Below are 57,671 nucleotides of genomic sequence, written 5' to 3'. Positions count from 1 at the left end.
TCAAGCACCTGCTCCAAACCACGGCGTCCGATGAGATCTGTGCTTGTGTAGCCTTTTCCCTCTAATTTTTCCAGGTCATCAGCCAGTACTGGGCCGACGTAGCCTATTAAGTGGGACAATGCCTCTCCGTAAGGATATTCACGGGCACCAACCATCTGGCTCGTCACCCCATCGAGTGCGAATAATTTTTCATGAAGCCCTTTGTCCGTCTTTGAAACTTTTTTCAATGGTACGAACAGGTCAGGTTTTACCCAGCCGGCGTTCATCGCTTTGTTGATTTTCTCCTCGGTCATATCGAGCAGTTCCGCAAGTTTCGTGATTGTCTGCTCTTTTGGCTCACCCAATTTGCCAGGGACTACTCCGACCTGGACAGCCGTCCCGTTGATCGCAAGTCCGTTTCCAGCCCGGTCAAGGATGCTGCCGCGTTCTGCCTGGACATTTTTGAAGCTTATTTTATCTCCTGCTTCGAGCTCTGGGAAAATGTACGTCGTGTTCCAGTCAACATACCAATTTGCTTTATCTTCACGTTCTTCTTTTACAAGAGTAGCATTGTGGTCGAATTCTATCGGACCAGCAGCGCTGTTCATTTTAGCTGAAAAAGGAAGTTCTGCGTTCTCTTCATATTCCTTTTCTTCCTCAGGCTGTTTATAGCTGACCTTCAGCTGGTCGATCTCTAAATCTTTATAAACTTTATTATAGCGAGAGACGAAATCCTCTTTGGTGATCGACTCCTTCGCTTTCTCAGATAAAAATCCATACATCTCATCAAACTTCTGGTCGTTCCAAAGCTTTACGTACTGGGAAAATCGTTCTTCAGGGGTCGGTTCCTTGCTGCAGCCGGAAATGAGTGCAGCGATGAAGACCGACAAGAGTATTAATAGTACCCGTTTCATATGTATCCCTCCTCCTGTATGATTTTACCATAGAATTGGCAATTAGATAAGTTCGGAGTATTTCATATTAATCCAATAAAAAAACCCGCCTTTATAGCAAGGCGGATTCCAAAATTTTATTTTTTATTAAGAGTTGCTTGAAGTATCAGAGTCAGTTGAAGAGTCTTTGTCTTTATCTTCTCCTGCGTCCTTATCTTCGTCTTTTTTATCAGAGCCGCCTTCAGCAGGCTTGTCTTCCGCTGGAGTTGTGCCTTCAGCATCTTCCTCTGAGCTTCCTTCCACATCTTCCTCGGCAGCATCTTCAGACTTGCCTGCATCTGCATCAGAAGAAGCTTTCTCTTCTGTCACATTTGCGTCCTGCAATGCGCTTAGTGGCTTATTGAAGTACTCATGCGGATTGACTGGTACATTGTCCTTGCGGATTTCAAAGTGCACGTGGTTGCCAGCCTTTTCATTGATCAGGCTTGTTCCGGATTTCGCAATGACTTGTCCTTGCTCGACCTGGTCGCCAACCTTAACTTGATAGTCTTTCACTGACTGATATTGTGTTACAATACCTTTGTCGTGCTCGATTTCGATGACATTTCCAAGCACTGCATCTTCCATGACATTGGTGACAGTACCGCTTAGTGATGCGATTACATCAAATTCCTTGCCATCTTTTGAAGCAATGTCTAACCCAGTGTTCGGATGGTACGTATTATCATAGAACACTAGAGCTGCTTCTTGCTCAGCCGCGTCGCCGTCATTGTCATAGAATTGCATTTGGATGACAGCATCGTCTTCATTCACCACTGGCATTACAAAGTTCTCCATCGAGCGGTTAACTTCAACTGCTGGCTGATCATTCATCTTTTTGCCAGGCATGTCAGTCGCTTTGTACTCGGACTGATCCAGTTTATCGGTTCCGCTGTTTTGATACCAAAGGACACCAGTTAGAATGATTGCGGCACTAGCAATATAAACTGTTGGATACACCCACCGCTTCTTGAAAAAGCTGTTCTTGCTTTTGTCTTGAGAAGATCTTTTTTCTTCCTCTCTCATTTTCATCACCTCAGCAATCAGTTTGAACAGAAGCGAAAAAATATATACATAGAGTTGAAAAATTTTTTACTGCTTATTTTTCGACAAAGGTTAGGATTTTATGCAAAAAAGTTTTTTTGGGATGTTAGCCGGTTATTTTAGGCCTGCTATCCCGTTGAACTGGCTCCTACTATATTGCTGTCCCCTGTAAGGAATGAGTTACTACTATAAAGCGAGGTATTAAGATGAAAAAGTTATTAGTATGGTTTTTACGCCTTCTTCCGCTTTTCTATATGGCGGCGATCTGGATCATGTCCAGCAATCCTGCAGATGCATTGGTTGAGCTCCCAAATCAGGGTGTTGACCGTTTTATAAAAGAATCACTCCATCTCGTTGAATTCGGGATCCTGTATGTGCTGCTCGTTCTGGCTGCGTTGACGACCGAGCGTTTTACTCCCGTGTTGAGCTTTGCATTCATGGGCGTGGCCATCCTGTACGGACTGCTCGACGAGATTCACCAGAGTTTCGTCCCATACCGATCGGCAACCCTGATTGATTTTATAAAAGACGTAATTGGGGTTTTAGCGGCCTCCCACTTCATACACCATGCATACTTCAGCGGCAAGTTCCCGCGGCTCGGGAGGGTTTTGCGTGGGATCGAGGAGAGAGTTCGGGGATTATAGCTGGATTTATTTTTAAGATAGTTATTAGTTACGGTTTTTTAGGGGCTGGCCTTGATATTGAGGCTGGCTTTTTGAATTCTAGCAGTGACTTTGGGTACTCAATTCTTCAACCGTTAAAAAAAATGCTGCAACCGTTAAATTTTTTGTCTAAACCGTTAAATTATTGGCTGCAACCGTTAAATTATTGCTCCCAACCGTAGAATTAAATTGTAATTAGTTAATCGGACATAAAACTTTCATAATAAAACAGTTATATCGGTAGGTATTTTCAGTGAAAACAAAGAATTCATATAAAAACTAATAAGGAAGTGACCATTTTGATTGAAAAAGAAAGGATATACCCGATTCGGCTTCTCATGTATGAGGCATTAATGGAAAGAATCTTACCAAATCATCCTAAAATCTCATTAATTGAACAAGATTACAAATCTCGCCGCGCGGGGTTTAAAGGTGAGCTGCAAACTGATTACCGTTTAAGTTTTTTACCTGAAAAAGGCTTCCACATCTTCCGGGATTTACGCCTTCAAGATGAAAAATGGCATTTCCAAATCGATACCCTTATCCTAACTCTTCGATATATCCTTCTAATTGAAACAAAAGCCTATTCCGGAACCCTTTTCTTCGACAAACATTCCCAACAAATGATACAAACAAAGAATGACTTAGAGAAATCATATGATAATCCCATTAACCAGGTTCGTATGCAAGCCTGGCATTTGAAAAGATGGCTCCAAATCCATAAATTCAGCGTCCCGCCCATATACCATCTCGTGGCCATCAGCAATTCCTCTACTATTATCAAAGTAAGTGATCGTTCCTTAAACAACTTGATTGTCAAAGGCGATGTATTATTAAGCCGAGTTCTTCAAATCGATGAAGGCACGTCAAATCCAAGTTTTACTGATAAAGATGTAAAAAAGTTATCAAAAACGCTTCTAAAGAATCATTCCCCACACCGCCCTGACATTCTTAAACAATATTCCCTTACACCAGATGACCTTCAAAAAGGAGTCCAATGTCCCTCCTGTTCAGCATATGGCATGTATCGCGAAAAATGGATATGGCGCTGTCCCGTGTGCATGCATAAGTCCAAAACAGCTCATCACAAGACTATAAAAGATTTTTTCCTCCTTATTAGTCCAACAGTCAAGAATCAGATGTGTAGAGAATTTTGCAGCGGTATTTCATCAAAAACAGCCAGCGATCTTTTAATTTCATTGAATTTGCCCTTCACAGGCACCACTAATGGCCGCGTCTACCACATGCCTCCAGACATCGAAACGTTCTTCAATATCGCGAAAAAATAATAGTTACCTAAACCAATCCCAAACGCGCTAAAAAGCCAGGGTGCTCTTCACCCTGGCCTCGTCATTATTCCGTTACCGCCGTTGCGGGCACATTAGATTTATTTCTTCGCCGTAACCTTCGTCAGCATGCTATCAGCTTCACTGATCTCAACGCCTTTGTAGTAGTGCTTGACGATGTCCTGGTAGGTCTTGCCTTCGGTGGCCATGCCGTTGGCTCCGTATTGGCTCATACCGACTCCGTGGCCGAAGCCTTCGGTGGTGATGACGACGTTGCTGCCTTTTAGCTCCCAGGTGAAGTCGCTGGAGCGGAGTTTTAGCTTCTCACGTACTTCCTTCCCTGTAAGGACCTTGCCGCCGATATCGATTTTTGCTACGCGGTTGCCTGATGTTCTCGAGATGACTTTGCCAATCTCCGGAGAGTTCGGAAGTTTGACACCAAGCTTTGATTCCACCTCAGCAACCTTCATTACCGTTTGGTTGCGGAACTTCGGCGACTCGAGATCCCATGGACTTTCTACACTGCGCAAATACGGTAGGGAGTTTGACCAGTATTCCTCTGAGTTTTCGGTGAAACCGTTCGATGTCGAGAAGAAGGTCGCATCGATTGGGGTGCCATCATATGTGAGCACCTGGCCATCCGTTGCTTTGACCGCCTCAGCTATCTTCTTTATCTTCCATTTGTAATCAACGCCCCACTGCTTTTTCAATTCTTCTTTATTTTTAAATACCTGGTGGATTTCAGTATCATTCAACTGGGCGCCTTCAGGTACGCCTACTTTATTTGGGCTGAGCATTTGTTTTACATAATAAGTCCTTGCTGACAGCGCCTGTGCCTTCAATGCCTCAAGCTCGAACTCAGCGGGCATTTCGGCAGCAACAACGCCGATCAAGTATTCATCAAGCGGAAGCTTCTCTGTCTTGGACAACGCTGTCCGGTAAACGGCTACCTCAACAGCCGAGTCTGCTGTAGGGACCGCGGCAACATCCTTTGCCTCACTTTGCAGCTCTTCCCCCAGTTTTCCGCCTGCCTTTTCTTCCATAAAAGGGAGGACAAGCAAGGATGGGATCAGGAGAGTGACGGCGAATAGAATTGCAGCTAGTACGATGAATGGTTTGAATTTTAACATAGAAAAAGCCTCCATTATGAAATTAATCCGGTCGTAAACCGTCTCATTTCATTCATATGGAGGCGGACAAGCTTTTATGACAGAAATCGAAAATGCATATTGTTCTGTCGAAAGTCTCATAATAAGTCGGTCAAAACAAATTCACGAAATTGGACATGAATTTTTGGACTCCAACCAGCCCATTAAAATCAAAAAACCGCAGAACTATACGTTAAAGCACAATTCTCCGGTTCATTGAGTAGTAATATTTATGCGTTCATGTCTGAGACTAATTTATCCGTTACTGGCTGCTCTTCTACTTCGCTGACGCGTTCGATGTCTGCGCCAAGTGCTGCAAGCTTATGATGGAAGTTCACATAGCCGCGGTCCAGGTGGTAAAGCTCTGTTACGCGGGTCATTCCATCTGCTACAAGTCCAGTCAGGATCAGTGATGCTGCTGCACGCAGGTCAGTTGCTGCCACTTCTGCTCCCTGAAGGTTTGATGGTCCGTTCATGATGACAGAGCGGCCATCGATTTTGATGTTTGCGTTCATGCGGCGGAATTCCTCCACGTGCATGAAGCGGTTTTCGAAAACAGTTTCCGTGATCATGCTTGTGCCCTGAGCGCGCAACAGCAATGCCATCATCTGGGATTGCATATCTGTCGGGAAGCCAGGGTGCGGCATCGTCTTGATGTCGACTGCTTTCAATTTTTCAGGCCCAATGACACGTAAGCCTTCTTCTTCTTCAATGATGGTAACGCCCATTTCTTCCATCTTCGCAACTAATGAAGAAAGATGTTCCGGTACAGCGCCTTTTACAAGGACGTTTCCGCCAGTGATGGCAGACGCAACCATGAAGGTTCCTGCTTCGATTCGGTCAGGAATGATGTTGTGGTCAGCACCAAACAGTACTTCTACACCTTCAATCTTGATTGTGCCAGTGCCGGCGCCTTTTACCTTCGCTCCCATTTTGTTCAGGAAGTTTGCAAGGTCGACGATTTCTGGTTCTTTTGCAACGTTTTCGATGACTGTTGTTCCTTTTGCAAGGACTGCCGCCATCATAATGTTTTCCGTAGCACCTACGCTAGGGAAATCAAGGTATATTTTAGCTCCGTGCAAACCATTGACTGCTTCGGCTTCGATAAAACCGTTGCCTACCTTGACAGTCGCACCCATTGCTTCAAAGCCTTTAAGGTGCTGGTCGATAGGACGGGAACCGATTGCACAGCCACCTGGCAATGCTACGCGAGCACGGCCATTCCTGGCAAGCAGGGATCCCATTACTAATACAGAAGCACGCATTTTACGAACATACTCAAAAGGTGCTTCTATTTTTAACTCTCTGGATGCATCTACTGTAATTGTGTTATTTTCAAACTCCACTACGGCGTTTAAAGAACGTAATACTTCGTTGATGGTATATACATCGGAGAGAGTTGGCACATCACGAATTACGCTTTTTCCGTCACTTGCTAATAATGTTGCAGCGATAACAGGCAAGACGGCATTCTTAGCTCCTTCAACCTTTACAGAACCGCTTAGCCTTTGTCCACCGCGGACGATGATTTTTTCCAAGTGTATTCCCCTCCGCGTCCAATTTCTCTATATTAATATTCAATCGTTATGATGGGTGTGCCAACTACGAGGGTAGTCTTTGCGCCCAATCGATCAGTTTTCCGTAATCCAAGCTGCAGATTCATCTCATGGTCATTGCTTAAAGAGTTGTCGAACAAAGGCGAAACGGCAGATGTGGAAATAAATGAGTCTTCTTCCAATCCTTCGACTTCCTCGGCTTGAAAAGCCTCAAGCAATTTAGTTTTATAAACAGGTAAAGCCGATTTTATCTTATCATTGATTTCGCCTTCAATACAAGAGAAAGTTGTGGCATTTCCGCGAAAAATGTCAAATATTCTGCCTGGTAAATTTTTGTTTAAAAAGGTTTCTGTATTTTTATTCCAATGCTGACCTCTGACCTCATACATCACATACGTATGTATCGGCCCGTTTGTGTCGGTAGAAACAATTTTAATTTTTTCCTGAATCTCAGAAGAATTCGAAACAGCTGTTAGTTCTCCATTGCGGCGGTTCCATGTCCAATTCGGAAGCTGGACCTTCAATTCTTTTACCAAGTCTTCGACATTTTCTTCTTCCAATGTTTCCCTTGCATATATAGACCAACCAGTGATCAAAATATTTTCGTCCTGCAAAACTGAGGCCAGAGTTTTTATTTCATGATCAGCGTCAGCTACAGTCGTCTTATTCCCAGCTTGAAGCACAATAAAACCAATAATGCCAAAAATTGATAAAATAAATGGAATCTTCTTCATATGTCCCTCACTCTCCCCTTATTACCATTCTTACCAGGAGAGCGAATCGCATACTTGGGAATTCTCGTCACTTTTTGACATCATTCTATGTACCAACTTGGCCGGGTGTTCATTGTTTGTGAAAAAACAAACATGCCAGCGCAAAAAAACAAGCACAAAGACAATAATACTCAAGTTTTCACGTTTTGGAAACATGTATGAAGACCTAATTTTTTACCAATTTGTATAGACCTTACAGCAGATGAGCTAAAAGTCCAAAAACTTGCTGGTGCATAGAGTTTGCTTAAAGGCATATAAAAGTCTGATAGTGAGTAACTACCCATTTAGAGCCTTACTGAAAAATCATCGGAAGCTGCTGTGACCATTGGAGGTAATCAAGGAAGAAATTACTTACTGTGGATCCCAGTGCGATGGATGCAAGTATATATAAAACTCGGGCTTGGAGAACATGGTTTGCCCGGAGCAGCTTATCAAATTGAAGTGCTTGAAGAGCCCACCATGAAATGGCGATAAATACAAGATGTGTTAGAATGCTGGTCAGCGCGAAGCCGCCAAAACCTGTTATCATAAAAATCCCCCCTTATCATGTTTATTTTAACATAAACGTGATGATTACCTGTTATTTAGACGTATCAGAATTCGGAAAGTTTCATGTGACCGAAAGTCCTCTTTCCAATCGCTTCGGGCACATGTTCATCTCTCTTGTAACCGAAACTTTCTCCCCGCTCGCAATTACAGCATATATCCTTCTTTGTTTTCGCATAATTTCAAGCCCATAAAAAACTGGCCCGCTATCAAAGCAAGGCCAGTTGAATTTACCCCTTTGTTTCCATGACTAGATTTTCCCCAAAATCCATACATGTTTCGTGTTTTCCGGAGCTTGTTCTTCCTAGTTAGTGAAGTAACAAACTTATCTCATGAAGTCGACGAACTGATTGAAGTTCGTATACATAAAGTCGATTGCCAGGTTTGGCATGACTCCGAACAGGATCGTTCCGATTACTGTGATCAGGATGACGGCTGTTGTTCCTGCTGGCAGCTGGATTTTTTCGTCGCTTGCTGCTGGGCGGAAGAACATTTGTGTCATGACTCCGAAGTAGTAGAAATAGGATACGACTGTTGTTGCAATCATGATCGATACCAGTACGTAGTGTGCCTGGTCGACCATCAATGCTCCCATGAAGATGTTCAGCTTACCGATGAAGCCTGCTGTACCTGGGATCCCTGCGAGTGACAGGATGAAGATTCCCATTCCGACAGCCAATAGAGGCGAGCGGCGGTAGAGGCCGGCGAAGTGGCTGATATCTTCTGAGCCAGTTTTCATTGTGATCAGCTGAATGATGGCGAATGCGCCCAGATTCATTAATACGTAAGCAAGCATGTAGAACCAGATAGCATCGAAGGTCACGAATGACATGGCAGTCAGCGCGACAAGGATGTAACCGGCATGCGCGATACTTGAGTAGGCGAACATGCGCTTGATGTTGCGCTGTCTTAAGGCGACGACGTTACCAATGATCATTGTTGCTCCCGCCAGGAATGCGATGTAATCCTGAACCGCGAACAGCAGCGGTATTGGCTGCCCATCTTCCTGTGCGACAGGAATATATCCGAAAATGGATAACAGGATACGCAGGATGATGACGAATCCAGCTGTTTTCGAGACGACGCTCAAGAACGCTGTCACTGGAGTTGGTGCTCCTTCGTATACATCCGGTGCCCACATATGGAATGGTGCTGATGCCAGCTTGAATGACAGGCCGACAAAAATCATGAAGAATGCCAGTCCAAGAATGTAAATGTGCTGAGGGTCACTCAGACCTCCAAAGACTTGGGCGATTCCTTTTAAATTTGTTGTTCCGGCGATTCCGTACACATAGCTCATACCGAACAATGTAATCGCAGTGGAAATTCCGCCGTTCAGGACGTATTTCATAGCCGATTCATTTGATTTCAGGTTACGCTTGCGCATACCTGCAAGGACGTAAGACGGAATGGATAGCAATTCAAGGCCGACGAACAATGTGATCAAGTCGCCGCTTGAAGCCATGAACATCGTACCAAGCAAGGCAGTGAGGAACAGGTAGAAGAATTCTCCCTTATATTCCTCAAGTCCATCATTCGTCCTGTAGTCGATCGCCAATAGCATGACAAGCGCGGCTCCGAGAAGGAGGATCAGCTTGAAGGCAATAGCGAAAGAATCCAATCTGAATGTATCGTATAAAATCGATGTAGTTTCGGTGCCAATCAGCGACACCAGTGAAATCAGCGCCAGTACAACACCTACAAAACCGGCCCAGCCGAGGACTTTCCGGTCTACATGCTTAGGCATGAATAAATCAGCGACTGATAAAATTGCAATTACACCAAGGATGATGAATTCCGGAGTCATCGTCCCCCAATCAAATGATAGAAGTGTATCTAGATCCATCCTTCATCACCCCCCTATTCCCATCATGATAGTCTCTAATGTTGCCTGAAGCGGTTCACTTAGAACAGCTGGATATACACCGATCAGAACGATCAAGCCGATAAGCACCAACACTGGTGCCCATTCAAATGAGCGGATGTCTGTAACTCCGGCGAATTCTCGCTCTGCATTGCCATACGTGATGGCCAGGACTGCACGCAGCAGGTAAACGGCTGTCATGATGATGCCGATTGTACCGACCGCTGCAAGGACTGGCATTTCTTCGAATAGTCCAAGGAATGCCATGAATTCACTTACGAACCCTGACATGCCAGGCAATCCAAGCGATGCCATCGCGCCTGCCAGCAAGAAGCCTGATGCAAGCGGCATTCCTTTTGCCATCCCGCCCAGGTTGGCAAGCGTTGTCGTGTGCGTGCGTTCATATAACACACCGACAAGGAAGAACAATAATGCTGAAATCAAGCCGTGGGACACGACCTGGAAAATAGCGCCTTGAATTCCTGCTTCATTTAATGCTCCAAGTCCGATTAAAACGATCCCCATATGGGAAATAGAAGAGTAAGCAAGGACCATTTTGAAATCTGTCTGGATAAAAGCAAGGAACGCTCCGTAAAGCAGGTTAATTACACCCAATACTGCAAGCAGCACCGCTAATTCCGCGAATTGTTCAGGGAAAATCCCCATCCCGAAGCGGATCAAACCGAATGCACCGATCTTAAGCAGGATCCCTGAGTGGATCATGACGATGGATGGCGGCGCTTCAACGTGGACGCGCAGCATCCAGCTGTGAAGTGGGAAGATTGGCAGCTTGACACCGAATGCGACAAGCAATGCAATCAATAATCCCATTTTCAATGATTCAGAGACCGGCGCGAACATTTGCGCGTTTTCTGAGTTCATCATGACTGACAGCATTTCGATATTTGAAGTGCCTGTTCTTGCAAATAACACCATGATGACGATCAGCAAAATTGCTGAGCCAAGTCCGTTATAAATCAAGAAGCTGTAAGCAGCCTTTTCTTTTTCATAATAGCCCCATTTTCCAATCAGGAAGAACATTGGAATCAAGGTAATTTCGAAGAAAAGGAAGAAAAGGATCAAGTTTTGTGATGTGAATACTCCCAGCATCCCGATCTCGAGAAGCAAGAACAGCATGTAGTAGCCTTTCCATTCTTTTTTGATATGGAAAGACGCGATGGCAGCAAGCGTTGCGATCACTGCTGTGAGAACCACCATGATTAAACCGAATCCATCGATGCCAAGTTCATAGTTCACTGAGAACATGCCGGATTGCTCGGCACCCTGGCCGCCGAATTGGATCCAGCGGAATTTTTCCGAAAAATTAGCCAGGTCATTGCCGCCGCGATACGAAAAGTATGCGATCAGCGCAAGGATCAATGACGGCAGTGTTGCCAGTACGCCAAGCATTTTGATGCCTGATTCATTCACCTTTGGCATGAACGCCAAGAGCAGGATTCCTAGTAAAGGGGAGAATACCAGCAAGGTAAGAAAATAGTTGAAATCCATTATAAATACCCCCCTGTCAGCGCATAGATGACAATCAGGACTGCAAGGCCGACAAAGGCGATTGTGCCGTACGTCTGTACCTGGCCGTTCTGGATTTTCGCACCGGCTTTGCCAAGTCCCTGGACCGCTGCTGTTGTCAGCTTGACGAGTCCTTCAACAAGGAAGACCTCGATGAACCGCAGGAACAAGCTGATCGCTTTTGCTCCAAACACGATGCTCTGATTGTAAATTTCATCGATATAGTACTTGTTTTTCACGATGTTATAAGCAATTGGCGCTCTGCTGGACAGCCAGTCGCGTGAAATCGACTTCTTGCTGTACATCATCCAGGCAAGCAGGATGCCGAGCAAGGAGACAGCTGTCGCGACAAACATGATCCAGCCTGGGCCTTCGATATGGCCGTGGCCAAGCGCTTCGTTTCCTTCAACGAGCCAGTCGCCAAGGAATGTGCCGAACCAAGGTGTGTTTACATAACCAGCAACGACTGCCAGTACAGCAAGCACCAGCATTGGCAAAGTCATCACGGATGGCGATTCATGGACATTCTTCATTTCGCTGCGTGCTTCACCGGAGAAGACCATGAAGAAAAGGCGGAACATATAGAATGCTGTGAAGAATGCCGCGATCACTGCTAGCCAGAACAATGGGTAATTGCCATCTGCCCATGCAGCGATTAAAATTTCATCTTTACTGAAAAAGCCTGAGAACAATGGGACACCACTGATTGCCAGTGTTCCGATCAGGAACAAAGGTCCAGTGAACGAAAGCCTTTTCCAAAGCCCGCCCATTTTTTCAATATCCTGAGTATGTACAGCATGGATGACGCTGCCTGCTGCAAGGAATAACAATGCTTTAAAGAAAGCGTGAGTCATCAAGTGGAATACTCCGGCAACATAACCGGCAGAACCCAGTGCAAGCATCATATAGCCAAGCTGGCTGACGGTCGAGAATGCAAGAACACGCTTGATGTCAGTCTGGACAAGGCCAATTGTGGCCGCAAAAATCGCTGTGAAAGCACCGATGGTTGCAACAGTCAGCATAGCTGTTTCACTCGCATTGAACAACGGGAACAGCGATGCGACCAAGTAAACACCGGCCGCTACCATCGTTGCTGCGTGGATTAACGCAGAAACTGGCGTCGGGCCTTCCATCGCGTCTGGAAGCCATGTATGAAGCGGGAACTGACCTGATTTACCAACTGCGCCGATGAAGATCAGAATCGCAGTCAGGGTAATCATCGTTCCGGAAATCGCGCCTTCTTCTACCGCAGCGAAAATTTCATCATATTCGAAGCTGCCAGTTTGCCAGAATAAAAGAATCATCCCGATCAGCAGCCCAACATCCCCGATACGGGTCATGATGAAGGCTTTCTTTGCAGCCGCTTTGGCGCTTTCTTTGTAAAAATAGAATCCAATCAACAGGAATGAACCTACACCGACCAATTCCCAGAAAATATATGTCTGCAAAAGATTCGGCGAGATTACAAGACCAAGCATTGCAAAAGTAAATAGTCCTAGATAAGCATAGAAAACCGGGAAGCGCTCATCACCATGCATATACCCTTTTGAATAGGTGTGCACAAGGAAGCTGACAAGAGACACGATCACCAGCATTAATGCGTTTAATTGATTTACTTCAAAGCCCGCAGTTAGTTCCAGATTCCCTATTGTCAGCCAAACGGCTTCAGCTTTGAATGTAGACTCCGAAAAGCGCTCGATCAGCACAAGGATGGAGTATACGAGAGAGGCAAGCGTCGCAAGGATGCCAACGAATGCGCTCGCTTCTTTAAGCTTTTTACCGAACAGCAGAAGGAATAGAAAGGATACAAGCGGGAACAGCGGAATGAGCCAAGCATTCTCCATTAATATCACAATCCCCTTTTTTGAACGTGCGCTATCTATCATATATACGCCCGTCAGATTGAGGCCCGTCTTTCACGGGGCAGTCCAGCTACAAGAAATCTTCTGATTTCAGCGGCAAATGCCGCCTATGAAAAATCCATCAATCTAATTTTTCAACTGATTCATTTCATCAATATTGACCGTTCTGCGGTTGCGGTAAAGCGAAATCAGAATCGCCAGTCCTACCGCTACTTCAGCTGCTGCCACCGCAATGGAGAACAGCGCGAAAACCTGGCCAGTGATCGAAGGATTTACTCCGTATTTACTGAAGGTTACCAGATTGATATTGACCGCATTAAGCATCAATTCGATGGAAATCAACACAATAACTGTGTTCTTTTTTGTCAGGGCACCGTAAAGGCCGATGCAAAAAAGAATAAGTGCAAGAGCCAGATAGGCTGAAACCGGAACAGAACTCATTCCTGATCACCCTCCTTTTCGTCATCCTTACGCGCCAGTACGATTGCGCCGACAAGCGCAGCAAGCAGGATCACGGATGTCAGTTCAAACGGGATAATGTACTGCGAGAACAGCGATACCCCGATTTGTTCTGTATTGTTTTCATGCAGTGTATTAGGTACTGCTTGGAAATCCAAATCGTAAATTCCAAAATAAACAGCTGCACCAAAGCCTAGTACGCCGAGCAGCAGTGCAAGCTTGCGCAGCATACCTCCTTTAGGCTCCTCTTCGTCGCCATGGTGGCGGGTGAGCATGATTCCGAACAGCATCATGATTGTGATGGCGCCGGAATAGATCATTACTTGGATGACCGCCAGGAATTCAGCGGACAGCAACACATAAATACCTGCAATACTGACGAATGTAAAGACGAGCGCTACGACCATGTGGATCACCTTGGTGAGGTTTAATAAAAGCACGCCGCCGATTACCGCCACTAAAGCAAGTGACATAAACGCAAGAAATTCGCCTGTTAACGTCATGCTTTATTCACCTTCCGTATATTCTCATCATTTTCGTCAAGCCATTCCAGGTTCTTGAATAAATCATCCCGGCTATATTCAGCAAGCTCAAAGTTGTTCGTCATGATGATCGCTTCAGTCGGGCAAACTTCTGTGCACAGGTCACAGAGGATGCAAAGTTCGAAGTTGATATCATACGTATCAATGATTTTGCCTTTTTTCGTTGGATCAGGATGCTTTTTACCAGTCAAGTTAATGCAATCTGTCGGGCAAATATTGGCACACTGGTTGCAGACGATGCATTTTTCAGGATAAAACTTCTGGATCCCGCGGAATCGGTCAGGAAGCGGAATCGGTTCGTTTGGATAATCGTAAGTCAGCTTTTCGCGAGTCAATTGTTTAAGGGTATAAGCTAATCCTTTAGTCCATCCTAGCACGTAATTCACCCCTTTAATGCAGGAAGCAATGCTGCTTCCATTCCTATTTTAGAAAAAATTCTTTAATCAAAGCAGTAAGGAAGATGTTTGCCAGCGCTACCGGCAGAAGCACTTTCCATGCGAACTCCATCAATTGGTCGGCGCGGATACGCGGGAACGTAGCACGGAACCAAATAAGGATATAGACCACTACGCTGAACTTTAGCGCGAACCATACAGCTCCTGGAATGAAGCCGAGGAACGGCAGCGGCAGCCAGCCTCCAAGGAATAATACAGTGATCAACGCAGACATTGCGAACATATACACATATTCAGCAAGCATGAACATCGCCCAGCGGAAGCCAGAGTACTCTGTGTGGAAACCGGCAACAAGCTCGTTTTCCGCTTCAGCAAGGTCGAACGGAACCCTGTTCAATTCGGCAGTAGCAGCGATGAAGAACACGATGAACGCGATTGGCTGCCATAGGATGAACCAGCCATTGTCACCTTGTTCTGCAACAATCTCATTGAGATTCAGGCTGCCTGTCAGCAGGACGATTCCAAGAACGCTCATGACAAGCGGGATTTCGTAGGAAATCATCTGTGCCGCGGCACGCATACCGCCAAGCAATGAGTACTTGTTGTTGGATGCCCAGCCTGCCATCAGCATGCCAACGATTGTCAGCCCTGAAATGGCGATGTAATACAGAAATCCAACATTCAAGTCAGCAAATTGCAATTTGTCTGTCAATGGAATCGTCGCCATGACCATGAAGGACGGCGCGAACGCGATGACTGGTGCGATAATGAACAGCGGCTTATCCGCTGCTTTTGGAATTAAGTCTTCTTTTACAAGAAGCTTTACGACGTCGGCTACGGATTGCAAAAGCCCCCATTTACCGCCGACATGGGATGGACCATAACGGCCCTGCATGAAACCAAGAACTTTCCTCTCTGCCAGAATCGCCATGGTTACGAATCCAAGGATTACGAACAGCAGGACGACAGCCAGGACGAAGAAAATACTGAAATTCATGAGGCCAGCGCTTGATTCGAGTAGATCCTGAACCATTATCCGTCTACCTCCCCAAGAACGATATCAACCGCTCCTAAAATTGCAATCAGATTTGAGATACTTTCTCCTTCGAGCAGTTTAGGAAGGATTTGCAGATTGTAGAAGCTCGGTCTTCTGAACTTGAGACGGTACGGCTCTTTTTTTCCATCGCTGGATATGTAGCATCCGATCTCACCTCGAGAGCCTTCGATCCGGACAAACGCTTCCCCTTTTGGAGCCTTGATGATTTTTGGAACCTTGGCTATGATTTCTCCATCATTCGGGAATTGCTGCACAGCCTGTTCAATGATTTTCAGTGATTCTTCAATTTCACCCATTCTTACATGGTAACGGGCAAGCGCATCGCCTTCATCACGAGTGACAACGTCGAAGTCGAAGCGGTCATAGATTGAATACGGCTCATCCTTGCGCAAATCCCATTTCACGCCGGTAGAGCGCAGGTTTGGGCCGCTCAATGAGTAATTGATTGCGTCTTCCTTTGTATAAGTACCGATGTTCTTTGTACGGTTAAGGAAGATTTCGTTTCCTGATACTAATTGGTGGTAGCCTTTCAGCTGGCCTCTCAGGTAAGGGACAAACTCTGCCACCTTTTCGATCCAGCCTTCCGGAGCATCCCATTTAACGCCGCCTACACGCATGTAGTTGAACGTCAGACGAGCACCAGACAGTTCATTCAACAGGTTCAGGATCATCTCTCGGTCACGGAATGCGTAAAGCAATGGGCTCGTTGCACCGAAGTCGAGGATGAATGTTCCCCACCACAGCAAGTGGCTGGCAACCCTGTTCAATTCCATCGCCAAAATCCTTAGATACTCGGCGCGTTCAGGCACCTGTAAGCCCATCATCGTTTCGACTGCATGGACGATTACATAGTTATTCGTCATCGCCGAAACATAGTCCATCCGGTCTGTATACGGAATGATCTGTGTATATTGCAGGTCTTCGGCAAGCTTTTCAGTCCCGCGGTGCAAATAACCGATAACCGGCTTTGCTTCAACGATAATTTCACCGTCAATTTTCAGAACGAGGCGGAATACACCGTGTGTACTAGGGTGCTGCGGGCCCACGTTCAAGAGCATTTCTTCTGTGCGTATCACGGGCTACACCTCCACATCATACGGTTCATAGTCTTTTCTTAACGGGTGGCCTACCCAGTCTTCACCAAGCATGATGCGATGGAGGTTTGGATGGCCTTCGAATTTGATGCCAAGCAAGTCATACGTTTCACACTCTGGCCAATCAGCTCCTGCCCATAGAGGCTGGACGGACTGAGTAACAGGCTGATCGCGGTCAAGCTTGACCTTTAACGCAACTGACTGCCTGTTTTTGTATGAGTACAAGTGAACATACACTTCCATATGTGTCTGGAAATCAGTGCCGTGCAGCTCTGACAGGTAATCGAAGCCTAATAGTTCGTTGTACTTCAGGAATTCAGCCAGGCGATAATAAGATTCCTTCTTCGCGACAAGCGTTGGGACGTCTTTTGAAAGAGGATTAATATAGGAATCTTCCAAAATATTATCACCAAGGTTGTCTGTGATCACTTTTACATATTTATCTAAGTAAGGCTGGTTTGGAGATGGCTTTTTCTCTTCAACAGGTTCATCTGCTCCTGCTTTTGCGCCAGCTGCTGATTTCGCTTTCGCTGCAGCGGCTGCTTTTGCCTTCGCTGCGGCAATCGCTTTCGCTTTTTCATCGTCAGCGGATCCCCCGCCGGCTGCGGCTTTGGCTTTCGCTGCTGCCGCCGCCTTCGCTTTTGCTACGGCTGCGGCTTTCTTTTTCGCAAGATCAGCATCGTCGCCTGCTGAAGCTTCAGTTGCTGCTGGAGTTTCCACTTCAGCGCTTTCCTCCACCTGGCCAGTTGCTTTCATTTTTGCAAGAGCGGCTGCTTTCGCTTTTGCTGCTGCGGCTGCTTTTTTCTTGGCTAAATCAGCATCTTGACCTTCTACCGGAGCCGATACTTCTTCTTTGGCTTCAGGCGCTTCGTCTGCGGCCTGGCCAGTTGCTTTCATTTTCGCCAGTGCAGCTGCCTTTGCCTTCGCTGCTGCAGCGGCTTTCTTTTTAGCGAGCTCGGCATCGTCACCTGCTGGTGCTTCTGCCTTTGCCTCAGTTTCCTTCACTTCAGGTTCGGCGACTTTGTCGGCAACCTCTTTTGGGTCGTTTCCTTCCCCAGCTTGTTTAGCGGCCTGACGCTGCTTTGCAAGCTCTTTTGCTTTTTGGGCTGCTTCTCTCTTTATCTGCTCTAAATCCTTTTCCCCGCTCATCGGTTAGATCACCTTCTTCCCGGTTTTCGCCTCATAACGGATTTTCTCTTTCAATTTATTAATCCCGTAAATCAATGCTGCTGGATTCGGCGGGCAACCCGGTATGTAAACATCGACCGGCACAATCTGATCGACACCTTTTACAACTGAGTATGATTTTACATATGGACCGCCTGCTGTTGCGCATGAACCCATCGCGATTACCCACTTTGGTTCTGCCAGCTGATCGTACAGCCTGCGCACAGTCGGAGCCATTTTCTTCGTTACAGTACCTGAAACAATCATGACATCAGACTGACGAGGTGAGTTTCGGTAAAATGTCCCGAAACGGTCCAGGTCATAGTGAGCCGAGCTGGATGCCATCATTTCAATCGCGCAGCACGCAAGACCGAAAGTCATTGGCCACATTGAGTTGCTGCGGGCCCAGCCTTTAACCTGTTCAAGAGTTGTCACAAATACGTTCCTTTGGAGTTCTGCCACTTCTTCAGGTGAGAAATCATCCAACTTTAAATCCATTTTAGCACCTTCTTTTTCCATGCGTAGATGAGTCCGATGAGAAGCATTACGACGAAAATCAGCATCTCGATTAATGCGAAGATTCCCAGCTTCTCATAGGCGACAGCCCATGGATACAAAAACGCTGTTTCTACATCAAAAATAACGAACATAAGAGCAAAAACATAATAACGGACATTAAATTGGACCCGCGCATCGCTGAACGGTTCCATACCACTCTCGTAGGTGGTATATTTCCGCTCGTCCTGCTTGTATTTCGGCCTCAAAAGCTTAGCCGCAAACAAGGCTACGATTGGAAGCAATACCCCGAGACATAGGAACACAAAGACTATCAAATAGTTATTTTGATATAGATTCAACTGCTCCATGCCCATCCCTCCAATGTTGTGAAATTTTCATACTTTTTAATCTTGTAACCGATAACAATTATACCATTGTTGCAATAGTGTGTCGACAAGCCTTTGAACAATCTGGCAACCTTCTTCCAAGCCTTTTTCAATAGAAAAATAGTTTCTGATTGAAGATTGGATTTTCAGCCGGAAAGAGTCGTCCCCTTCCATACTTAGTTGTTCGGAAGGCAATTTATTCTCATTGTTTTCACCAGGCTTTTTATTGCCATTGCAGCGCTTCGATTTGGAGTGTGCAGCCTCCTTGTTTGGGTATCCACTGCTCCTAAAATAAGACAATCGCTTACATTTTATATTAAATACATTTTGGATTAAGTTGTCAGTGACGTTTGTCAACATTGTGGCAATCTGTTTTGGAAGAGTGATTTCGATTATTTTGGCGATCATTTTTGTGATTTTCGCATGAGAATGGCAACGAATGCTGAGTTATACTAATTTTGCTTGCAATATAGTGGGTTGGAAGGAGGCATCTCTTCTGATTTTGCTTAAATGTGTGGTTGAAGTAAGAGATTCTACTGAAAATTGGAGAGTGAATTGGCTGGTGTTTCGTTTTATTGGCGGTTTTCACAATTTTATTGGCGATAATTCCGATTTATTGGCGAAAAAAATTTTTTATTGGCGAAAATCAGATTTTATTGGCGATTTTCACTACTTTATTGGCGAAACGGAATCTGGCCCCAGATTTGTAAGTATGATGGTAGCAGGTTCACTTCTCTCCACAATAAAAAACACCCTCCGGCGTCCCGGAGGGTGTTAATTGTATCATTAAAATTAAATTCTGCGTTCTGCAACTGAAATACGGTTGATCGCACGTTGCAGGGCAAGTTCTGCACGCTTGAAGTCTATGTTCTCCTGCTTTCTTTCATGCAGGCGCTGCTCAGCGCGTTCTTTTGCTTTTAGTGCACGTTCAAGATCGATTTCAGATGATTGTTCTGCAGATTGAGCAAGGATGGTTACCTGCTCAGGACGGACCTCGAGGAAGCCGCCGCTGACTGCAATGAACTCGTTTTTGCTGCCATTTTTCAAACGGACAGCGCCAATTTGTAGCGGTGCAACCATAGGAATGTGGCCTGGCAAGATTCCAAGCTCGCCTGTGCTCGCTTTTGTGCTTACCATTTCAACATCTGATTCATACACCGGCCCATCGGGAGTAACAACACTGACTTTAATCGTCTTCATTTTTTACCCTCCTGGTCCGTTATTAGACCTCTACACCCATACGTTTTGCATTCTCGATAACTTCTTCGATTCGGCCAACTAGGCGGAATGCATCTTCTGGAAGGTGGTCATATTTGCCGTCAAGGATTTCAGCGAATCCTTTAACTGTTTCTTTAACTGGCACGTAAGAACCTTTTTGTCCTGTAAACTGTTCGGCTACGTGGAAGTTTTGTGACAGGTAGAACTGGATGCGGCGAGCGCGGTGTACAGTTAGCTTATCTTCGTCAGAAAGCTCATCCATACCAAGGATCGCGATGATATCCTGAAGTTCTCTGTAACGCTGTAATGTTTGCTGTACGCGACGAGCTACTGAATAGTGCTCTTCACCAACGATTTCAGGTGTCAAAGCACGTGAAGTCGAAGCAAGTGGATCCACCGCAGGGTAGATACCCATTTCAGAAAGCTTACGCTCAAGGTTCGTTGTTGCATCCAAGTGAGCGAAAGTTGTAGCCGGAGCCGGGTCAGTGTAGTCATCGGCTGGTACATAGATCGCCTGGATGGAAGTAACAGAACCTACGTTAGTAGATGTGATACGTTCCTGCAATTTACCCATTTCAGTTGCAAGAGTCGGCTGGTAACCTACCGCTGATGGCATACGGCCAAGTAGCGCGGAAACCTCAGAACCTGCTTGCGTGAAACGGAAGATGTTATCCATGAAGAAAAGAACGTCCTGTCCTTGCTCATCACGGAAATATTCAGCCATTGTCAAACCAGTCAGGGCAACACGCATACGTGCTCCTGGCGGTTCGTTCATTTGTCCGAATACCATCGCTGTTTGCTTGATAACGCCTGAATCAGTCATTTCGTGGTAAAGGTCATTACCTTCACGTGTACGCTCACCAACACCTGCGAATACGGAGATACCGCTGTGCTCTTGAGCGATGTTGTTGATCAATTCCTGGATTAGAACGGTTTTACCTACGCCGGCACCACCGAACAATCCGATCTTACCACCCTTGATATATGGAGCAAGAAGGTCAACTACCTTGATACCTGTTTCAAGGATTTCAACCTCAGTTGAAAGCTGTTCGAATGTTGGAGCTTCCCTGTGGATTGAATCGCGGCGTGCATCAGCAGCAACTGGAGCGTCAAGGTCGATTGACTCACCCAATACGTTGAATACACGTCCTAGTGTTACGTCCCCAACCGGAACGGAGATTGGAGCACCTGTATCTAATACTTCGACGCCACGCTTAAGGCCGTCTGTGGAAGACATCGCGATTGTACGAACTGTGTCATCGCCTAAGTGAAGGGCTACTTCAAGAGTTAGCTCGATGTTCACATCCGCATCGCTGGTTACAATTTTCAAAGCGTTATAGATCTCTGGAAGATTGCCGCTTTCAAACTTAACGTCAACAACCGGACCCATAACCTGGAGAACGCGTCCTTTGTTCATCTTGTTCCCTCCTATCGTACTAGTTGAAATATATACATCATGATGGGATGCAGCATCAAGCCACATCCCCATTTGTCATTGAAAAATCTATTCGAGCGCTGCAGCTCCACCGACGATTTCGGTGATTTCCTGGGTAATAGCAGCCTGACGCGCGCGGTTGTAGCTCAAGCTGAGGGAATTGATCAGCTCTTTCGCATTGTCCGTTGCGTTTCTCATGGCTGTCATACGAGCAGCGTGTTCACTTGCTTTGCTATCAAGCAGTGCTCCGTAAATCAAGCTTTCTGCGTATTGCGGCAAGAGAACTTCCAGGATCTCCTCAGCGTTTGGTTCGAATTCATAAGAAGTAAGCTTTGTTGAAGATCCGCCAATATCCGTTAATGGAAGCAGCTTCTTATCCGTTACTTCTTGTGCAATCGCGCTGACGTAATGACTGTAGTAAATATATAGTTCATCAAATGTACCGTCCGAGAACATGCCAACTGTGTTGCTGGCGATATCCTGGATTTCCGCGAAAGACGGCTGGTCAGCGATGCCTACGATATCAAGGACAACGTTCATGCCACGGCTCTGGAAAAAGTCACGGCCGACACGTCCAATCGCGATGATCGCAAACTCGTCATTTGATTTATGGCGCTGTTGGATTGTCTGATACAGCTGGCGCAGGACGTTACTGTTGTAAGCACCTGCAAGACCACGGTCAGATGTAATCACTAGATATCCCGTCTTCTTGACTGGACGGCTGTTCAGCATTGGGTGGTTGGAATCCTTGCTGCCCATTGCGATTGAGGCAGTCACTTCCTGGATTTTTTCCATGTAAGGAACGAATGCTTTCGCGTTCATGACTCCACGGTTCCATTTAGCTGCGGATACCATCTCCATTGCCTTGGTAATCTGGCTCGTCTTTTTAGTCGAAGTAATACGGTTTTTTATATCGCGTAAAGATGCCATTTCGGTTCTCACCACCCTTTTACAAAAGAATTGTTAGTCCAAGTGTAAGCAGGAGCCAGATCCTTTTTTAACAAGGGGCTGGCGCTGCTACTTATTCATGATTACTCAGATACTGCGAACGTCTTTTTGAAAGCGTTCAGTGCAGCAGCCATATCGTCGTCTGAAGGAAGTTCCTTCGTTGAACGGATATGATCTAACACCTCTGTATGGTTGTGGTCTAACCATGAAAGGAATTCACCTTCGAAGCGGCGGATATCCTGCAAAGGAATATCGTCTAGGAAGCCGCGAGTTAGTGCATATAGGATTGCAACTTGCTTTTCAACAGCAAGCGGCTTGTTAAGATCTTGTTTAAGAACTTCTACCGTACGGGCACCGCGGTTAAGTTTTGCCTGAGTTGCTTTGTCAAGGTCAGAACCGAACTGTGCGAATGCTTCCAATTCACGGTATGAAGCGAGGTCAAGACGCAGTGTACCAGATACCTTCTTCATCGCTTTGATTTGAGCGGATCCACCTACACGGGATACAGAAAGACCTGCGTTGATCGCTGGACGTACGCCAGAGAAGAATAGGTCAGACTGCAAGAAGATCTGTCCGTCTGTGATTGAGATAACGTTCGTTGGAATGTAAGCAGAAACGTCGCCTGCTTGTGTTTCAATGAACGGAAGTGCTGTGATTGAACCTGCGCCTTTAGCGTCGCTCAACTTAGCAGCACGCTCTAGCAAGCGTGAGTGCAAGTAGAATACATCCCCTGGGTAAGCTTCACGACCTGGAGGACGGCGAAGCAGCAAGGAAAGTTCACGGTATGCTGCCGCTTGTTTTGAAAGATCATCATATACGACAAGAACGTGCTTGCCATTGTACATGAATTCTTCACCCATCGTTACACCAGCGTAAGGAGCAAGGTATAAGAGTGGTGCCGGCTGGGAAGCAGATGCTGTAACAACGATAGAATAATCTAACGCGCCGTGCTTACGGAGAGTTTCAACCGCGTTACGTACAGTTGATTCCTTCTGTCCGATTGCAACGTAGATACAGATCATGTCCTGGCCTTTTTGGTTAAGGATTGTATCGATCGCTACAGATGTTTTACCAGTCTGGCGGTCACCGATGATCAATTCACGCTGTCCGCGGCCGATTGGAACAAGAGCGTCAATCGCCTTGATACCAGTCTGCAACGGCTCATGAACAGATTTACGATCCATAACGCCTGGTGCAGCATACTCGATTGGACGAGTTTTTGTTGTATTGATTGGACCCATGCCATCGACTGGCTGTCCAAGAGGGTTTACGACGCGGCCGATAAGCTGTTCCCCTACAGGAACCTCCATGATGCGGCCCGTACGGCGTACCTCGTCGCCTTCGCGGATGTCCGTGAAAGGTCCAAGAATGATGATACCGACGTTATTTTCTTCCAGGTTTTGTGCCATACCCATAACGCCGTTTGAAAATTCAACAAGTTCTCCAGCCATGACATTGTCGAGGCCATGAGCACGGGCGATACCGTCACCAACACTGATAACTGTACCCACATCACTCACTTGAATTTCCGACTGATAATTTTCGATTTGCGATTTTATCAGCGCACTGATTTCTTCAGCTTTGATGCTCATGAGTTTCACCCCTATCTACGAATCTTAGCCTAGCAATTTACGTTCTAAACGATCGAGCTTGCCGCGCAAGCTGCCGTCAAAAATGCGGTTTCCAATGCGAAGCTTTACGCCTCCAAGCAAATTGGAATCTACAATGTTTTCAATTTGAAGTGACTGTTTACCAACCTGAGGGGCGAACGAAGCTGAAAGTGCTTCAGCCTGCTCAGCCGTCAATGGCTGGACACTATAAACTTTTGCTTCAGCCACGCCTTTTGCATCATTTGCAAGGGCGATGAACTGGTCAGCAACATCTGCAATCTGGTCTTCGCGGTGGCGGTCAACCAAAATCATCAGAGTATTAAGGACATATGTGCTTGCAGATCCGAAAGCTTGCTTTAAAACCTCTTTCTTCTTCTCATTAGGAAGCTTAGGAGACTTTAAAAAGGCAGTCAATTCCGGATTGTTCACAACAACTTCTTTTACAGTGCGAAGCTCTTCCTCAACCTGTGGGAGAGCCTGCTTTTCAGAAGCGAGTTGAAAAAGTGCCAGGGCATAGCGTTTTGCTACTGTCGAGTTGCTCATCGGGCATTACCCGCCTCTTGAATGTATTCATTGATGAGCTTTTCCTGGTCAGCCGCAGAGATTTCCTTCTCGATTACTTTAGAAGCAATCAATACAGATAGTGAAGCCACTTGTTCGCGGATTGCCGCAACAGCCTGCTCCTTCTGCTGCTCAATTTCAAGCTTCGCAGATTCTTTGATTCTGTCAGATTCAGTGCGTGCCAGTGCAATGATTTCATCACGCTGTACATCGCCCTGCTTCTTTGCGTTTTCAATTAGGCCCTGTGCTTCTGTGCGTGCCTGCTTAAGCATGTCACGCTGTTCTTCTAAAAGTTTCTGTGCCTCAGCACGGCTTTTTTCAGCGGCTCCGATTTCGCCAGCAATATGCTCTTCACGTTCCTTCATGATGCCCATCAATGGACCCCAAGCGAACTTCTTAAGCAATGCTAACAAAACAAGGAACATAAAAAGCTGGAATAAGATATCGCCCGTGTTAAGGCCGGTTGCTGCTCCCAATACAAAATTCATTGTTAACACCCTCGATTCACTCCCTTCAAGAGTTGTACCATGATTAAAAAGGTCCAACATGCGTCATCTTGCTAAAAGCCTGCGGCTAGTAGCCAACGCACAAGGCTGCCCGTTCCAAATCCCAGGCTTGCCCAATTTTATTTCAAACGATTGCTTACATTCAAATTAATGCCGACTCATGCCGATATAAATCCGCAAAAAGTCTACATAGTAGAAAGGCGAAGGTTCGCGCGGAATGATCTTCGCCATCTTAAATTCTTATAAGGAATTAACCACCAATAACCATGAACGCGATAACTACAGCGATGATTGGAATCGCTTCAACCAATGCAACCCCGATGAACATTGTAGTTTGAAGCATACCGCGAGCTTCTGGCTGACGAGCGATACCTTCTACCGTACGTGACACGATCAAACCGTTACCAATACCTGCACCAAGTGCTGCTAAACCAATTGCGATTGCTGCTGCTAAAAGACCCATTATAAAGTTCCTCCTTTAATGTATGAAAAAATGTTTTTTTGAGTTTTGTCCATTAAATGAACAGGTATATATTAATGGTCATGGCTCACTTTATGGGAGAGATAAACCATCGTTAACATTGTGAAGATAAATGCCTGGATTGCTCCGACGAAAACGGAGAAACCTTGCCATACAAGCATCGGTACGGCTGCGGCCAAAGTGCTCACAGCATCAGTTGCGAGGCTGGCTGCAAGCAGACCCAACAGGATCTCACCTGCGTAAATGTTACCGTAAAGACGTAGACCAAGAGTGAGCGTGTTCGCGAACTCTTCGATGATCTTGATTGGGAACATGAACCAAAACGGCTTAAAGAATTCCTTGCCGTATTCAGCTGTCCCTTTAAGCTTGACGCCATAATAATGGGAAAGTCCTACTACCATGACTGCAAGAGTCATTGTAATGACTGGGTCGGCTGTCGGTGATTTCCACCATAAGTAATTGTCGTATACGACAGAGAACGGCAATCCCAGCATGTTGGCAACAAACACATACATAAGCAATGTGATGCCAAGGACATGAAACCTTCCTCCATCTTTCCAGTCCATCGTGCTGTTAATGATACCTTTGACGAAATCCATGATCCATTCCATGAAATTCTGGATTCCTGTCGGCTTCATCGCAAGCTTACGAGTGGAAAGTACTGCAATGATGAAGACGATAGCACTTGCTACTGTAATCATCAGCATGTTTGCCAGGTTAAAATAAAGTCCTAAAAATGGAACTAAAGGAGCTTCATGATGCATCAATTATTCACCTCTCTTCCCCGCTATTTACGTGATTGAAAAGACTGGACAAAAAAATCTATCATAATGACAATGTAAGCTGTCATTAATCCCAAAATTGTAAACACAAGGTTTATGCGATCCGGGTATTCCATCGCAACGATTACAGCAAGCGCTCCGGTAGCAAGTCTCGACATCGAGCCGAGCGACCGTACCTTCTTCCCCTGCACAACCGAATCCCCGAAGTTGTTCATTTTCCTCGCAAGCAGCCATAAATTAAAAAGGCTCAGGCTTGTACCAAAGATCAACCCGGCAAAAACAGATTGATAGCTTGTAAAGCCGTACCCGAGTACGTATAAAGACAACAAGGTGAATATGTATTTGCGCTGGCGAATAAACAAGTCCTGGATTTCCATAGATGGCTAGTCTCCCGAAAAGAAGTGTTGGACAAGGCGGAGCATGGCATAAACACCTGCCGCCAATCCGATCAGCAATCCGAATATTAAGAAAAGTGGCTCTGTACCAAGACTTTGGTCCAGCCATCTTCCGGAAAATATGCCAATTAAAATGGAGCCTACCAATTGAGATAGTATAGCGGACATGAGTGCCATCGCTTGAAAAGGGTGGCGGTTGTTTCGGCGCATAAAAAACGCATCCTCACTTTTGAGAATGGGAGCTTCAGGGGGTGAAAAATCATTTTCCGAAAAAACAATATTTTCACAAAAAAAGCTTGCATATCAACATTGAAAACCTTATCATTTTATGCCCTTTGTAAGCATACAATAGGCTATTGTCAATGTCAATCCATAGCGGTGAAAAAATTCACAAAGTTTTCACTTAAAATATATACCAATAACCCTATGTTAGTATTATATTGTAAAAGCTTATTTTTACCTGAATTTTCTCAGTACTTTTTCCATCAATGCCGTTTTTGAGGTTTGACAGAGAGACTGGGAATACACAAATAGTTTAATGAGAATAACAAAGGGCCGCAAAGGAATTACCTTTCTCCGGCCCTTTTATTATTTCATAAACCACTGCGTCTATCGTGCTTCCCAATCCTTGTATTCTTACCTATAAAGATCATTGCGTCTATCGTGCTCTCTCGCCCTTTTTTCTTTGCGAATACCTTGGCAAGGTACAGTCCTTCCTCCGGCAATTTTTCCAGAGGTATTTCTTTTCCTACCATTCCCTTTTCCAGCTTTCTTCCCCAATCAAGGAATCCGACGAAGCGGTATTGATCCGGATCAAAAAGCGCTATGCCAAATTCGTCTGCTCCTCCCGGCAAATAGACTTCATAGCGATAAGCCTTACCGTTATCTGCCGGCGCGAAATCGAAGCCCATCACCCGCGGGTAATCCGGTTCTTCCAGAACATACAAGTATGGAATCCTTATCTTGCTTTTCCCATCATCCATAACGAGGCTGCCGTCATGGATTTTATCTTTTAACAGATCCGGGGTTGCTTTCATTGCAAGCTCCACGTTTTTCGCTTCATTCGGTTTCAGCGTAAAGCTCATTGGAAGCTCCCACTCTATTCCTTGTTCCTTTTTCGGAATGGAAAATGAATAAGATTTAGTGGCTGAACCTGTATTCTTGACTGTCAGCTTCGCACTGTGACGATGCATATTATCGGCAAGCTGAAATTTACCGAATTGAAGTGACCCTGGAACAATCAGGCTTTCCGTATTAATCGCCGCCTCTAGCTGGATCCTTCCTGCTCCCTGCTCGAATGTCCGGTATCTCTTGCCGTCACGGTCGCTAATATCCTTGGCAGTGTTCATGATAGCCGCCTTGATTTCAGCCGGGGTCCAGTTTGGATGAGCCTGCTTGATCAAGGCTGCAGCTCCTGCAATATGGGGAGCAGCCATGCTCGTTCCCTGCAGCGGGAGGTATCCTCCGGGAATCGTACTGTTGATCGCAACGCCGGGAGCGACAATATCCGGCTTGATTTCCCAAGTGACCGTCACCGGACCGCGGGAGCTGAAGTCAGCAAGAATATCTTTTTCTTCTATTAAATTCATGCGAATCAGCATCGAGTTTTTATTAAGCTGTTTTTTTAGCGCCAATCCTGCTTCTTTACTGATCGCGGCCACTGGGATTGGCAGGTTCTCTTCGAGGTTTCCAAAGAATGTACCCTTCGTGTTGTTATAAATGATCACTCCGATCGCACCAGCTTCAAATGCATTCTTCGCTTTTTCGGTAAATGTAAGCTTCCCCCTTTCGACCAGGACAAGCTTATCCCTTACACCTTTCATTTCCTCTTTCGTTCCCAGCCCTGCAAAAACAAGATTTTCACTTTGGGTAATATTCCAATTATCCGAACCCTGTAAAAGTTCTAGCCGTATTTCTTTAGATAGTCCTGGGGCATTGAGGTACGGCACCTGCATTGGAGGTGTCGACGCGCCTACCGAGATGGCTTTCGAAGCTGTGCCTGGTGAACCTACCGTCCATCGATTAGGGCCCGAATTCCCGGATGAAGTCACCGCGACGATTCCTTCGTCGACCGCTTTATTTAGCGCCAGGCTGATGGGCAGGTCCGGACCATTGACATCATTTCCGAGCGAAAGATTCAGGATGTCCACCTTATCCTTTATCGCTTCATCAATAGCAGCTATGACCTGTTCCGTCGTTCCGCTGCCACCTGGACCAAGCGCACGGTAGGCAACTATTTTCGCATCGGGAGCCATCCCTCTCATTCTTCCGTTTGCCGCGATGACACCTGCCACATGCGTTCCGTGCAGGGTGCTTCTAAAGCCGGCACCCTTCGTTTCCATCGGGTCATCATCGCCGTCAACCAGGTCATGTCCCCCCGAAAAACTTCTCCTCAAGTCTGGATGCTCATAATCGATCCCCGTGTCGATTACCCCGATCGTCACACCCTTCCCCGTCAGGCGATTGCCTTTTTCATCAAGAATTCCGCGAACTGCTTCGGTTCCAATCAATTCAAAATTATCGATAAAGTTTTCGCTTGGCTTGTAGCGGGTTGGCAGATGGGCGGAGTTCTCAACCCTGTACGTGTTTACTTCGGATAAAAGTTGGATATCATTCGACTTTTCAAGCTGTTGAAGCTCGGAGATAGGTCCCTTAACGGAATACCCATTGACCGCATGCTTAAAAATGCGTCGTAACTTCGTGTTTTTTAGACTTTTTAGCTGATTTTTGATTTGCAGTTCTTCGACCGGCTGCTCTGTCAGTACGATAGCAACTTTCTCAGTCTGGGGATCTTCTTGAGGAATCGGCGGGATTTGCAGTTTTTGCGGTTGAAATGCAGTGAGGATTGCTATTGATAGAAGAATTAAGAAAAAATTACGCTTTTTCATGAAAAATATCCCCTCCCTTTTTACATAGAGTCTCTTTTAAGGGAGTTTTGTATTCAGAATACAATTATTCCGCGAAATCATTCCTTAATTCCGCGAACTAGAATAATTCTAATCATATAACAAAAAAAGCACCTCATTTAAAAGAGGTGCCTCAGCAAAGTCTTATTTTGTCCCGAATAAACGGTCTCCTGCGTCTCCTAGTCCAGGTACGATATATCCGTGGTCATTCAGCTTTTCATCGAGTGCAGCGATGTAAATATCCACATCAGGATGCGCTTCTTTTACCGTTTCTACCCCTTCTGGAGCAGCAATCAAACACATGAACTTGATGTGCTTCGCCCCACGCTTTTTAAGAGAGTTGATCGCTTCGACTGCAGATCCGCCTGTCGCAAGCATAGGGTCAACGACGATAAAATCGCGCTCTTCGACGTCACTTGGAAGTTTTACATAGTATTCAACCGGCATCAATGTTTCGGGATCGCGGTAAAGTCCGATATGGCCTACCTTCGCAGCCGGGATCAACTTCAGGATGCCGTCAACCATTCCGATACCTGCGCGAAGAATCGGGATGATACCAAGCTTTTTGCCCGAAAGAACTTTTGATTTTGTCTTTTCGACTGGTGTTTCAATTTCAATTTCCTCAAGCGGCATGTCACGCGTGATTTCGAACGCCATCAGCGTTGCAACTTCATCTACAAGCTCGCGGAATTCCTTCGTGCCTGTGCTTTTTTCGCGGATATAAGTAAGTTTATGCTGGATCAATGGATGGTCAAATACGTATACTTTTGCCATGTGTATCGCTCCTTTTAAAGGTAAATGAGTTGTGAACACCTGTCTGTTATATGTAAGATCTGTTGAATCACACTTCGTATAATTTTACAGAAAAACCTCTGTACAAGCAACCGCTTATGTCTGAATGATTTTCCCCTGAAAAAGCGGCCCTCATTCATGGAGGGCCGCCGGATAAAAATCTTATCTCTCAGGATATAGTTCAAACTTGCTCGTCAAATCTTCGACGCGTTTGCTGGCTTCTTCCAGCTTCGCTTCGTCTTCGTGATTTTTCAATGTGAAGGCAATGATTGAAGCGATTTCGTCCATTTCTTCATGACCGAAACCACGGCTTGTGACTGCAGCTGTACCAATGCGGATTCCGCTTGTTACAAATGGGCTTTCCGGATCGAATGGTATCGTGTTTTTATTGACGGTGATGCCAATATCATCAAGCACCTTTTCGGCTACTTTTCCAGTCAGGCCAAGGGAGCGCAGGTCAACCAATAGCAAATGGTTGTCTGTACCGCCCGATACAAGGTCGATTCCTTCCTTCTTCAAGCCTTCAGCAAGGCGGTTGGCATTGGAAATGATATTTTGGGCGTATTCTTTAAAAGAATCCTGGAGCGCTTCGCCGAATGCTACAGCTTTCGCAGCGATGACGTGCATAAGCGGGCCGCCCTGGATTCCAGGGAAGATGGATTTATCGATTTTCTTCGCGAATTCTTCTTTGCAGAGAATCATTCCGCCGCGCGGGCCGCGAAGAGTTTTATGAGTAGTCGTTGTAACAAAGTCAGCGTATGGCACCGGATTCTGGTGGAGGCCAGCTGCGACAAGACCAGCGATATGAGCCATATCGACCATCAAATAAGCGCCTACTTCATCAGCGATTTCACGAAAACGCTTGAAGTCGATTTCTCTCGGGTAAGCACTTGCACCCGCAACAATCAGCTTCGGCTTATGCTCGCGGGCTTTTTCTAGAACGACATCATAGTTAATCACATGAGTATCCTCATCGACACCATACTCGACGAAATTATACTGGATGCCGCTGAAGTTGACGGGACTTCCGTGCGTCAAGTGCCCGCCGTGGGACAGGTTCATCCCAAGCACAGTGTCTCCCTGCTCAAGGATTGTGAAATAAACAGCCATATTGGCCTGTGCTCCAGAGTGCGGCTGGACATTGACATGCTCTGCGCCGAAGATTTCCTTCGCGCGGTCGCGGGCAATGTTCTCGGCAACATCGACATATTCGCATCCGCCATAATAGCGGCGGCCCGGATAGCCTTCTGCGTATTTATTCGTCAGTACAGACCCCTGCGCTTCCATGACGGCTTCACTGACAAAGTTCTCTGATGCGATCAATTCGATTTTCGTGCGCTGACGCTTCAATTCATCCTGCATTGCAGCGTATAGCTGGCTGTCCTGCTGTAACAAGTGCTTCACTTAAGTTCCCCCTCTTATATGTATTGCCTTGTTCCGTTATTAGAAAATTCATTCTTATTTTAGCCGATATTATAATGAAAGGAAAGGAAGAAGGTAAAAGTAGATCTGATTATCAGGCTACATTTTCCTCCATTGCCTTTCCCATATCAGCAAGACTCGTTTTCCTTTGTTTGCTCGTAAACCGCCCTAGTACCGCCGATCAGCTTTGGCCTTGTTTTTGCCAGAGTAACATGTGCATGACCGATGCTTTTTTGCTGAACACGTACAGGTACAGCGACATGCTTCATTTGCATGCCGATCAGCGTGTCACCAATATCAATGCCGGCGTCAGCCTTGATGAACTCGACGACCACTGCATCCTCAAGATTTTTATATGCGTAAGCTGCCATCGCACCTCCCGCATTCCTCACCGGGATGACCGTCACTTCTTCCAACTGCTTCTGTTCGGCCGTCTCCCGCTCGACGACAATCGCGCGGTTCAAATGTTCGCAGCACTGGAAGGCCAGCTGGACACCAGTTTTCTCCTTAAATTCACGGAGCTGCCTGAAAACCATTTCCGCCACCTCATCAGTACCAGCTGTGCCAATTCGCTTTCCAATGATTTCACTCGTACTGCAGCCGACGACCAGCACCTGGCCTTTTTTCAGCTGCACCTGCTCATTAAATTCAGTAAGGATGGAGTTAAATTCTGCTTCCCATTGTTCAATAGACAGTGTCAGCGCCTCCTTTTAAAAATAAAAACACTTATTGCTTATTTTCATAATCCTTAATTTTGCCTACGCGGTTTTCGTGGCGGCCGCCTTCGAATTCCGTAGAAAGCCATGTTGCTGCGATTTCACGCGCTAATCCCGGTCCAATTACACGCTCTCCCATTGCAAGGACATTGGTGTCGTTGTGCTGGCGTGTCGCCTTTGCGCTGAATACATCATGCACGAGCGCGCAGCGGATTCCTTTTACTTTGTTCGCGGCAATGCTCATGCCAATACCCGTACCACAAATCAGAATTCCTTTGTCGAACTCTCCGTTCGCCACTTTTTCAGCAACAGGAAGCGCATAGTCTGGATAGTCAACAGATGTACCGCATTCGCATCCGAAATCTTCATACTGAATATTCATTTCGTCCATCAAACTCTTAATTTCTTCGCGGATATTCACTCCGCCATGGTCTGAAGCAATAGCAACCTTCATTGTAAAATCCTCCTATGTATTCCCGGCTTGCGGGGCGATCAAATCTATCGTTATTTTCTCATATTCGCTCTGAATTATAAAGAAAACGGGTCAGAATTTGCCAACCCGCAACTAATTTCCCGTAAAATCTAGCAACGAGCAAATTATTTTAATGAAAATAACTTTTTTATAGCGGGTTTTTATTTTTTATAGCGGGAATTTACTTTTTATAGCGACTTTTTGATTTTTATAGCGAGTTTCTATCTTTTATAGCGACTTTTTCAATTTTATAGCGAATTGGAAATTCGGCGGGATTTTTTCCAGTTACAAAAGAAACCACAGCTCGCAGCTGTGGTCCAAATTCTATAACAAAAACTTCGTAATCGTACCTTTTAGTTTCTCAGCTTGATTCTTCAATTCAACAGCCAGGTCTTCGACATTCGCGATGACTTCTGCCTGCTGCTCGGCTGCTGATGCTACGCTGATCGCTCCAGCGGAGGTTTCTTCTGCGATTGCCGCCATTTCCTGCGATTGGGTGGATGTGTGCTGGATCGTTTCCATTTGTGTTTCGACTAAGGCGGCGATCGTATGGATGACGTCTGCCATCTCATGAATCGTTGAGGTCATCGCGTCGATCACCTGGTTCGTCTTCTCGCCTTTTTTCGCTTCTCCGTTGGCCGTTTCAACCTGTCTGCTGATCTGGCCGACAACATTCTGGACTTCAGACTGGATGTTCTGGATCAGTTCTGAAATGCCCTGGACCGCGTCCGCACTCTGGTCAGCAAGCTTCCTGACTTCTTCGGCAACGACTGCAAATCCTTTCCCGTGCTCACCAGCCCTTGCTGCTTCAATCGATGCATTCAAGGCGAGCAAATTCGTTTGTGCTGCGATATCGCCAACAAGCTGGATAATTTGCTCTACTTTTCTCGCGTTTTCTTCCAATCGTTTTACGGTCCCAAGTGATTCACGGTTGTCATTTGCCAGTGTCTCTATGCCGGAAATCAGTGAGTGGATGGCATTCTTCGATTCTTGCAAGTCTTTGACCATTTCCACTGAAATGGATTCAGATGCCCTTGCCTTTTCTTGGACATCCTCGGCGATTCGAATGATTTCATCTACAGACTCAGCTGTTGTCTGTGTAGATAGTGCCGAAGAATCCGCCCCAGCGGCAATTTCTTTGATTGTAGTCGAGATGATCGACGCCTGCTCAGATGCTGCCGCAGATTGCCCGGATATCTGGATGACTTTTTCATTTGTTTCTTTGAAGTTACTATCAATCTGGCTGACCATTTCACGCAGGTTTGCGAGCATATTGTTGAAGGCCAGTCCCAAAGAGCGGATCTCGTCATCCGATTTCGAAACTTCCGCATCCTCACCAATTTCGCCCTGTGCTGCTTTTATTGCAGACTGCTCAAGCTTTTGCAAAGGCTTGATAATCAAACCGGCAGCCATATACGCAAGCAGCCCTGACCAGAAAATCCCCATAGCTAGTACCGCCGCCGTATAAACGACCGAATTGACATCGATGAATTTTTGAACAAAAGGATACAGGAAATAAATGAAAAATGCGCTTGTTGAATAAGTGATGATTGCTAACACAGTCGTCAGCATGACCATTTTCTTTCTTAATCCCATTTTGTAGCTGCGTTTAGACCCCACTGATAATCCCCCTGAAAAAATAATAGAATGACGTTTTAACATCATTGCGGCTTTTCGGACCGGTCGCGCCACATCCGAAAAGAATTTCTCAAAGGTATTATCGGATTTTATCTATGATTCTTTCGATACTTTTTTGAATTTCTTCAAAAGCTTCGCGATAAATTTGTTCATTGCCGCCAAACGGGTCTGCCACGTCCAGGTTTCCCTTTTCATCAGCAAATTCTTTCAATGTAAAAGTTTTATCCGCGGCTTGTGGATACTGGCTCAAGATCAAGCCTTTATGACTCTGGGTCATCGTCAGCACCAGGGTTGCCCAGTCGATGTTTTCTTTTTTTAACGCTGAGGAGCGATGATCATGGCTGATATTGTTTTCCTCGAGCACAATCTTCGCGTTGACAGATGCCTCCGCACCATCGGGGGCGTATACTCCTGCCGATTTCACCTCGACTCCAGGCAACTGCCTGCCTTTTAAAATCGCTTCTGCCATCGGGCTGCGGCATGTGTTTCCGGTACAGACAAATAAAATGCGCGCCATGCATGTCCCTCCTGTGAATAACTTTTCTCCATTATATGATAATCTTTCAGCATTTTCATTTTTGCTAGATAGAAAAAATACACCAGCCTGGCAGGTTGCATAAAAGCTTTATACAAAAATACACCTAACGAGTAGGTGCATGAAAATTCTATACAAAAAAAGAAACCTGACGAGCAGGTGCTTAAAAGTTTTATTCAAAAAAATACACCTGACAAGCAGGTGCATGAAAAAGTTTTATATAGGAAGAAGCAATTTCAAACCGAATGCGAGTAAAATGCTGCCACCTAATGCCTCACTGTATGTACCAAGCCACCCCTGCACTCTTTTTCCAACCAGGAGGCCCGCCCACGTAAGGACCATTGCCGCTGCACCGAAACAGATCAGGACAAGCAGTGTCCTTGCGCCATAAATTCCAAGTGTCAATCCTACTGAAAAACTGTCAAGGCTGACGCTGAGGGCAAAAATAAATAAACCCTTGCCAACCGGGGTAATCACGCTTGTCTCATCTTCCTTGAAGCTTGCCCAGATCATCTGGACACCCAGCACGATCAGGAGCAGGCCGCCAATATATCCTGCTATTGCCCCGAACTGCTCGGACAAAAATCTCCCAGCCACCATTCCAAGCAGCGGCATCCACACATGGAATAAACCAATCGTTACGCCGATTTTAAATATATGCCTTTTCGTCAGTCTGAACATGCCCATTCCGAGACCTACGGAAAAAGCATCCATTCCCAACGCGAATGCCATCAACATAAGTGTGAATAATTCGCCGGCTATTGCTGTCATGTCTTCGCCCCCTCGGACTTGCTAATTCAGCATATGCACGTCCAAAGGGATTTAGAAGTATGGATTGTCCAGGTTTATAAAATGGCGTATCGTTTGTTTTTACCATGACTTTTTCGAAGGTTGGATCCCCAACCGGTATTAAAATGATTTCAACTGGTATTAAATCGTGGCCAACTGGTATTATAGCGTTCTTAACTGGTATTATCCGCAATTTAAATGTTCTTCAATATAAAAAGCGCTTCAACCAACTGAAGCGCTTCTCTGTAAAATATTATTTTTCAATGATTTGCAGTCCTGACGCCTTGGACAGTCGATTCATGATTGCCTGGCCTACGCCATGTTCAGGGAAAATTTCGCCGAAAATGATATCGATTTCTTCCTGATTAAAGGCCCGGAGTGTATCATAGAGCGCTTCGGCCACTGTTTCGAGTCTCGCTCTTTCACCACAGGGTATCACAATATCAGCATCATAAAATTCAAGGTTTTCCTTTGTTGTCATCACGCCGACTTTCAGGCCTTCCGCCTGCTTTTCATTGACCAGCTGCTGGATTTCTTCTCTTGTTCCATCAACAAGATAGAAAGGCGCATTCGGTGCATAGTGCCGATATTTCATTCCCGGAGATTTTGGGGCCTGGTTTGAATCTTTCAGGGCAGGATCCACAGAGACTTCACCGACTACTGCTTCCAGCTGTTCTTTTGTTACGCCGCCCGGCCTTAAAATCGCCGGGATTTCACCAGTGCAATCGACAACTGTTGATTCAAGGCCTACTCCGGTCGCTCCGCCATCGACAATTCCGGAAATCCGGCCCGTCAAATCATCGGAAACGTGATTCGCAGTCGTGGGGCTCGGTTTGCCTGACAGGTTTGCGCTCGGGGCCGCCAGTGGCAAACCAGATGCTTCGATTAGCGCCAGTGCCACTGGATGGTCTGGCATCCTGACGGCAACTGTGGACAATCCGGCCGTTGCTTTATCAGAAAGCGCACCCTCTTTTTTTTCCAGGATAATCGTCAACGGACCAGGCCAAAAAGCATCCATTAACACTGCTGCCTGATTGGGGATTTCCTTTACAAAAGAATGAATCTGTTCACGATTTGCAATATGCACAATTAACGGGTTATCCCCAGGTCTTCCTTTTGCTTCGAATATTTTCAAGACGGCTTCATCGCTTTCTGCATTGCCGCCAAGGCCATAAACCGTTTCTGTAGGAAAAGCTACTACTTCATTATGCTTCAGTTTTTGTGCAGCTTCGATGATTTGTGGATATGTTTTTAAATTATCCACATTCTTATCCACTGACCACATTTGTGTTTGCATGTACATCCACCTTTTACTTCTCGCTAAACTAGTATATTTCTATGAAAGTATAAAAGAAGAATCAGGCGAACACAAGTTTTTATCCACAAATTGTGTATAATTTTAACGATTCAGTGGATAACTTTGTGGATTAATCCACAATTCACAGAATTATTTTCATAATTGCGGAGTTATCCACAGTTAGAACTTGTTTTAAATGGCTTTTTTCGAGAAGAGTCTCTGGAAGCTCTGATTGGTTTACCATTTCAAATCCCAGGCTGCTGAAGAAGGAAACCGCACTCATCTTGTTAGTAACCAGATATAGCTCATCAAGCTCCTGATTTTTCGCTGTCAGGAATGCCCGTTTAAAAAGAAGCATTATATCGGGCTGGCCAATTTGCGGGGAAACGACAAATGAGCGAAGCAAGCCAGCTTTATCCACCGGCTCTACTCCAAGGCATGCCTTAAGCTCGCCGTTCTGGTTTTCCATAAGCGAAAAGTTTTTGATAGAATCATTCAATCCTTCCGTGCTTACTCCTGCCTCTGTTAAAAAAGCCTTCAGCTTTGGTACATCCTCTTGATTCGCACTTCTGATTTTCCATGTCATATTATTCACCTCAAAAATAAGATTCTACTAAATGAATATGATAGAAGATAAAAAGTAGAACCTAATTCCTGATAGAAAAAGAAAACACGGCAGCCTTCATTTCAGAAATGAAAGCTGCCGTACCGTCATACAATTCTGGCACTCTAAGCCAAATGATTATTTATTGTTGTTATTGCGGGAATTGCCGCCTTTTTCACCGATTTCTTCATAGAAGCTTCGGTCATGGTTTTCAGAAGTCGCTTCGCCGCCTTTGCGGCCAATCTCCTGATAGAAGTCCTTATCGTGGCTTTCTGATGTTGCTTCGCCACCTTTTTTCCCGATTTCCTGGTAGAATTCGCTGTCATGGCTCTCAGCTGTAGCCTCTCCGCCTTTGCGGCCAATTTCCTGATAGAAATCTTGATCGTGATTGTTGGAAGTTGCTTCGCCGCCTTTACGGCCGATTTCCTGATAGAATTCGCTGCCATGGTTTTGGCTTGTAGCTTCGCCGCCCATGCGTCCTCGTTCTTCACGTGACATCTTATCATTATTATTGTTTTTAGCCATTTTACTCATCCTCCTTGAAAATCAAAGTTTTGATGTTACACTACTTTGAATATCCGGATTCTCCCATCATGAAACTAGTATCAAGGGAATGTAATATGCTTGTTCGAATAATGTAATATTTTTGGAAATTCCGACAGTCATTTTTCCTCCTCTTCCAAGTATTTCTTAAGAGAAGCTAGCTAATGTTTCCTAGCTTCTCATAGTGAAAAATTCATAAGTGAGTGATTTAAGTCACTATCCCGCTTGTTTTATGTGGGTATAATAAAATTAAGTAATTGAAAACCTTTCTCAAAAAGGGGGAACGGCATGGAAATAAAAACAATATATGATCGGATTGGCGGCGACGAAGCAATCCGCAAGATTGTCGATACATTTTATCCAAAGGTGTATGAAAATGAGGAGCTCAGTCCTTTGTTCGAAGGCGATATAGCAGAAATCAAAAGGAAGCAGTGGATGTTCCTTACACAGCTGACCGGTGGCGGGGCACTTTATAGTGAAGAGTTTGGACCGCCCAATATGAGAGTAAGGCATATGCCATTCGAAATCACGCCAGTGCGCGCCCAGGCATGGCTGAAGTTGATGCACGAAACACTTACGGAAACGGGTTTGATTGAAACCGATGGCGGAAAGGCCCTGTTCGAGCGTTTGAGCCAGATCGCACCCATTATGATTAACAGACAATAAGGAGGAACTTATGATGGAAAAACAGTCATTAACACAATACCAGGAATTCAGCGTAGAACGTTTTACTAAGAGGATTGTCTTCAAAAAAGGCGAGAGCACTGTATTCCTTTTGAACTTCATGCCAGGGCAGGAGCTGCCAAAGCACACACATCCAGGAACAGAAGTTTATATCCTGACCATGCAGGGCGAAGGCACATTCACCATTGACGGTGAAGAAGTAGTGGCGGCTGCGAATGAAACAGTACATGTGAGCGGAACAGAAGAGCTCGCTTATAAAAATACCGGCTCAGAGCCAGTTACACTTTATGTGATGCTCAACAAAATTCCGGATGAGAGATTTGCGCAGAATATTTAATCACAAAGATCTCGATCGAAGCTCAATCATGAGCGGATAATCCCCAGTTGGTCGAATAATTCTTTAAAGTGATCGAATTAATTCAAAATGTGGTTGAATTATTTAAATATCCGCCAGAATAATTCAAAATGTGGTCGAAATCTTTTTAAATTCGCCAATATAATTCCATTTCAAGCAAAAAATAGCCCCTGCAACCTGTGCAGGGGCTATTTTAGCCAAATATTCTATTCCAAATCTCAACGAGGAAGAATGTTACTTCCACTTCCTCTTCTTCGCTGCCTTCATATACTGTTTTTTTGCCTTTTTTGCTTTCTTTTTCATCATCCTGCTTGGCATCTGCTGACTCGTCTTCAGCGTCAGCTTTTACATTGCCTTTGTCGTCATTTTCGTCGAAGCCTTCGCTTGTTGCTTCTCCGTTTGAAAAATCCAGGAAGCATAGTGGCGGGTACAGGACGCACCACCAGTTTGCGCCTTTGCCTTCACCAATCGTGATGAGGATTGCTTCGTACTCACCTGCCGGATAAAGTAATTGACCATATAACTTAGTAGGAAACTGGACTTTGTCAAACTCAGTTTTTACAGAGTGATTTGAGCCTTCAGATGCGACAACTCTTTCCGCGATTGCCTGGATTTCAGGAAGCTTTGATTTGATAACGTTCCTCGCAGCTTCAATCGAAGTCAGTTCCTGAACCCATTTCGTGATTTCTTTGTTCACTTCGTCGCGGATCAGACGTTTGATATTCTGGTCCTTTTCCAGATCGCTGTTGGCGAGAATCCTCAAGCGAATCGCCTCGTTCGGGATGACCATCGCTTCCTTCGCTGTCACTTCATTTTTTGGTGTATATAAACTTAAAATAGTACCTGCGCATAATAAGAATATGTATAAAATAGCGGCTGATTTTTTCATCATCATCATCTCTCGCACCGTCCCTTCACTAGTCACAGTGTGGACAGATTGATAGATTCTTAAACTAGTAATTTTGAAAAAAATTGGACCCCTTTTTTAGGAGTCCATTTCCGCAAACACCATCCGGTCCTTGCCATTGATATCAAAAACAACTTCTACCTTTGCTTGCGGGAACGTTTTTTTCAGCAGCCTTCGAACCGCTTCGCCTTGGCCAGCGCCGATTTCAAAGCCGACTAATGCCTTCTCCTTTAATACAAGCGGAAGTTCCTCCATAAAGCGGCGATACAGGTCCAGTCCATCTTCACCTGCAAAAAGCGCCATATGAGGCTCGTGTTCCGTCACGATATCTGACATCCATTCTTGGTCAGCAACCGGGATATATGGCGGATTCGAGATGACAGCATCTACTTTTTTTCCTTGTAAAATCAGCGGCTTCAAAAGGTCGCCCTGAATAAACTCAATATCTGCGCCAAGCTCGCTGGCATTTTTCCGTGCCATCTCCAAGGCATCGTCAGATAGATCGGTAGCTGTCACCTTAAGAGCCGGTTTTTCCAGCTTCAATGTTATTGAAATAGCCCCACTACCTGTCCCGACATCAACAAGATCAATTGGACCACTCTCTAGAAAAAGCCTGTCTAGACGCTGAAGCGTTCCATAAACAAGCTCCTCCGTCTCCGGCCGGGGAATCAGCACATGCTCATTCACGTTGAAGCGGCGGCCGTAAAACTCCTCGCTGCCAATGATATATTGGATCGGCTCGCCAGCAGCATGCCTTTTTACACCAGCCTGAAACTCAGTCCACACTTCCCCATCAAGTTCGTCGCGCATCATCGCAAGCATTGACGTACGGGACAGACCGGAATAATGGCGCAGCAAAAGCTCACCGGCGAACTCCTCACGGTTATGTTCTTTTAAAAAAGAAGAAGCCCATTCGAGGGCTTCAAATATTTTCACATTAGTCATTGTTCGCACTCTCAAGTCTCTGAGATTGGTCTTCCATAATTAGCGCTTCGATGATCTCATCCATCTTGCCCTGAAGGATCTGGTCAAGCTTCTGGATTGTCAGGCCGATACGGTGGTCGGTCACGCGGTTTTGCGGGAAATTGTACGTACGGATACGCTCTGAGCGGTCCCCTGTACCTACAGCAGATTTACGGACCTGATCATACTCTGCCTGTGCTTCCTGCTGGAACTTGTCGTAGACACGTGCACGAAGTACCTTCATCGCCTTGTCTTTGTTTTTATGCTGTGATTTTTCATCCTGGCATGATACAACAATTCCAGTTGGAATATGCGTCAGACGTACAGCTGACATTGTCGTGTTAACAGACTGTCCGCCGGCGCCGCTCGATGCAAAGGCGTCAAAGCGGATGTCTTTATCGTGAAGCTCGATTTCCACTTCTTCAGCTTCAGGAAGACATGCAACTGTAGCGGTTGAAGTATGGATACGGCCGCCTGATTCTGTTTCCGGAACACGCTGGACGCGGTGCGCACCGTTTTCGAACTTCATTTTGGAATAAGCGCCATTACCATTGATCATGAAGATGATCTCTTTAAAACCGCCTACCCCAGTCGTGCTGGCATCGATGACTTCCGTTTTCCAGCCCTGCGATTCAGCATAACGGCTGTACATCCTGTAAAGGTCACCGGCAAATAAAGCAGCTTCATCGCCGCCTGCAGCGCCACGGATTTCCATGATAACGTTCTTGTCATCGTTAGGATCTTTAGGAATAAGAAGAACCTTGATACGAGCCTCAAGCTCCTCAATGCGCGGTTCTAGCTCAGAGATTTCTTCCTTTACCATTTCACGCATCTCTGCATCAAGCTTATCCTCAAGCATCGCTTTTGCATCTGTCAGCTGCTCTTTAACTTCTTTATACTCACGATAAGCCATGACTGTTTCCTGGATATCAGACTGCTCCTTTGAATACTCGCGGAGCTTTTTCGAGTCATTGACAACTTCCGGGTCACTCAATAGTTCATTCAATCTTTCATAACGATCCTCAACTGCTTGAAGACGATCAAACACGGACACTCACCTCTATTTTTATAGCCTTGAAAATTGGATTATAAATTTATTCTTGCCTGTTTATTTCCGCAACAGGTCCAATAGTTCAACATAGCATAACATTCTAATTATAGTATAGGTGACACACCCAGTCAAAGCCATTGTGAATGGAATAGCGCAAGCGCCCTTGTACATTTATTTTATGTATAACGGAAAAGCTTGAACGCCTTGTAGGCATCAGAAAAAGCATGCCCTTTTACGAGCATGCTGTTGTTCTCCAGAATTTTATTCAATATCAACGTTTACGTCGTAGCGTGGCAATGCTCTTGTTAGTTTTTCCTGCAGTGTTTTTTGGGCATTTTCTCGGTCTTTTCTAGTTACGCGCCCTTGGAGTTGTGCGGTTACGTTCATTTTGCCGCCATTAATCCAGATAGATCCCGGCTCATAGCCAGCATCAGAAATGACGTCCTTCGCTTTTTGGACATCCTGGGAAAAACTATGGTGGTTTTCGTTATCGGTGTTCAGCAAATTCGGGTTCTGATCGGTCATTGTCATGCCGTCATCCTGATCCCTCGTGAAATTCGGTCCATCTCCTTCGCGGACACCGTCATCTTCCCTATTAAGGTCCACACCAGCCTGGTCTTCATCCTTGTCATAGACTGAATCTGTATTATCCTGGCCACATCCTGAAACCATAACCATCGCAAGCAAAAACAACATGAGTAATTTTTTCAAATTATGGCACCTCCCGCTGTTAGGTTGCCCAAAAAAGCTGCTGAAATGCATCCAAGCAGTATTGTTGAGCTTCTAAATCAGGAAAAATCAGCAGCTGGAAAAATTATTCTCTTACTCAGCCACTATAATTGCACGTAAAAGATCAATAATTGCACAGATGGAACCATTAATTGCACGGTCGTTTGGCATAATTGCACCATAACATGACGTAATTGCACATTCATCCAATATCAGGGAATTCCTACCCTGCAGATCAATAAAAAACCCCCCCCGACACGGGAGGATTCACCTTTATGTTAAGCTTTCAGTCGTTTTCTCGATATTAAGCTCGTTTGGTGACTTTGGAACTTCATGATGGTGCCTGCATCGCGGTTCGTACGATTCGGACGCTCCAACGAGAATGACGGGATCATCATAAGAGGCTGGCTTGCCGTTGATCAAGCGCTGTGTTCGGCTAGACGGCGATCCACAGACCGCACACACAGCCTGAAGCTTGGTCACATTTTCTGCAACGGCCATCAATGCTGGCATCTGCCCGAATGGCTCTCCGCGGAAATCCTGGTCAAGACCGGCAACGATGACGCGGTAGCCGCTGTCTGCAAGATGCTGGATCACCTGAAGGATTTCATTGTCAAAAAATTGCACCTCATCAATGGCAATGACATCGATATCAGGGTTGATATGCTTGAAAATATCAGTAGAGTTGGCAATAGGCTTTGCAGTAACTGCAGTTCCGTTGTGTGATACAACCGATTCTTCGCTGTAGCGGTTATCAATCGCAGGCTTGAATACAGCAATTTTTTGCTTGGCAAACTGAGTTCTGCGCACGCGGCGGATCAGTTCTTCGGACTTACCGGAAAACATGCTGCCGCAAATCAATTCAATCCAACCGCTTTGTTTCATAACGTACATGGTCGGCCTCTCCTTCCTCGCTGGAAAAATAGATAGCGAAAGCGCCTTGCTCAGCACCGACAAGCGCTGGAGGGCCGACAGGTGAAGTCGTTCTTTGACTTCATCGGGCGGACCGAAGCGACTCGAGGGGCTAGGCGCTGTAGCTGGACTTCTAGCAAAGGTTAATACCTATAACATTTAACCTTACTAGGTAAGCTGTTTTCGTATTTTTACGGCTTCTCCATGCCATAAAGGTACGAAAAAAGCCTGGTTAAAAGTTCGACACTTTTTTTCAGCTTTTTCCATTATAACAAAAAAAGGCGCCGAATCCAGACAGAAAAATAAAGTTCACAAAATTAAATTTTATATATATGTACCCCAAAGTACATGCAATTATTTCGGACTAAAAACCCGAAAAATACAAAATAAAAAACAGGCAAGTCGCAAAGCTTCTTGCCTGTTCTATCATTTCTTATATTACTGGTTGTTTTTAAGACCGTATTTCTTATTGAAGCGGTCAACACGTCCGCCAGCTTCAGCAAACTTCTGACGTCCAGTATAGAATGGGTGGCACTCAGAGCAAGTTTCAACGCGAATCTCGTTCTTTACAGAACCAGTTTCGAATTCGTTACCGCAAGCACAAGTCACCTTAACTGTTTTGTAGTTTGGATGAATTCCTGATTTCATTCTTTTCATCTCCTTCCGCCCTGAATCATATCCGAAACAGAGTTATAATCAACGGCTTTAGCAATCCTGCCGTTATTGGAAAAACACACTGCACTCATTATAACAAGTCCATCTATATATTTCAAGTTAGTTTTTACGACCATAATTTGGAATTAAGAACGCTTGTTATTGCTCTTCATTTCCTCGCCAAGAACGGCGAAAAAGTCTTCATTTGACTTGGAAAGCCTTAGCTTGCGCAAGAATTTTTCCGCGAAATCTGGTGAATCCGACATCGATTTGCGGATTGCCCACAACTTATCCAGATGGTCTTTCGGAATAAGAAGTTCTTCTTTACGAGTTCCGGATCTGCGAATGTCGATCGCAGGGAAGATCCTTCTTTCTGCAAGTGAACGGTCAAGGTGAAGTTCCATGTTTCCAGTTCCCTTGAACTCTTCATAGATGACATCATCCATACGTGATCCTGTATCAACAAGAGCAGTCGCAAGAATCGTCAAGCTGCCGCCTTCTTCGATATTACGGGCAGCACCGAAAAAGCGCTTCGGACGGTGGAATGCCGCAGGATCAATACCGCCGGACAATGTACGTCCGCTTGGCGGGATGACAAGATTGTATGCACGAGCAAGACGAGTAATGCTGTCCATCAGGATGATGACGTCACGCTTGTGCTCAACAAGGCGCATCGCACGCTCAAGCACAAGCTCGGCAACCTTGATGTGGTTTTCAGGCACTTCATCAAAAGTCGAGCTGACAACATCGCCGGCAACGGAACGTTCGATATCTGTTACCTCTTCCGGACGCTCATCGATCAGCAGTACAATCAGTTCTGCTTCAGGATGGTTTGTCGTAATGCTGTTGGCGATTTCTTTTAAAAGCATGGTCTTACCAGCCTTTGGCGGTGCGACAATCAAGCCACGCTGACCGAAGCCGACAGGGGAGATCACATCCATGATCCTTGTTGATACATGTTTATGGGTTGTCTCCAGTTTCATCATGCGGTCAGGATATAATGGAGTCAATCCCGGGAAGTGAACCCTTTCCTTCGCCGATTCAGGGTCATCACCATTGACTGCCTCTACCTGAAGCAAGCCGAAGTAACGTTCGTTCTCTTTAGGAGGACGGACTTTCCCCGATACTTTATCCCCGTTCCTTAAATCAAAACGGCGGATTTGCGAAGCCGAGATATAGATATCCTCTGAGCTTGGCGAGTAGTTAATCGGGCGCAGGAAACCAAAGCCTTCAGACTGGATGATTTCCAGGACACCTTCCATGAAAAAATAGCCCTGCTGTTCCGCACGCGCTTTTAAAATAGCAAAAATAAGTTCTTTCTTCGATAATTTGCTGTAGTAAGAGACTTTATACTCTTTTGCCAGTTCATAAAGCTCTTTCAATTTCATATTTTCTAAGCTTGAAATATTTACTTCCATAATGTCACCACGCCTTAAAATATTTCGATTTCCCCCATAAAAAAATGTATTAAGAATATAAGCGTATGGATGGAAAAAGAAGAAATGAGTTTCCTTTGAAGGTTGTAAGAAGGAATTAATGAAGGTATACAACTGGTTTGTGTCTGATCTGAATCAACAAGATTATTAAAACAATTTTCATTTTACCCTTAAATAGGAAAAATAATCAATCATTTTATTTATTAGCTCCCTTCACCTACAGAATGCGGTGAAGAGAGCTAGTTTGTAAGGGTTTGCAGTCAATATTATTAAAAAAGTATTATTTCATTACCAAATGCGGCTTTTTCTTTAGGCTGTGCTGTCCTTCAATGAAGCGGACTGTGCCTGATTTTGCGCGCATGACGACTGAATGGGTTGAGCCGTATGAGCCTTTGAACTGGACTCCTTTTAGCAACTCGCCATCGGTTACGCCTGTTGCAGCGAAAATCGCATCGTCGCCTCGTACGAAATCTTCCATAAGAAGGACTTTATTGACATCGATACCCATTTTTTTGCAGCGCTCTAGTTCTGCGTCATTTTGCGGAAGCAATCTACCCTGGATTTCGCCACCGAGGCTTTTCAGAGCTACCGCTGCGATTACACCCTCAGGTGCTCCGCCTGAACCGAATAGGATATCTACGCCGGTAGTATCAAACGCTGTATTGATCGCGCCAGCTACATCTCCGTCATTGATTAATTTGATCCTTGCACCAGCTTCACGAAGCTGGGCAATGATATGTTCATGGCGAGGACGGTTCAATACCGTTGCCACTACATCTTCAATATCCTTGTTCTTCGCTTTTGCCACTGCCCTCAGGTTATCAAGAACGGATGCATTGATATCGACCATGCCTACCGCCTCAGGCCCTACCGCAAGTTTATCCATGTACATGTCCGGCGCGTGAAGCAGGTTACCGTTATCTGCTACCGCAAGGACTGCAAGGGCATTCCAGCCGCCAGACGCGACAATGTTCGTTCCCTCCAAAGGATCGACAGCGACATCCAAACGCGGACCATAGCCTGTCCCAAGCTTTTCACCGATATACAGCATCGGCGCTTCGTCCATTTCCCCTTCGCCGATTACAACTGTGCCTTTCATCGGGATGGTGTCAAACACATCTCTCATTGCCGACGTTGCAGCATCGTCAGCTTCGTCTTTTTTACCGCGTCCCATCCAGCGGGCTGAAGCAAGCGCAGCCGCTTCTGTTACGCGGACAAGCTCCATCGTTAAGCTACGTTCCATATGATCATCCCCTAATCATGAAAGATGCTAATGCCTACCGAAAAGGTGTTCCTCTCAACCAATCCGTTTCCATAAATCAACTTTCTCCTCGTTAGTCGATTATGTCTCCGGAACTTCTAAAGAAGCGAAACTTTGACGCTTCCATAGTTGGCTGCTCGGCAGTTAAATAAGTTATACTATTTCGCGATTCCGATAAGCATTAGCACCACTATTTGTATTGTACAGCTCTATTGTACTATACTTTTTATGATTTTTTCACTTCTTCTTGCTCTTCAGATGTCATATCTTCACGCCAAATTGTGGCACCTAGTCCATTTAGCTTTTCAACAATATGGCTATAGCCGCGGTCGATATGGTCGACACCAGTGATTTCGGTGACACCTTCCGCCATCAGTCCGGCAATGACAAGCGCAGCTCCGGCACGGAGGTCACTGGCCTTTACTTTAGCTCCCTGAAGCTTGACAGGACCACTGATGATTGCCGATCTGCCTTCGACTTTAATATTGGCATTCATTCTTCTAAGCTCGTCAATATGCTTGAAGCGGGCACCGTAAATCGTATCTGTCACGACACTCGAGCCCTCTGCCCTTGTCAGCAGCGCTGTGAATGGCTGCTGCAGATCAGTTGGGAAACCAGGATAAACAAGCGTTTTAATATCGATTGCTTTATATCGCTCAGTTGGCGCGACATAAATTTGCTCGTCACTTGCCTCAATATGAGCACCCATTTCCTTCAGCTTGGCCACAAGTGACTCAATATGCTGAGGAATGACATTATCTATTGTTACACCTTCACCAATGGCAGCACCAAGAATCAGGTACGTCCCTGCTTCGATGCGGTCAGGAATGATGGTGTGGCGGCAGCCGTGAAGCTCGTCGACTCCATCAATACGGATGACATCCGTACCTGCGCCTTTGATTTTCGCTCCCATATTTGTGAGCAAGGTCGCTACATCAATGATTTCCGGCTCTTTTGCCGCATTTTCAATGATTGTGCGCCCTTTTGCACGGACAGCGGCAAGCATAATGTTAATTGTTGCCCCAACACTGACGACGTCAAGATAAATTCTTGCACCGCGAAGTTCGTCGGCACGCAGGTAAATCGCGCCCTGTTCGTTTGTCACGCTGGCACCAAGCGCTTCGAATCCTTTTATATGCTGATCGATCGGCCTAGGGCCCAAATGGCAGCCGCCCGGCAGTCCGATGACAGCTTTTTTGAAACGGCCAAGCATCGCTCCCATTAAATAGTATGAAGCTCGCAGCTTTTTCACTTTTCCATTCGGCAAAGGCATGGAAATCATGGAAGACGGATCTACCGTCATTTCATTGTTCGAGAATTCAACAGAACCGCCGATCTCCTCCATTAAGTCCTTGAGCATATGAACGTCGGAAATATCCGGCAAACCTTCAATGGTCACAGGCGATTCAGCTAAAATCGTTGCTGGGATCAAGGCCACTGCGCTGTTTTTCGCACCGCTGACCCGAACAGTCCCTTTTAAAGGATAGCCGCCTGCAATCTTAAGCTTTTCCATTTTTGACTCCCTTCTAAGCCGTGATGTATTAAGGTCAAGCTGGAGATGCAAACAATTTACAGCTAAGACCGATATAGGCTCTACTTAGATTTGATTACCGAAATCGATAAGGAACATTTTTCCATTAAAAACACTCAGATTCCGGGAGTTTTCTATTCCTTTAGTTTACACGATATTCCCAATTTCATGTAATAAAATGCAAAAAAGTTTAAATTGGGTAAAACTTCCTAATAAAGATGGTCTCAGTTTGCCTGGACCATCTCTTTGTTAATCAGTTGTTGATTTTCGTTCAGGTGCCCCGCTACCCGCAAGGAGGCTGAAATGTACAAGCCTTTATTATTAAGATGGTTCTTTGAAACTAGGCTGTTGATTTTCGTTCCAGGCGCTTCGCTTTCCGCGGGTGGCTCGTGGAGCCTCCTCGTCGTTTCACTCCTGCGGGGTCTCCCCTGACCCATGCTCCCGCAGGAGTCTTCGCGCCTTCCACTTCAATCAACAGGGCGTGATACACTGATTACTTTTCAATTACTAAAAGAAAAAATTACTGTCCGCGTGATTCCCAGTCTTTCAGGAAGGCTTCGATTCCTTTGTCTGTTAGTGGGTGGTTGAACATTTGCTGGATTACTTTGTATGGTACGGTTGAGATGTGTGCGCCTCTTAGTGCTGCGTCTGTTACGTGCTGTGGATGGCGGATGGACGCGGCGATGATTTCTGTGTCGATTCCGTGGATTGTGAAGATTTCGGCAATCGTTGAAATCAAGTCGAGTCCGTTATGGCCGATGTCATCCAGGCGGCCCAGGAATGGGGATACATATGTAGCGCCCGCTCTTGCTGCCAGCAATGCCTGGTTTGCACTGAAGACTAATGTCACATTCGTCTTGATTCCCTCTTTTGAGAATACAGAAACCGCCTTCAACCCTTCTGGTGTCATCGGAACTTTGATCGTGATGTTAGGAGCGATTGCTGCTAGCTCTTTTCCCTCTTTGATCATGCCTTCTGCATCTAGTGCGATGACTTCTGCGCTGACGGAACCAGGAACTAATTCAGTGATTTCCTTCAAGCGGTCTTCAAACTTTACATTCTTCTCTTTTGCTACGAGTGATGGGTTTGTTGTGACACCGGATAAAATCCCTAGAGTGTATGCCTCGCGAATTTCTTCCATATTGGCAGTATCGATAAAAAACTTCATTTGTAAACGCCTCCAGTCGACATAATTTTCAAACATATAAAAATGGATAAAAACCGCCTTGATGTAAGGCGGTTTCATTATAACAGAATTTTATTGCTTTTACGCTTTGTTGGAAGAACCGAATTCGCGCATTTTGCCGATTACAGTTTCCTTGATCGCGTCGCGAGCTGGTCCAAGGTATTTACGTGGATCATACTCGTTAGGCTTTTCAGCCAATACCTGGCGAACAACTTTAGCTGAAGCAATTTGGTTTTCAGTATTTACATTGACTTTAGCTGTACCGAAAGAGATAGCTTTCTGGATGTCTTTTGTAGGGATTCCAGTTCCGCCGTGCAATACTAAAGGCACACCAGCTGTCTTGTTGATTTCTTCCATTTCCTTGAAACCAAGGTTTGGTTCACCTTTGTAAGGGCCGTGTACAGATCCAAGTGCAGGAGCAAGGCAGTCGATGCCAGTGCGCTGAACAAGTTCTTCACACTCTTTAGGGTCAGCATAGATAACGCCATCAGCAACGACATCATCTTCCTGTCCGCCGACAACTCCCAATTCAGCTTCAACAGAAACTCCTTTTGAGTGAGCGTATTCTACAACCTTTGAAGTTGTCGAAACGTTATCTTCGAAAGGACCGTGTGAAGCATCAATCATAACAGATGTGAAACCTGCATCGATCGCTTCTTTACATATTTCGTAGCTTGAACCATGGTCTAAGTGAATTGCGACAGGAACTGTTGTTTTGTAGTCCTCCATCAAGCCTTCTACCATTTTCACTACTGTTTTGAAGCCGCCCATGTAACGTGCTGCGCCTTCGGAAACACCAAGGATAACTGGCGATTTTTCAGCTTCTGCAGCCTGAAGGATCGCTTGAGTAAATTCAAGGTTATTTAAGTTAAATTGCCCAACAGCGTAGCCTTCCGCATTCGCTTTTTTCAGCATTTCAGTCATTGAAACTAAAGGCATATCTTTTCCTCCTTCGTTATGATCAGTCTTCTTTTTGACAATGCTACCATTTTAAAGGTTTTCCTTCTCTGCTTTTGATTATGTACCCGAGATGGCATTCATCAAAACGAAATGATCCTGTGGAATTCATAAGTATCATACCAAAAGAAAATCAGAATTACCATTGTTCTAGCCCTGTTTTTGCAAGTGTCATAAAAATGCTATAAAGCAAGCGTTACCAATAATTTAACTAGTCTGTAAACTATGTTTTTATCTGTTTTTAAAAAGGAAATGCCCTCCGAAAATTCGAGAGGACACTTCTATGTAAGCTGTTTTAAATTACGAAACGGTTTGCGAATATTTTTTAACTGCTGCGCGGATGTCATCAATATCGAATGGTTTTGCGAAGTGGGTCAGCGCACCCAGATCCATGGCTTCCTGGATCATATCAAGCTCGCCGTAAGCGGTCATGATGATGACGCGGATATCAGGATCGATCACTTTCATTCTTTTTAAAATTTCAATTCCATCCATACCAGGAATCTTCATGTCCAAAAGAACTAGATCCGGTGGATGCTTTTTAACGATATCCAGGGCCTGGACGCCATTTGCAGCTTGATACGTTTGATAACCTTCTTTTTGCAGCACTTCATTAAGTAGAATTCTGATGCCAAACTGGTCGTCTACAATTAGTATTTTTTCTTTCATGCCGCCTCTTCCCCCTAATAAATGTAGTATATTGTTAAATGTGTTTGTCCAGGAAATGGTTTCGTCTTATCCCCATTTACACAATTCGTTAAAAAGCTTGAAATTCCTCCCATATTTTCAAACTTATTTTTCGACAGATGCTTTTTCATTCCCATTGTAGTACTTTATAATCAGTATTGGCAAAAACGGAGGTGCTGTTATGTTAAAAATGTTTTCGACACAGCTGACAGGTTTGTTCAACAGACTTCAGGAAAAAGAAGAATTTTCGATTGAGGACGGAGCGCGGCTGCTTGCACAAGCTGCAGCTGGCGAGGGAACTGTTTATATTTTTGGTACTAAGGAAATGCAGGCAATAGCCCTTGAAGCGGTCTATGGTGAGGAACCATTGAAATCTACGGCGATTTTCACAGAGGACGTGCAGCTAAAGGCTGCTGACCGGGTTTTGCTTGTAAGCCGATATGCCGACGACGAAGAGGCTGTTGGAGTAGCGCGCGATTTGCAAGAAAAAGGGATTCCTTTCGTGGCCATCTCTACTGTTCGTGGTGAAAATGAAGTCGCAGGCCTGGATACTATGGCTGACGTGCACATCGACTTAAAATTGAAAAAAGGGCTCCTGCCTGACGAAATGGGCAACAGAGTCGGCTATCCTACTTCCATCGTCGCATTATACATTTACTTCGGTTTGAAGTTTACGATTGAGGAAATTTTAGAGGAGTACTAACTGAGGGTTTTGACCCAACTGGCTCTCTTAAAAAATTAATTTAAACGCAAAAAAGCCGGTGGTTTTTCACCGGCTTTTTGCTATTTTCCCGCCTATTACTTACTTGACTTGATTGATGCTTCAATGAAGTCCCTGAATAATGGCTGCGGGCGTGTTGGTCTTGATGTGAATTCCGGGTGGAACTGGGATGCAAGGAACCATGGGTGGTCCTTAAGCTCGATGATTTCAACCAAACGGCCATCCGGGCTTGTCCCAGAGAAAATGAATCCTGCTTTTTCCATTGCCTGGCGGTATTCATTGTTGAACTCGTAGCGGTGGCGGTGGCGCTCATAAATCAAATCGTCGTTGTAAGCAGCGAAGGCTTTTGTATCTTCACCAAGCTTACATGGATATAATCCAAGACGAAGTGTCCCACCTAGATCTTCGATGTCCTTCTGTTCTGGTAGAAGGTCGATGATTGGATATGGCGTGCTTGGCATAATTTCCGCAGAGTGTGCGTCTTTCAAACCAAGTACGTGGCGTGCAAATTCAACGGATGCAAGCTGCATGCCCAGGCAAATACCGAAGAACGGCACTTTGTTCTCACGAGCATATTTGGTCGCAAGGATTTTTCCTTCAATACCGCGATCGCCGAATCCGCCTGGAACCAGGATTCCGTCTACATCATTCAGCAATTCAACGACATTTTCTTCTGTAACTTCCTCAGAATTAACCCACTTGATTTCGATATCGCTATCGAATGCATAACCAGCATGTTTCAATGATTCAACAACTGAAATGTAAGCGTCTTGAAGCTCAACATATTTACCAACAAGAGCAATTCTGGTTTTACCTGAAAGATGTGTAACCTTTTCAACTAGCGCATTCCACTCTGTCATGTCAGCTTCACCGCAATCTAGCTTAAAGTGGTCGCATACAAGCTGGTCCATCTTCTGCTCCTGCAACGCAAGTGGGATTGAATATAATGTATCCGCATCTGCTGCTTCAATTACCGCTTCCTTATCGATGTCACAGAAAAGGGCAATCTTGTCCTTCATGTCCTGTGAAATCGGCATTTCTGTACGAAGAACGATGATATTTGGCTGGATACCAAGACTGCGAAGTTCTTTTACGCTGTGCTGTGTTGGCTTCGTCTTCATTTCGCCGGCTGCCTTGATGTAAGGAACCAATGTACAGTGAACGTACATGACATTGTCGCGGCCAACGTCATTCTTGATCTGGCGGATCGCTTCAAGGAACGGCAGGGATTCGATGTCCCCAACTGTTCCGCCAATTTCAGTGATGACAACGTCTGCGCCGGTTTCTTTTCCGGCACGGAAAACCTTGTCTTTGATTTCATTCGTGATATGCGGAATAACCTGAACTGTTCCGCCCAGGTAGTCACCGCGGCGTTCTTTTTTCAAAACAGTCGAATAGATTTTTCCTGTCGTCACGTTAGAGTACTTATTAAGATTAATATCGATGAAACGCTCGTAGTGGCCAAGGTCCAGATCCGTTTCAGCACCGTCATCTGTAACGAATACTTCACCGTGCTGGTAAGGGCTCATTGTCCCAGGGTCCACGTTGATATATGGGTCGAATTTCTGGATTGTTACATTCATACCCCTGTTCTTCAGCAATCTGCCAAGAGATGCTGCCGTGATCCCCTTACCTAATGACGAAACTACGCCGCCTGTTACAAAAATATACTTTGCCATTTGTGTAATCCCCCTCATCAAACAGTTTGTACAATATGTACCTGTTTAATTGATTTATAAATAAAATTTTTAACTAATTCATCGGTCTGCATAACATCATGCAAACCTATTTTGTCGGGGGTTTTCAGCTTTCTGGACAAAATAAAAAAAACGCCCCGCATACAGAGTATGGGGAGCGTTTTGTAGCTGTTTTACATAATCGTCCTTTTTTAAGGAGCCCAAAAAGTATTCTACAGCCGGTCCTGGTAAAAGTCAAGCTGTTAATTACAGTTCTTCGTCCTCTTCATCTTCATCTTCGAGTGGAAGGTCCTCTTCTTCGTCTTCTAACAACTCCTCGTCGTCGTCGAAGTCATCAGTATCTTCAAGATCCTCGTCGAAGTCTTCATCATCATCGTCATCATCGAGATCATCATCGTCATCTTCATCAAACTCCTCGATGTCATCATCGAAGTCCAGATCTTCCTCATCGATTTCATCGAATTCGTCAAGATCAAGGTCATCCTCATCGACAGCTTTTTTAGCTTTCTTCTTCTTCGGCTTGACTGTCGTGACATTATCTTCTTCGATTTGGTCAACTGGATACCAAACGCGCAGTCCCCAGCGGCCTTCACCCTGGGACATGAAACGTCCATCTATGTTTATATCTGTATAGAACTGAACCATTTTTTCAGTTACTTCGGCCTCGTCCAATTTCATGACCTTCTTGATCTCTGCCATAAGTTCTTGGAATGTAATAGCCTGCTTTTTCTCTTTTAAAATTTCATAGGCAACTTCAATCAGTGACATTTCTTGAAGCTCTTCTTTTGAGTATTGATTTAAACTCAACTTTCGCACTTCCTTTCTCTATTCCAGGCCTTACCCGGCCTTGCGTCCGAAAACAAGGAAAATATCCCAGAATGCATATTCTACATTATAAACAAATTCTAAACCTTTATGCCAGTTTTATCTGTCCTTTTCTCGCCTTTTTTCGCTTTCGTTATCCGCTTTCGTGCTGCCAGCCCTTTTTCTCTTTTTAAGCTGGGCATAAGCCAGGAAAAAGAAGACAATTGAAAGAATGAAAAAAGATATCGCCCCGAGCTGTCGCTGGTATAGATAATACATGGCTGCAGCTGCCATAACAGCCCCTGCCGATAATAACACCGATCTCACAAATTTCACATCCTGAAGTAGGTCGTATGTATTAGCTGATATCTAGATTATATAAGATTATTTGGTAAAAGATATGAAAAATTTGATAAAATTTGTTTCTCGTACCAATTCTCATTTCTTTTGGAATCTTAGGTTAATGCTAGTTTACGAAAAGAGCATAACAAAATGCAAGATGGCTTATAGTTTTCCTACAAGCCACCTTGCCCAATCTAGATCCATTGCAAAAGCTCTAATGCCACGTCCTACCTTTATACACCATCGCTTTTGTTTTTAAACAATACTTACTTTATTTTTGAAAAATCAATATCCTACATATTCCTGCGGAACTGGCCGCCTACTTCGTATAGTGCCCGGGTAATTTGGCCAAGGCTTGCATATTTTACAGTTTCCATCAGTTCTGCAAAAATATTGCCTCCGCTGACTGCTGTCTCTTTCAGGCGATTGAGTGCTTCTTCGGATTGATCCTTGTTTTTGCCTTTGAAGGCTTCAAGGTTGCTGATCTGAGTTTCTTTTTCCGCTTTCGTCGCACGCGCAAGCTCCATCTTGTCGATTTCTTCCTCGGATGGAGGATTTGGATTCAGGTAGGTATTCACACCGATGATCGGCAGCTCCCCTGAATGCTTCTTCATCTCGTAGTACATCGACTCATCCTGGATTTTTCCGCGCTGGTACTGTGTTTCCATAGCGCCAAGCACGCCTCCGCGGTCATTGATCCGTTCAAATTCCTGAAGGACTGCTTCTTCTACTAAATCTGTCAGCTCTTCGATGATGAACGCTCCCTGGAGCGGGTTCTCATTCTTCGTCAATCCGTGCTCCTTCGTGATGATCATCTGGATGGCCATCGCGCGGCGAACAGATTCTTCCGTTGGCGTTGTGATTGCTTCGTCATAAGCATTTGTATGAAGCGAGTTGCAGTTATCATGCAATGCCATCAAAGCTTGAAGCGTCGTACGGATATCGTTGAAGTCGATTTCCTGTGCATGAAGTGAACGTCCAGATGTCTGGATATGATACTTCAGCTTCTGGCTTCGTTCATTTGCGCCGTATTTATTCTTCATGACTGTCGACCAGATGCGGCGGGCAACTCGGCCAATCACTGAGTACTCAGGGTCAAGACCGTTTGAGAAGAAGAAGCTCAGGTTTGGTGCAAAATCATCAATGTTCATGCCTCTGCTCAAATAGTATTCAACATACGTGAAGCCATTTGAGAGTGTGAACGCCAGCTGGGAAATCGGGTTCGCGCCTGCTTCGGCAATATGATAGCCGGAAATCGAAACAGAATAGTAGTTCCGGACCTTCTCATCGATAAAATACTGCTGGATGTCGCCCATCATTCTTAGCGCGAATTCAGTAGAGAAGATGCAAGTATTCTGTCCCTGGTCTTCTTTTAAAATATCTGCCTGAACCGTACCGCGGACTGTCTGAAGAGTCATTTCCTTCACTTGTGCAAATTCTTCTTCATTCAGCTTGCGGCCAAGCTCTTGCTCCTTCTTTTCTACCTGCTGTTCAATTGCTGTGTTCATGAACATAGCCAGTATGATCGGTGCCGGTCCGTTGATTGTCATCGACACGGATGTCGATGGATGGCAAAGGTCGAATCCTGCATATAGCTTTTTCATGTCATCAAGCGAACAAACGCTGACACCGCTCTCGCCAACCTTACCGTAAATATCCGGACGGTAATCAGGATCCTCACCGTATAATGTAACGGAGTCAAAAGCCGTGCTCAAACGCTTTGCATTATCGTCTTTAGAAAGGTAATGGAAACGGCGGTTCGTCCGTTCAGGTGTACCTTCACCAGCAAACTGGCGCTTCGGATCCTCACCTTCACGCTTGAATGGGAAAACTCCAGCAGTATAAGGGAAACTTCCTGGTACGTTCTCAAGGTATACCCAGCGCAAAATCTCGCCGTAGTCCTTGTACTTTGGCAGTGCCACTTTAGGGATGCTCAAGCCTGAAAGACTCTTCGTCCTTAGCTCGGTGACAATTTCCTTATCGCGAATCTTCGTTACGAACTGGTCAGCACTGTACTTTTCCTTGAGGGATTCCCAGTTTTCGAGAATATATTTGGACTCAGGAGTCAGCATTTTCTCTACTTCTTCTTTTAATACCTGAAGTGAGGAAACTACTTCGCTGTTTGTTTCTCTTTCTTTTACCGCCTCGATTGTACCTTCTATCTGGAACAATCTGCGCGCAAGGTCTGCCTGCTCTGCAGCAAGCTTGTGATAGCCGCGGACCGTTTCGGAAATTTCGCGCAGGTAATAACGGCGGTCATTCGGGATGATGACATTCTGTTTTTCCACTACTGCATCAGTAGAGAAAGGTGTCGTCCAATCCGTGCCTGCTTTTTCATTGATTTTATTGACCAATGCTGCAAAAAGT

At 45.3% G+C, this 57,671-nt stretch carries 60 protein-coding genes (1 of these 60 running past the window's edge); 6 read left to right on the top strand and 54 right to left on the bottom strand.

Translation table 11 applies throughout. The features are described 5' to 3' along the window. Both ACH0QE_RS23265 and ACH0QE_RS23260 read right to left on the bottom strand, forming a co-directional pair. A protein-coding gene (locus ACH0QE_RS23265) for a penicillin-binding transpeptidase domain-containing protein (protein ID WP_415802800.1) crosses the window boundary here: on the bottom strand, positions 1–893 show its 5' end (the start). It extends 1,108 nt beyond the left edge of the window; the window shows 893 of its 2,001 coding nt (coding positions 1–893); the start codon lies at positions 891–893; the stop codon falls past the left edge of the window. 126 nt (positions 894–1,019) lie between these two features. Further along, the gene (locus tag ACH0QE_RS23260; protein ID WP_415802799.1) at positions 1,020–1,937 is read right to left on the bottom strand and encodes a peptidoglycan DD-metalloendopeptidase family protein; all 918 of its coding nucleotides are present in this window, start codon (positions 1,935–1,937) and stop codon (positions 1,020–1,022) included. A gap of 224 nt (positions 1,938–2,161) precedes the next feature. Here ACH0QE_RS23260 and ACH0QE_RS23255 point away from each other — a divergent pair, with 224 nt between their 5' ends. Continuing rightward, positions 2,162–2,599 carry a VanZ family protein gene (locus ACH0QE_RS23255; protein ID WP_415802798.1) on the top strand — a complete coding sequence of 146 codons (438 nt, stop codon included), beginning with the start codon at positions 2,162–2,164 and terminating at the stop codon, positions 2,597–2,599. Positions 2,600–2,916: 317 nt separating this feature from the next. Next, on the top strand, positions 2,917–3,906 hold the full coding sequence (locus ACH0QE_RS23250; RefSeq protein ID WP_415802797.1) for a nuclease-related domain-containing protein: 990 nt from the start codon (positions 2,917–2,919) through the stop codon (positions 3,904–3,906). Between the two features lie 98 nt (positions 3,907–4,004). Here the strand turns inward: ACH0QE_RS23250 and spoIID are convergent, their stop codons facing one another. From spoIID to ACH0QE_RS23175, 15 genes are all read right to left on the bottom strand, one after another. Further along, positions 4,005–5,033, bottom strand: coding sequence for a stage II sporulation protein D (gene spoIID, locus ACH0QE_RS23245; RefSeq protein ID WP_415802796.1), 1,029 nt, complete (start codon positions 5,031–5,033; stop codon positions 4,005–4,007). 248 nt (positions 5,034–5,281) lie between these two features. After that, complete coding sequence (gene murA / locus ACH0QE_RS23240) at positions 5,282–6,589, bottom strand: UDP-N-acetylglucosamine 1-carboxyvinyltransferase (RefSeq protein ID WP_415802795.1); 1,308 nt, start codon at positions 6,587–6,589, stop codon at positions 5,282–5,284. A 32-nt stretch (positions 6,590–6,621) separates the two neighbouring features. Continuing rightward, positions 6,622–7,341, bottom strand: a complete 720-nt coding sequence (locus ACH0QE_RS23235; RefSeq protein ID WP_415802793.1) for a YwmB family TATA-box binding protein — start codon at positions 7,339–7,341, stop codon at positions 6,622–6,624. Positions 7,342–7,672: 331 nt separating this feature from the next. Continuing rightward, entirely contained in the window at positions 7,673–7,909 is a 237-nt protein-coding gene (locus tag ACH0QE_RS23230; RefSeq protein WP_102264569.1) for a DUF1146 family protein, read from the bottom strand. 342 nt (positions 7,910–8,251) lie between these two features. Next, positions 8,252–9,772 carry an NADH-quinone oxidoreductase subunit NuoN gene (nuoN, locus tag ACH0QE_RS23225; RefSeq protein ID WP_415802792.1) on the bottom strand — a complete coding sequence of 507 codons (1,521 nt, stop codon included), beginning with the start codon at positions 9,770–9,772 and terminating at the stop codon, positions 8,252–8,254. 6 nt (positions 9,773–9,778) lie between these two features. Next, entirely contained in the window at positions 9,779–11,299 is a 1,521-nt protein-coding gene (locus tag ACH0QE_RS23220) for an NADH-quinone oxidoreductase subunit M (protein ID WP_415802791.1), read from the bottom strand. After that, a complete protein-coding gene (gene nuoL / locus ACH0QE_RS23215) occupies positions 11,299–13,161 on the bottom strand; it encodes an NADH-quinone oxidoreductase subunit L (protein WP_415802790.1) in 1,863 nt (620 codons plus the stop codon). The genes ACH0QE_RS23220 and nuoL overlap by 1 nt, the downstream gene beginning before the upstream one ends. 144 nt (positions 13,162–13,305) lie before the next feature. Continuing rightward, a complete protein-coding gene (gene nuoK, locus ACH0QE_RS23210; protein ID WP_023613593.1) occupies positions 13,306–13,620 on the bottom strand; it encodes an NADH-quinone oxidoreductase subunit NuoK in 315 nt (104 codons plus the stop codon). After that, positions 13,617–14,141, bottom strand: coding sequence for an NADH-quinone oxidoreductase subunit J (locus ACH0QE_RS23205; RefSeq protein WP_415802788.1), 525 nt, complete (start codon positions 14,139–14,141; stop codon positions 13,617–13,619). Before ACH0QE_RS23205 ends, nuoK begins: the two co-directional genes overlap by 4 nt. After that, positions 14,138–14,557 (bottom strand): NADH-quinone oxidoreductase subunit NuoI, encoded by a 420-nt coding sequence (gene nuoI, locus ACH0QE_RS23200; protein WP_023613591.1) that lies wholly within the window; start codon positions 14,555–14,557, stop codon positions 14,138–14,140. The genes ACH0QE_RS23205 and nuoI overlap by 4 nt, the downstream gene beginning before the upstream one ends. 43 nt (positions 14,558–14,600) lie before the next feature. Then, a complete protein-coding gene (nuoH, locus tag ACH0QE_RS23195; protein WP_415802787.1) occupies positions 14,601–15,608 on the bottom strand; it encodes an NADH-quinone oxidoreductase subunit NuoH in 1,008 nt (335 codons plus the stop codon). Then, on the bottom strand, positions 15,608–16,708 hold the full coding sequence (locus tag ACH0QE_RS23190) for an NADH-quinone oxidoreductase subunit D (RefSeq protein ID WP_415802786.1): 1,101 nt from the start codon (positions 16,706–16,708) through the stop codon (positions 15,608–15,610). The genes nuoH and ACH0QE_RS23190 overlap by 1 nt, the downstream gene beginning before the upstream one ends. A gap of 3 nt (positions 16,709–16,711) precedes the next feature. After that, positions 16,712–17,875: an NADH-quinone oxidoreductase subunit C gene (locus ACH0QE_RS23185; protein WP_415802785.1), complete on the bottom strand. Its 1,164-nt coding sequence runs from the start codon at positions 17,873–17,875 to the stop codon at positions 16,712–16,714. Positions 17,876–17,878: 3 nt separating this feature from the next. After that, positions 17,879–18,391 (bottom strand): NuoB/complex I 20 kDa subunit family protein, encoded by a 513-nt coding sequence (locus ACH0QE_RS23180; RefSeq protein WP_023613587.1) that lies wholly within the window; start codon positions 18,389–18,391, stop codon positions 17,879–17,881. After that, positions 18,382–18,759: an NADH-quinone oxidoreductase subunit A gene (locus ACH0QE_RS23175; RefSeq protein WP_023613586.1), complete on the bottom strand. Its 378-nt coding sequence runs from the start codon at positions 18,757–18,759 to the stop codon at positions 18,382–18,384. Before ACH0QE_RS23175 ends, ACH0QE_RS23180 begins: the two co-directional genes overlap by 10 nt. Positions 18,760–19,216: 457 nt before the next feature. Here ACH0QE_RS23175 and ACH0QE_RS23170 point away from each other — a divergent pair, with 457 nt between their 5' ends. Next, the gene (locus tag ACH0QE_RS23170) at positions 19,217–19,555 is read left to right on the top strand and encodes a hypothetical protein (RefSeq protein WP_415802784.1); all 339 of its coding nucleotides are present in this window, start codon (positions 19,217–19,219) and stop codon (positions 19,553–19,555) included. Between the two features lie 14 nt (positions 19,556–19,569). Here ACH0QE_RS23170 and ACH0QE_RS23165 read toward each other — a convergent pair whose 3' ends face one another. The 21 genes from ACH0QE_RS23165 to ACH0QE_RS23065 all read right to left on the bottom strand — a co-directional run bounded on the left by ACH0QE_RS23165 (position 19,570) and on the right by ACH0QE_RS23065 (position 38,409). Next, positions 19,570–19,977, bottom strand: coding sequence for a F0F1 ATP synthase subunit epsilon (locus ACH0QE_RS23165; RefSeq protein ID WP_041964605.1), 408 nt, complete (start codon positions 19,975–19,977; stop codon positions 19,570–19,572). A 22-nt stretch (positions 19,978–19,999) separates the two neighbouring features. Continuing rightward, entirely contained in the window at positions 20,000–21,412 is a 1,413-nt protein-coding gene (gene atpD, locus ACH0QE_RS23160; protein WP_415802783.1) for a F0F1 ATP synthase subunit beta, read from the bottom strand. An 87-nt stretch (positions 21,413–21,499) separates the two neighbouring features. Continuing rightward, positions 21,500–22,360: a F0F1 ATP synthase subunit gamma gene (locus ACH0QE_RS23155; protein WP_415802782.1), complete on the bottom strand. Its 861-nt coding sequence runs from the start codon at positions 22,358–22,360 to the stop codon at positions 21,500–21,502. Positions 22,361–22,461: 101 nt separating this feature from the next. Continuing rightward, positions 22,462–23,970: a F0F1 ATP synthase subunit alpha gene (gene atpA, locus ACH0QE_RS23150; RefSeq protein ID WP_415802781.1), complete on the bottom strand. Its 1,509-nt coding sequence runs from the start codon at positions 23,968–23,970 to the stop codon at positions 22,462–22,464. A gap of 24 nt (positions 23,971–23,994) precedes the next feature. Beyond that, entirely contained in the window at positions 23,995–24,531 is a 537-nt protein-coding gene (locus tag ACH0QE_RS23145; protein WP_415802780.1) for a F0F1 ATP synthase subunit delta, read from the bottom strand. Next, positions 24,528–25,046 (bottom strand): F0F1 ATP synthase subunit B, encoded by a 519-nt coding sequence (locus ACH0QE_RS23140; RefSeq protein ID WP_041964609.1) that lies wholly within the window; start codon positions 25,044–25,046, stop codon positions 24,528–24,530. The genes ACH0QE_RS23145 and ACH0QE_RS23140 overlap by 4 nt, the downstream gene beginning before the upstream one ends. A 259-nt stretch (positions 25,047–25,305) precedes the next feature. Continuing rightward, positions 25,306–25,518 (bottom strand): F0F1 ATP synthase subunit C, encoded by a 213-nt coding sequence (gene atpE / locus ACH0QE_RS23135; RefSeq protein WP_023613579.1) that lies wholly within the window; start codon positions 25,516–25,518, stop codon positions 25,306–25,308. A gap of 71 nt (positions 25,519–25,589) precedes the next feature. After that, a complete protein-coding gene (gene atpB, locus ACH0QE_RS23130) occupies positions 25,590–26,300 on the bottom strand; it encodes a F0F1 ATP synthase subunit A (RefSeq protein WP_415802813.1) in 711 nt (236 codons plus the stop codon). A gap of 23 nt (positions 26,301–26,323) precedes the next feature. Then, positions 26,324–26,695 carry an ATP synthase subunit I gene (locus ACH0QE_RS23125; RefSeq protein WP_102264587.1) on the bottom strand — a complete coding sequence of 124 codons (372 nt, stop codon included), beginning with the start codon at positions 26,693–26,695 and terminating at the stop codon, positions 26,324–26,326. A 6-nt stretch (positions 26,696–26,701) separates the two neighbouring features. Further along, entirely contained in the window at positions 26,702–26,923 is a 222-nt protein-coding gene (locus tag ACH0QE_RS23120; RefSeq protein ID WP_031307657.1) for an AtpZ/AtpI family protein, read from the bottom strand. Between the two features lie 383 nt (positions 26,924–27,306). Then, complete coding sequence (locus tag ACH0QE_RS23115) at positions 27,307–29,601, bottom strand: S8 family serine peptidase (protein WP_415802779.1); 2,295 nt, start codon at positions 29,599–29,601, stop codon at positions 27,307–27,309. A gap of 162 nt (positions 29,602–29,763) precedes the next feature. Continuing rightward, entirely contained in the window at positions 29,764–30,393 is a 630-nt protein-coding gene (gene upp / locus ACH0QE_RS23110; RefSeq protein WP_079506306.1) for a uracil phosphoribosyltransferase, read from the bottom strand. A 180-nt stretch (positions 30,394–30,573) separates the two neighbouring features. After that, positions 30,574–31,815: a serine hydroxymethyltransferase gene (gene glyA / locus ACH0QE_RS23105; protein ID WP_415802778.1), complete on the bottom strand. Its 1,242-nt coding sequence runs from the start codon at positions 31,813–31,815 to the stop codon at positions 30,574–30,576. A 146-nt stretch (positions 31,816–31,961) separates the two neighbouring features. Continuing rightward, entirely contained in the window at positions 31,962–32,534 is a 573-nt protein-coding gene (locus ACH0QE_RS23100) for a TIGR01440 family protein (RefSeq protein ID WP_415802812.1), read from the bottom strand. Positions 32,535–32,559: 25 nt separating this feature from the next. After that, positions 32,560–33,003, bottom strand: coding sequence for a ribose 5-phosphate isomerase B (gene rpiB, locus ACH0QE_RS23095; RefSeq protein ID WP_415802777.1), 444 nt, complete (start codon positions 33,001–33,003; stop codon positions 32,560–32,562). 342 nt (positions 33,004–33,345) lie between these two features. After that, positions 33,346–34,641 (bottom strand): methyl-accepting chemotaxis protein, encoded by a 1,296-nt coding sequence (locus ACH0QE_RS23090; RefSeq protein WP_415802776.1) that lies wholly within the window; start codon positions 34,639–34,641, stop codon positions 33,346–33,348. 97 nt (positions 34,642–34,738) lie between these two features. After that, positions 34,739–35,176 (bottom strand): low molecular weight protein arginine phosphatase, encoded by a 438-nt coding sequence (locus ACH0QE_RS23085; RefSeq protein WP_415802775.1) that lies wholly within the window; start codon positions 35,174–35,176, stop codon positions 34,739–34,741. Positions 35,177–35,410: 234 nt separating this feature from the next. Continuing rightward, positions 35,411–35,965, bottom strand: coding sequence for a manganese efflux pump MntP family protein (locus ACH0QE_RS23080; protein ID WP_415802774.1), 555 nt, complete (start codon positions 35,963–35,965; stop codon positions 35,411–35,413). 271 nt (positions 35,966–36,236) lie between these two features. Beyond that, positions 36,237–37,280 carry an L-threonylcarbamoyladenylate synthase gene (locus ACH0QE_RS23075; protein WP_415802773.1) on the bottom strand — a complete coding sequence of 348 codons (1,044 nt, stop codon included), beginning with the start codon at positions 37,278–37,280 and terminating at the stop codon, positions 36,237–36,239. A gap of 142 nt (positions 37,281–37,422) precedes the next feature. Beyond that, positions 37,423–37,866: a GNAT family N-acetyltransferase gene (locus ACH0QE_RS23070; protein WP_415802772.1), complete on the bottom strand. Its 444-nt coding sequence runs from the start codon at positions 37,864–37,866 to the stop codon at positions 37,423–37,425. A gap of 156 nt (positions 37,867–38,022) precedes the next feature. Next, positions 38,023–38,409, bottom strand: a complete 387-nt coding sequence (locus ACH0QE_RS23065; protein ID WP_415802771.1) for a KGG domain-containing protein — start codon at positions 38,407–38,409, stop codon at positions 38,023–38,025. Between the two features lie 306 nt (positions 38,410–38,715). Here ACH0QE_RS23065 and ACH0QE_RS23060 point away from each other — a divergent pair, with 306 nt between their 5' ends. Together ACH0QE_RS23060 and ACH0QE_RS23055 are read left to right on the top strand one after the other, a co-directional pair. Further along, a complete protein-coding gene (locus tag ACH0QE_RS23060; RefSeq protein ID WP_415802770.1) occupies positions 38,716–39,093 on the top strand; it encodes a globin in 378 nt (125 codons plus the stop codon). A 10-nt stretch (positions 39,094–39,103) separates the two neighbouring features. Then, positions 39,104–39,448, top strand: coding sequence for a cupin domain-containing protein (locus tag ACH0QE_RS23055; RefSeq protein ID WP_415802769.1), 345 nt, complete (start codon positions 39,104–39,106; stop codon positions 39,446–39,448). 211 nt (positions 39,449–39,659) lie between these two features. Here the strand turns inward: ACH0QE_RS23055 and spoIIR are convergent, their stop codons facing one another. From spoIIR to ACH0QE_RS22995, 12 genes are all read right to left on the bottom strand, one after another. Beyond that, positions 39,660–40,358: a stage II sporulation protein R gene (gene spoIIR, locus ACH0QE_RS23050; protein ID WP_415802811.1), complete on the bottom strand. Its 699-nt coding sequence runs from the start codon at positions 40,356–40,358 to the stop codon at positions 39,660–39,662. Positions 40,359–40,451: 93 nt separating this feature from the next. After that, on the bottom strand, positions 40,452–41,318 hold the full coding sequence (gene prmC / locus ACH0QE_RS23045) for a peptide chain release factor N(5)-glutamine methyltransferase (RefSeq protein ID WP_415802768.1): 867 nt from the start codon (positions 41,316–41,318) through the stop codon (positions 40,452–40,454). Further along, entirely contained in the window at positions 41,311–42,384 is a 1,074-nt protein-coding gene (prfA, locus tag ACH0QE_RS23040; protein WP_415802767.1) for a peptide chain release factor 1, read from the bottom strand. Before prfA ends, prmC begins: the two co-directional genes overlap by 8 nt. Positions 42,385–42,648: 264 nt before the next feature. Then, positions 42,649–43,098 (bottom strand): hypothetical protein, encoded by a 450-nt coding sequence (locus ACH0QE_RS23035; protein ID WP_415802766.1) that lies wholly within the window; start codon positions 43,096–43,098, stop codon positions 42,649–42,651. Positions 43,099–43,389: 291 nt separating this feature from the next. Then, a complete protein-coding gene (locus tag ACH0QE_RS23030; protein ID WP_415802765.1) occupies positions 43,390–44,010 on the bottom strand; it encodes a thymidine kinase in 621 nt (206 codons plus the stop codon). Between the two features lie 456 nt (positions 44,011–44,466). After that, the gene (gene rpmE, locus ACH0QE_RS23025; protein WP_041964628.1) at positions 44,467–44,676 is read right to left on the bottom strand and encodes a 50S ribosomal protein L31; all 210 of its coding nucleotides are present in this window, start codon (positions 44,674–44,676) and stop codon (positions 44,467–44,469) included. A gap of 152 nt (positions 44,677–44,828) precedes the next feature. Beyond that, positions 44,829–46,100, bottom strand: coding sequence for a transcription termination factor Rho (rho, locus tag ACH0QE_RS23020; protein ID WP_415802764.1), 1,272 nt, complete (start codon positions 46,098–46,100; stop codon positions 44,829–44,831). Positions 46,101–46,398: 298 nt separating this feature from the next. Then, entirely contained in the window at positions 46,399–47,361 is a 963-nt protein-coding gene (gene glpX / locus ACH0QE_RS23015; protein WP_215032226.1) for a class II fructose-bisphosphatase, read from the bottom strand. 244 nt (positions 47,362–47,605) lie between these two features. After that, positions 47,606–48,892, bottom strand: coding sequence for a UDP-N-acetylglucosamine 1-carboxyvinyltransferase (locus ACH0QE_RS23010; RefSeq protein ID WP_041964631.1), 1,287 nt, complete (start codon positions 48,890–48,892; stop codon positions 47,606–47,608). Between the two features lie 538 nt (positions 48,893–49,430). Then, positions 49,431–50,078, bottom strand: coding sequence for a fructose-6-phosphate aldolase (fsa, locus tag ACH0QE_RS23005; RefSeq protein ID WP_226603136.1), 648 nt, complete (start codon positions 50,076–50,078; stop codon positions 49,431–49,433). A gap of 99 nt (positions 50,079–50,177) precedes the next feature. Next, entirely contained in the window at positions 50,178–51,035 is an 858-nt protein-coding gene (locus ACH0QE_RS23000) for a class II fructose-bisphosphate aldolase (protein WP_415802762.1), read from the bottom strand. 318 nt (positions 51,036–51,353) lie between these two features. After that, on the bottom strand, positions 51,354–51,722 hold the full coding sequence (locus ACH0QE_RS22995; protein ID WP_041964634.1) for a response regulator: 369 nt from the start codon (positions 51,720–51,722) through the stop codon (positions 51,354–51,356). Positions 51,723–51,921: 199 nt separating this feature from the next. Here ACH0QE_RS22995 and ACH0QE_RS22990 point away from each other — a divergent pair, with 199 nt between their 5' ends. Beyond that, positions 51,922–52,443, top strand: coding sequence for a DUF2529 domain-containing protein (locus tag ACH0QE_RS22990; RefSeq protein WP_415802761.1), 522 nt, complete (start codon positions 51,922–51,924; stop codon positions 52,441–52,443). Positions 52,444–52,538: 95 nt separating this feature from the next. Here the strand turns inward: ACH0QE_RS22990 and ACH0QE_RS22985 are convergent, their stop codons facing one another. From ACH0QE_RS22985 to ACH0QE_RS22970, 4 genes are all read right to left on the bottom strand, one after another. Next, entirely contained in the window at positions 52,539–54,140 is a 1,602-nt protein-coding gene (locus ACH0QE_RS22985) for a CTP synthase (RefSeq protein ID WP_415802760.1), read from the bottom strand. Positions 54,141–54,404: 264 nt separating this feature from the next. Further along, positions 54,405–54,965 (bottom strand): DNA-directed RNA polymerase subunit delta, encoded by a 561-nt coding sequence (rpoE, locus tag ACH0QE_RS22980; protein WP_415802759.1) that lies wholly within the window; start codon positions 54,963–54,965, stop codon positions 54,405–54,407. A 117-nt stretch (positions 54,966–55,082) separates the two neighbouring features. After that, on the bottom strand, positions 55,083–55,289 hold the full coding sequence (locus ACH0QE_RS22975) for a hypothetical protein (RefSeq protein WP_415802758.1): 207 nt from the start codon (positions 55,287–55,289) through the stop codon (positions 55,083–55,085). A gap of 308 nt (positions 55,290–55,597) precedes the next feature. After that, a partial coding sequence (locus tag ACH0QE_RS22970) for a methylmalonyl-CoA mutase family protein (RefSeq protein WP_415802757.1) occupies positions 55,598–57,671 on the bottom strand: 2,074 nt, incomplete at its 5' end.

Source organism: Mesobacillus sp., from assembly GCF_047739415.1.
Lineage (GTDB): Bacteria > Bacillota > Bacilli > Bacillales > Cytobacillaceae > Mesobacillus.
The sequence above is the reverse complement of the archived record's forward strand: the minus strand, read 5'-3'. Positions and strand labels throughout refer to the sequence as shown.

What these genes read in the sequence shown, in the direction of transcription:
- ACH0QE_RS23260 (WP_415802799.1), bottom strand. Translation starts at nt 1,937, where the DNA reads ATGAGAGAGGAAGAAAAAAGATCTTCTCAAGACAAAAGCAAGAACAGC.
- ACH0QE_RS23255 (WP_415802798.1), top strand. Translation starts at nt 2,162, where the DNA reads ATGAAAAAGTTATTAGTATGGTTTTTACGCCTTCTTCCGCTTTTCTAT.
- spoIID (WP_415802796.1), bottom strand. Translation starts at nt 5,033, where the DNA reads ATGTTAAAATTCAAACCATTCATCGTACTAGCTGCAATTCTATTCGCC.
- ACH0QE_RS23235 (WP_415802793.1), bottom strand. Translation starts at nt 7,341, where the DNA reads ATGAAGAAGATTCCATTTATTTTATCAATTTTTGGCATTATTGGTTTT.
- ACH0QE_RS23230 (WP_102264569.1), bottom strand. Translation starts at nt 7,909, where the DNA reads ATGATAACAGGTTTTGGCGGCTTCGCGCTGACCAGCATTCTAACACAT.
- nuoN (WP_415802792.1), bottom strand. Translation starts at nt 9,772, where the DNA reads ATGGATCTAGATACACTTCTATCATTTGATTGGGGGACGATGACTCCG.
- ACH0QE_RS23220 (WP_415802791.1), bottom strand. Translation starts at nt 11,299, where the DNA reads ATGGATTTCAACTATTTTCTTACCTTGCTGGTATTCTCCCCTTTACTA.
- nuoL (WP_415802790.1), bottom strand. Translation starts at nt 13,161, where the DNA reads ATGGAGAATGCTTGGCTCATTCCGCTGTTCCCGCTTGTATCCTTTCTA.
- nuoK (WP_023613593.1), bottom strand. Translation starts at nt 13,620, where the DNA reads ATGAGTTCTGTTCCGGTTTCAGCCTATCTGGCTCTTGCACTTATTCTT.
- ACH0QE_RS23205 (WP_415802788.1), bottom strand. Translation starts at nt 14,141, where the DNA reads ATGACGTTAACAGGCGAATTTCTTGCGTTTATGTCACTTGCTTTAGTG.
- nuoH (WP_415802787.1), bottom strand. Translation starts at nt 15,608, where the DNA reads ATGGTTCAGGATCTACTCGAATCAAGCGCTGGCCTCATGAATTTCAGT.
- ACH0QE_RS23185 (WP_415802785.1), bottom strand. Translation starts at nt 17,875, where the DNA reads ATGAGCGGGGAAAAGGATTTAGAGCAGATAAAGAGAGAAGCAGCCCAA.
- ACH0QE_RS23180 (WP_023613587.1), bottom strand. Translation starts at nt 18,391, where the DNA reads ATGGATTTAAAGTTGGATGATTTCTCACCTGAAGAAGTGGCAGAACTC.
- ACH0QE_RS23175 (WP_023613586.1), bottom strand. Translation starts at nt 18,759, where the DNA reads ATGGAGCAGTTGAATCTATATCAAAATAACTATTTGATAGTCTTTGTG.
- ACH0QE_RS23170 (WP_415802784.1), top strand. Translation starts at nt 19,217, where the DNA reads ATGCTGAGTTATACTAATTTTGCTTGCAATATAGTGGGTTGGAAGGAG.
- ACH0QE_RS23165 (WP_041964605.1), bottom strand. Translation starts at nt 19,977, where the DNA reads ATGAAGACGATTAAAGTCAGTGTTGTTACTCCCGATGGGCCGGTGTAT.
- atpD (WP_415802783.1), bottom strand. Translation starts at nt 21,412, where the DNA reads ATGAACAAAGGACGCGTTCTCCAGGTTATGGGTCCGGTTGTTGACGTT.
- ACH0QE_RS23155 (WP_415802782.1), bottom strand. Translation starts at nt 22,360, where the DNA reads ATGGCATCTTTACGCGATATAAAAAACCGTATTACTTCGACTAAAAAG.
- atpA (WP_415802781.1), bottom strand. Translation starts at nt 23,970, where the DNA reads ATGAGCATCAAAGCTGAAGAAATCAGTGCGCTGATAAAATCGCAAATC.
- ACH0QE_RS23145 (WP_415802780.1), bottom strand. Translation starts at nt 24,531, where the DNA reads ATGAGCAACTCGACAGTAGCAAAACGCTATGCCCTGGCACTTTTTCAA.
- atpE (WP_023613579.1), bottom strand. Translation starts at nt 25,518, where the DNA reads ATGGGTCTTTTAGCAGCAGCAATCGCAATTGGTTTAGCAGCACTTGGT.
- atpB (WP_415802813.1), bottom strand. Translation starts at nt 26,300, where the DNA reads ATGCATCATGAAGCTCCTTTAGTTCCATTTTTAGGACTTTATTTTAAC.
- ACH0QE_RS23125 (WP_102264587.1), bottom strand. Translation starts at nt 26,695, where the DNA reads ATGGAAATCCAGGACTTGTTTATTCGCCAGCGCAAATACATATTCACC.
- ACH0QE_RS23120 (WP_031307657.1), bottom strand. Translation starts at nt 26,923, where the DNA reads ATGCGCCGAAACAACCGCCACCCTTTTCAAGCGATGGCACTCATGTCC.
- ACH0QE_RS23115 (WP_415802779.1), bottom strand. Translation starts at nt 29,601, where the DNA reads ATGAAAAAGCGTAATTTTTTCTTAATTCTTCTATCAATAGCAATCCTC.
- upp (WP_079506306.1), bottom strand. Translation starts at nt 30,393, where the DNA reads ATGGCAAAAGTATACGTATTTGACCATCCATTGATCCAGCATAAACTT.
- rpiB (WP_415802777.1), bottom strand. Translation starts at nt 33,003, where the DNA reads ATGAAGGTTGCTATTGCTTCAGACCATGGCGGAGTGAATATCCGCGAA.
- ACH0QE_RS23085 (WP_415802775.1), bottom strand. Translation starts at nt 35,176, where the DNA reads ATGGCGCGCATTTTATTTGTCTGTACCGGAAACACATGCCGCAGCCCG.
- ACH0QE_RS23080 (WP_415802774.1), bottom strand. Translation starts at nt 35,965, where the DNA reads ATGACAGCAATAGCCGGCGAATTATTCACACTTATGTTGATGGCATTC.
- ACH0QE_RS23075 (WP_415802773.1), bottom strand. Translation starts at nt 37,280, where the DNA reads ATGCAAACACAAATGTGGTCAGTGGATAAGAATGTGGATAATTTAAAA.
- ACH0QE_RS23070 (WP_415802772.1), bottom strand. Translation starts at nt 37,866, where the DNA reads ATGACATGGAAAATCAGAAGTGCGAATCAAGAGGATGTACCAAAGCTG.
- ACH0QE_RS23065 (WP_415802771.1), bottom strand. Translation starts at nt 38,409, where the DNA reads ATGGCTAAAAACAATAATAATGATAAGATGTCACGTGAAGAACGAGGA.
- ACH0QE_RS23060 (WP_415802770.1), top strand. Translation starts at nt 38,716, where the DNA reads ATGGAAATAAAAACAATATATGATCGGATTGGCGGCGACGAAGCAATC.
- ACH0QE_RS23055 (WP_415802769.1), top strand. Translation starts at nt 39,104, where the DNA reads ATGATGGAAAAACAGTCATTAACACAATACCAGGAATTCAGCGTAGAA.
- spoIIR (WP_415802811.1), bottom strand. Translation starts at nt 40,358, where the DNA reads ATGATGAAAAAATCAGCCGCTATTTTATACATATTCTTATTATGCGCA.
- prmC (WP_415802768.1), bottom strand. Translation starts at nt 41,318, where the DNA reads ATGACTAATGTGAAAATATTTGAAGCCCTCGAATGGGCTTCTTCTTTT.
- ACH0QE_RS23030 (WP_415802765.1), bottom strand. Translation starts at nt 44,010, where the DNA reads ATGTACGTTATGAAACAAAGCGGTTGGATTGAATTGATTTGCGGCAGC.
- rpmE (WP_041964628.1), bottom strand. Translation starts at nt 44,676, where the DNA reads ATGAAATCAGGAATTCATCCAAACTACAAAACAGTTAAGGTGACTTGT.
- rho (WP_415802764.1), bottom strand. Translation starts at nt 46,100, where the DNA reads ATGGAAGTAAATATTTCAAGCTTAGAAAATATGAAATTGAAAGAGCTT.
- glpX (WP_215032226.1), bottom strand. Translation starts at nt 47,361, where the DNA reads ATGGAACGTAGCTTAACGATGGAGCTTGTCCGCGTAACAGAAGCGGCT.
- ACH0QE_RS23010 (WP_041964631.1), bottom strand. Translation starts at nt 48,892, where the DNA reads ATGGAAAAGCTTAAGATTGCAGGCGGCTATCCTTTAAAAGGGACTGTT.
- fsa (WP_226603136.1), bottom strand. Translation starts at nt 50,078, where the DNA reads ATGAAGTTTTTTATCGATACTGCCAATATGGAAGAAATTCGCGAGGCA.
- ACH0QE_RS23000 (WP_415802762.1), bottom strand. Translation starts at nt 51,035, where the DNA reads ATGCCTTTAGTTTCAATGACTGAAATGCTGAAAAAAGCGAATGCGGAA.
- ACH0QE_RS22995 (WP_041964634.1), bottom strand. Translation starts at nt 51,722, where the DNA reads ATGAAAGAAAAAATACTAATTGTAGACGACCAGTTTGGCATCAGAATT.
- ACH0QE_RS22990 (WP_415802761.1), top strand. Translation starts at nt 51,922, where the DNA reads ATGTTAAAAATGTTTTCGACACAGCTGACAGGTTTGTTCAACAGACTT.
- ACH0QE_RS22985 (WP_415802760.1), bottom strand. Translation starts at nt 54,140, where the DNA reads ATGGCAAAGTATATTTTTGTAACAGGCGGCGTAGTTTCGTCATTAGGT.